The 40,655-nt window shown below is 45.4% G+C and carries 40 protein-coding genes and 1 pseudogene; 37 read left to right on the top strand and 4 right to left on the bottom strand.

The annotated features are described in order from the left end of the window. Nucleotides 1–179 precede the first annotated feature (179 nt). Nucleotides 180–1,340: a low temperature requirement protein A gene (locus FW758_RS18875; protein WP_446446207.1), complete on the top strand. Its 1,161-nt coding sequence runs from the start codon at nt 180–182 to the stop codon at nt 1,338–1,340. A gap of 712 nt (nt 1,341–2,052) precedes the next feature. On the opposite strand, the gene FW758_RS18870 is transcribed toward FW758_RS18875, so the two are convergent. Then, nucleotides 2,053–2,868, bottom strand: coding sequence for an aminotransferase class IV family protein (locus FW758_RS18870; RefSeq protein ID WP_446446206.1), 816 nt, complete (start codon nt 2,866–2,868; stop codon nt 2,053–2,055). Between the two features lie 80 nt (nt 2,869–2,948). On the opposite strand from FW758_RS18870, the gene FW758_RS18865 reads away from it, so the two are divergent. Further along, nucleotides 2,949–3,302: a MerR family transcriptional regulator gene (locus FW758_RS18865; RefSeq protein ID WP_446446205.1), complete on the top strand. Its 354-nt coding sequence runs from the start codon at nt 2,949–2,951 to the stop codon at nt 3,300–3,302. 364 nt (nt 3,303–3,666) lie between these two features. On the opposite strand, the pseudogene FW758_RS18860 reads toward FW758_RS18865, so the two are convergent. Next, nucleotides 3,667–4,460, bottom strand: a pseudogene (locus tag FW758_RS18860) (SDR family NAD(P)-dependent oxidoreductase). 98 nt (nt 4,461–4,558) lie between these two features. On the opposite strand from FW758_RS18860, the gene FW758_RS18855 reads away from it, so the two are divergent. Both FW758_RS18855 and FW758_RS18850 read left to right on the top strand, forming a co-directional pair. After that, complete coding sequence (locus FW758_RS18855) at nt 4,559–4,927, top strand: MerR family transcriptional regulator (protein ID WP_006081427.1); 369 nt, start codon at nt 4,559–4,561, stop codon at nt 4,925–4,927. Nucleotides 4,928–5,780: 853 nt separating this feature from the next. Next, complete coding sequence (locus FW758_RS18850) at nt 5,781–6,425, top strand: two component system response regulator (protein WP_259506648.1); 645 nt, start codon at nt 5,781–5,783, stop codon at nt 6,423–6,425. Between the two features lie 54 nt (nt 6,426–6,479). On the opposite strand, the gene FW758_RS18845 is transcribed toward FW758_RS18850, so the two are convergent. Next, nucleotides 6,480–9,254: a two component system sensor kinase gene (locus tag FW758_RS18845; RefSeq protein ID WP_446446204.1), complete on the bottom strand. Its 2,775-nt coding sequence runs from the start codon at nt 9,252–9,254 to the stop codon at nt 6,480–6,482. A gap of 253 nt (nt 9,255–9,507) precedes the next feature. On the opposite strand from FW758_RS18845, the gene FW758_RS18840 reads away from it, so the two are divergent. The 33 genes from FW758_RS18840 to FW758_RS18680 all read left to right on the top strand — a co-directional run bounded on the left by FW758_RS18840 (nt 9,508) and on the right by FW758_RS18680 (nt 39,476). Then, a complete protein-coding gene (locus tag FW758_RS18840; protein WP_227257042.1) occupies nt 9,508–9,897 on the top strand; it encodes a hypothetical protein in 390 nt (129 codons plus the stop codon). Next, complete coding sequence (locus FW758_RS18835) at nt 9,894–11,369, top strand: EscC/YscC/HrcC family type III secretion system outer membrane ring protein (RefSeq protein WP_446446203.1); 1,476 nt, start codon at nt 9,894–9,896, stop codon at nt 11,367–11,369. The genes FW758_RS18840 and FW758_RS18835 overlap by 4 nt, the downstream gene beginning before the upstream one ends. A gap of 1 nt (nt 11,370) precedes the next feature. Further along, complete coding sequence (sctD, locus tag FW758_RS18830; RefSeq protein ID WP_446446202.1) at nt 11,371–12,576, top strand: type III secretion system inner membrane ring subunit SctD; 1,206 nt, start codon at nt 11,371–11,373, stop codon at nt 12,574–12,576. An 8-nt stretch (nt 12,577–12,584) separates the two neighbouring features. Then, a complete protein-coding gene (locus FW758_RS18825; protein WP_014357984.1) occupies nt 12,585–12,776 on the top strand; it encodes a hypothetical protein in 192 nt (63 codons plus the stop codon). Between the two features lie 104 nt (nt 12,777–12,880). After that, a complete protein-coding gene (locus tag FW758_RS18820) occupies nt 12,881–13,255 on the top strand; it encodes a hypothetical protein (protein WP_446446201.1) in 375 nt (124 codons plus the stop codon). A 50-nt stretch (nt 13,256–13,305) separates the two neighbouring features. Continuing rightward, complete coding sequence (locus FW758_RS18815; protein WP_006081435.1) at nt 13,306–13,881, top strand: secretion protein EspA; 576 nt, start codon at nt 13,306–13,308, stop codon at nt 13,879–13,881. 37 nt (nt 13,882–13,918) lie between these two features. Next, complete coding sequence (locus FW758_RS18810) at nt 13,919–14,719, top strand: secretion protein EspA (RefSeq protein WP_446446200.1); 801 nt, start codon at nt 13,919–13,921, stop codon at nt 14,717–14,719. Between the two features lie 10 nt (nt 14,720–14,729). Beyond that, nucleotides 14,730–15,200, top strand: coding sequence for a SycD/LcrH family type III secretion system chaperone (locus FW758_RS18805; RefSeq protein ID WP_446446199.1), 471 nt, complete (start codon nt 14,730–14,732; stop codon nt 15,198–15,200). Next, a complete protein-coding gene (locus FW758_RS18800) occupies nt 15,190–16,644 on the top strand; it encodes a type III secretion system translocon protein (RefSeq protein ID WP_446446198.1) in 1,455 nt (484 codons plus the stop codon). Before FW758_RS18805 ends, FW758_RS18800 begins: the two co-directional genes overlap by 11 nt. A 12-nt stretch (nt 16,645–16,656) precedes the next feature. Next, entirely contained in the window at nt 16,657–17,259 is a 603-nt protein-coding gene (locus tag FW758_RS18795; RefSeq protein ID WP_006081439.1) for a pathogenicity island effector protein, read from the top strand. A 62-nt stretch (nt 17,260–17,321) separates the two neighbouring features. Beyond that, entirely contained in the window at nt 17,322–17,705 is a 384-nt protein-coding gene (locus tag FW758_RS18790; RefSeq protein ID WP_347097771.1) for a secretion protein, read from the top strand. Nucleotides 17,706–17,752: 47 nt separating this feature from the next. After that, nucleotides 17,753–19,378: a hypothetical protein gene (locus FW758_RS18785; protein WP_446446197.1), complete on the top strand. Its 1,626-nt coding sequence runs from the start codon at nt 17,753–17,755 to the stop codon at nt 19,376–19,378. A 210-nt stretch (nt 19,379–19,588) separates the two neighbouring features. After that, a complete protein-coding gene (locus FW758_RS18780) occupies nt 19,589–20,068 on the top strand; it encodes a SycD/LcrH family type III secretion system chaperone (RefSeq protein WP_446446196.1) in 480 nt (159 codons plus the stop codon). 47 nt (nt 20,069–20,115) lie between these two features. Then, complete coding sequence (locus FW758_RS18775; RefSeq protein ID WP_446446195.1) at nt 20,116–21,222, top strand: hypothetical protein; 1,107 nt, start codon at nt 20,116–20,118, stop codon at nt 21,220–21,222. Nucleotides 21,223–21,481: 259 nt separating this feature from the next. Then, nucleotides 21,482–22,180: a helix-turn-helix transcriptional regulator gene (locus FW758_RS18770; protein WP_446446194.1), complete on the top strand. Its 699-nt coding sequence runs from the start codon at nt 21,482–21,484 to the stop codon at nt 22,178–22,180. A 9-nt stretch (nt 22,181–22,189) separates the two neighbouring features. Beyond that, a complete protein-coding gene (gene sctF, locus FW758_RS18765; protein WP_006081445.1) occupies nt 22,190–22,405 on the top strand; it encodes a type III secretion system needle filament subunit SctF in 216 nt (71 codons plus the stop codon). A 22-nt stretch (nt 22,406–22,427) separates the two neighbouring features. Further along, nucleotides 22,428–22,742, top strand: a complete 315-nt coding sequence (locus FW758_RS18760) for an EscG/YscG/SsaH family type III secretion system needle protein co-chaperone (protein ID WP_432359441.1) — start codon at nt 22,428–22,430, stop codon at nt 22,740–22,742. Then, nucleotides 22,729–23,070, top strand: a complete 342-nt coding sequence (sctI, locus tag FW758_RS18755; protein WP_446446193.1) for a type III secretion system inner rod subunit SctI — start codon at nt 22,729–22,731, stop codon at nt 23,068–23,070. The genes FW758_RS18760 and sctI overlap by 14 nt, the downstream gene beginning before the upstream one ends. Further along, entirely contained in the window at nt 23,067–23,786 is a 720-nt protein-coding gene (sctJ, locus tag FW758_RS18750; RefSeq protein WP_259506604.1) for a type III secretion system inner membrane ring lipoprotein SctJ, read from the top strand. The genes sctI and sctJ overlap by 4 nt, the downstream gene beginning before the upstream one ends. A 26-nt stretch (nt 23,787–23,812) precedes the next feature. Then, complete coding sequence (locus FW758_RS18745) at nt 23,813–24,493, top strand: type III secretion system domain-containing protein (RefSeq protein ID WP_446446192.1); 681 nt, start codon at nt 23,813–23,815, stop codon at nt 24,491–24,493. Further along, nucleotides 24,490–25,143: a V-type ATPase subunit subunit G family protein gene (locus FW758_RS18740; RefSeq protein ID WP_446446191.1), complete on the top strand. Its 654-nt coding sequence runs from the start codon at nt 24,490–24,492 to the stop codon at nt 25,141–25,143. The genes FW758_RS18745 and FW758_RS18740 overlap by 4 nt, the downstream gene beginning before the upstream one ends. A gap of 10 nt (nt 25,144–25,153) precedes the next feature. After that, nucleotides 25,154–26,182, top strand: coding sequence for a TyeA family type III secretion system gatekeeper subunit (locus tag FW758_RS18735; protein ID WP_446446190.1), 1,029 nt, complete (start codon nt 25,154–25,156; stop codon nt 26,180–26,182). A gap of 245 nt (nt 26,183–26,427) precedes the next feature. Continuing rightward, the gene (gene sicP / locus FW758_RS18730; RefSeq protein ID WP_446446189.1) at nt 26,428–26,859 is read left to right on the top strand and encodes a chaperone SicP; all 432 of its coding nucleotides are present in this window, start codon (nt 26,428–26,430) and stop codon (nt 26,857–26,859) included. 1 nt (nt 26,860) lies between these two features. Continuing rightward, nucleotides 26,861–30,907 carry a type III secretion system effector BopA family protein gene (locus tag FW758_RS18725; protein ID WP_446446188.1) on the top strand — a complete coding sequence of 1,349 codons (4,047 nt, stop codon included), beginning with the start codon at nt 26,861–26,863 and terminating at the stop codon, nt 30,905–30,907. A gap of 474 nt (nt 30,908–31,381) precedes the next feature. Continuing rightward, on the top strand, nt 31,382–33,442 hold the full coding sequence (locus tag FW758_RS18720; RefSeq protein WP_446446187.1) for an EscV/YscV/HrcV family type III secretion system export apparatus protein: 2,061 nt from the start codon (nt 31,382–31,384) through the stop codon (nt 33,440–33,442). A gap of 12 nt (nt 33,443–33,454) precedes the next feature. After that, on the top strand, nt 33,455–34,786 hold the full coding sequence (locus FW758_RS18715) for an EscN/YscN/HrcN family type III secretion system ATPase (protein ID WP_446446186.1): 1,332 nt from the start codon (nt 33,455–33,457) through the stop codon (nt 34,784–34,786). Nucleotides 34,787–34,802: 16 nt separating this feature from the next. Then, on the top strand, nt 34,803–35,204 hold the full coding sequence (locus tag FW758_RS18710; protein ID WP_446446185.1) for a hypothetical protein: 402 nt from the start codon (nt 34,803–34,805) through the stop codon (nt 35,202–35,204). Continuing rightward, nucleotides 35,197–35,643 (top strand): hypothetical protein, encoded by a 447-nt coding sequence (locus tag FW758_RS18705; RefSeq protein WP_446446184.1) that lies wholly within the window; start codon nt 35,197–35,199, stop codon nt 35,641–35,643. The genes FW758_RS18710 and FW758_RS18705 overlap by 8 nt, the downstream gene beginning before the upstream one ends. Before the next feature lie 4 nt (nt 35,644–35,647). Beyond that, a complete protein-coding gene (locus FW758_RS18700) occupies nt 35,648–36,568 on the top strand; it encodes a hypothetical protein (protein WP_446446183.1) in 921 nt (306 codons plus the stop codon). A 117-nt stretch (nt 36,569–36,685) separates the two neighbouring features. Then, nucleotides 36,686–37,336 (top strand): type III secretion system export apparatus subunit SctR, encoded by a 651-nt coding sequence (sctR, locus tag FW758_RS18695; protein ID WP_006081460.1) that lies wholly within the window; start codon nt 36,686–36,688, stop codon nt 37,334–37,336. Continuing rightward, complete coding sequence (gene sctS, locus FW758_RS18690) at nt 37,333–37,602, top strand: type III secretion system export apparatus subunit SctS (RefSeq protein ID WP_006081461.1); 270 nt, start codon at nt 37,333–37,335, stop codon at nt 37,600–37,602. Before sctR ends, sctS begins: the two co-directional genes overlap by 4 nt. Before the next feature lie 2 nt (nt 37,603–37,604). After that, nucleotides 37,605–38,405, top strand: a complete 801-nt coding sequence (gene sctT, locus FW758_RS18685) for a type III secretion system export apparatus subunit SctT (RefSeq protein ID WP_259579803.1) — start codon at nt 37,605–37,607, stop codon at nt 38,403–38,405. Nucleotides 38,406–38,426: 21 nt separating this feature from the next. After that, entirely contained in the window at nt 38,427–39,476 is a 1,050-nt protein-coding gene (locus FW758_RS18680; RefSeq protein WP_006081463.1) for an EscU/YscU/HrcU family type III secretion system export apparatus switch protein, read from the top strand. A gap of 529 nt (nt 39,477–40,005) precedes the next feature. On the opposite strand, the gene FW758_RS18675 is transcribed toward FW758_RS18680, so the two are convergent. Continuing rightward, nucleotides 40,006–40,440 (bottom strand): cupin domain-containing protein, encoded by a 435-nt coding sequence (locus FW758_RS18675; RefSeq protein ID WP_347097750.1) that lies wholly within the window; start codon nt 40,438–40,440, stop codon nt 40,006–40,008. Nucleotides 40,441–40,655 lie beyond the last annotated feature (215 nt).

Raw genomic sequence — 40,655 nt, 5'->3', positions numbered from 1 at the left:
GTAAGATTAGCCACGGTTTTAGAGTCATTCCAATATAAACGTTCTGACTCATTTGGCGTTAGCCCACCATTATATTGGTGGGGTCTGGTCTCACTGTAATTGCCATTATCGTTAAATGGAAAATTCTTTAAGCTTGTCGCGGATGACGGACAGAACAATCTAGATGAAGATAAAACTCTATGCTTAGTAAACTCTTTACCGGCCGACCAATGGTGCCGCGTGATACACATGAGCCGCATCGCGCTTCAACGCCTTTGGAGTTATTGTTCGATCTTGTATCGGTTATTGCCATCGCGGCGGCGGCCGCAGGTTTGCATCACGCTATTGCTGAAGCGCACGTAGTTGACGGTTTGTTGAAGTTTTCGGGGACATTTTTCGCCATTTGGTGGGCGTGGATGAATTACACCTGGTTTGCTTCTGCCTACGATAATGATGATGCGTTTTTTCGTTTGCTTACCATGGGCAATATGGCCGGTGCGTTGACGATGGCGGCGGGTATTCAGCCATTTTTTCATTCGCTGGATTTGACATTAATCGTGATTGGTTTTGTGATTATGCGGTTGTCGATGGTGATTCTTTGGCTACGCGCGGCGTTTCACGATCCTATTCATAGACAGACGGCGCTATGGTACGCCGCAGGTATTGCTGTGGCGCAGGTCTATTGGGTAGGCCTCATGCTGGGTCAGTCGGTACTGTCTGCGCCGGTATTGTTCGCGCGTTTCGGCCTCGGGATATTAATTGAAGTTTCTGTCCCTATGTTGGCTGAGCGCCACGGCATCACCAGCTGGCATCGACACCATATTATCGAAAGATACGGCTTGCTGAATATCATAGTTCTTGGCGAAACATTGCTTGCTGGGTCGATGGCGCTTGGTGATATCACAGCGGAGCATGTTGATATCGCTTTGGTCTATATTACTTTGTCGTCGTTGGTGATTTTGTTTTCGATGTGGTGGTTGTATTTTTCCAAAGAGGACCATTTGCAAGAACAACGATCTGACCTTGCCTTTACTTGGGGTTACGGCCACTTATTCATTTATGCTAGTGGCGCCGCAGTGGGGGCTGGGTTTGCTGTTATAGTCGATATCATCACCCATCACAGTAAGATGAGTATGCTAGTCGGCGACTATACTGTCGCGATATCGGTAGCTATATACATGTGTGGTTTATGGTTTGTGCGCGACCGGTTTGTACTGCAAGGCAAGTTAAAGCATATATTACTGTTGTTCAGCGCGATGATAGTCATAGTGCCACCATTTCTTGGAATAGAAGGTATCGCATTGTTGACCTTGCTGAGTGTGATTGTCCGCAGCCATGTGGCTTGTCGGTTGCAAAACTAAGACCGAGTTTGCCTAACATTTCAATTAAACTCAAAGTGTGTATTCTAACTTTTTAGAATGCACTCAACTATTGAGTGCATTCCTTGATGGCATCATTTTTATGCATTTCCGCATTGTGGTATCACGAGTTAGAACATCTATTTACATCTGTCTTAAAGAAACTAACTTAGCGACTTAATTCTTAAAATTACTTCAGGTCAAGAAAGCACTCATATCGTGTTAAATTAGATGTGGGTTAATATCGCTCATCCTTCGGTTCATGTTTATTAAATATTGTTTTCTTCATTTCTCAGTGGATGCGACCCATTATCATCACGGGTCCTTATGGCTCGGTTGACTGCGGGGGCAGTGACGCGCAGTGCTTCATTACATATGAGAGTTTTAGAGGGGGTGGTTGTTGTTTTATTAGCGGGCTTTTAGAAGGTGTTCATAATTTTAAATACTGAGTATGGTATTAATTTTATATTATTATTTAATTTATCCACTCAGAAATTGAAAATAGTCGGTATGCAGGCTAACAACAATTTAGACAGATCGTTTTTGTGATCCTTTAAACTTTGCCGCATGATCTGGCATTTCGTTTCATTTTCGCTGCGTTGGGCAATTATTGGTAATTCCGCTGAGGAATACTAAGTTGAGCGGTCTGCCTTTGAACAGATTATGCTTAAACTTACCTCTTCACATCTGTTGCGAAGAGGTAAGTGAAGTATCTTTAAATTGTGCTAGCGGGTTCAGCCTCGAAGGCTTGATGAAGTAAGCGGATAAACGGCTTTGCTTCTGCAATCGTAACTGTGCCAATAGTGGTGATTGATATCCCTGGGGACCATGAATTCATTACGGCTGCTCCTGATAGCTCGCTAAGACGTTTGAGTGTGATTGTCTCGTGGCGTTGTGGAATGTTTAGATGTTCTAATTGTCGTTGAACTATGCTCATCATGGTGCCATTCAATATTTTAGCCTTTGGCCAGATAACCGTTTCGCCATCCCAAAAGACAAGGTTCCATATCGTGGCTTCGCTTAAATGTCCAAGATTATCAACGAAGGCTGCATCGTCGAAGCCCTTGCGAATAGCTTGGTGTAGAAAGTAAGTTTTACCGACTTCACCAACATGTTTTATTGTCGGTAGTGGTCTCTCATGGTCTATAGCTGCGAGCCTTAACGGGCCATTGGGTCCATTAAAAGGGGCTCCCGTGCGGACGAGAACGGCTGGCTCTGCATTCATGCTATCTGCTGTAAATTCACCATGACGTGAGAAGATGGTAACCGTTAATGATAAGTCTTCATGCCCCTCGCCAATTGTTTTTTTGATATAGGACTGCACTAGTTCATCCGGCAAAGCCATCCCAAAAAATTCCACAGATGCCCTACGTAATCGTCTTAGGTGAAGATCTAACCCTTTTATTTTGCCGTTTCGTACTTGCATTGCACTGAAGTGGGCAAATCCCGCGAATGCTAGTGGGGTAAGCTCAGAAAGGTTTACCGGATGCCCATTTAATTGGGCCTGATATGTGCTGATTTCAGTAGACATGTTATTGACTCCTAGTTGAGTTCACATTAAAGAGTCACTATCCTAATCCCTGACAGTAGTGTAAGAGTCAAGAGGGGAAAATGAGAATAGGTGAACTGTCTAAGCAAACTGGCGTGAGTATTCGAATGCTGCGTTATTATGAAACGGAAGGGCTACTGAAGCCTATGCGCATCACAAGTGGGTATCGTGATTATTCTGAGAAAGAGTTACAGACTGTCGAGCGGATAAAGTTGCTTGGCTTGGCAGGTATGACTCTTGCTACCATTAAACTATTTTTACCTTGTGTGAGAGGTGATGGCCCAGTTTTTGAACCGTGTGATGAGTTACGTAATGTCTTACACGAGCAGATTGACCTTTTAGACGCAAAAACAGTGAGACTAGCTCAAAGTCGGAAGATTTTAGCGAGTTTTCTGAGCGAGATAGAGCAGAACTGAGTGTGTTTTGAATATTGGTCTGGTGTATAACAACAGTAATAAAGGGTAATTATTCTCATTTGTAGTCTGTTTCTGTCGTTAGGCTTGTTTAGTGCAATGAAGGCATGACTTTGTTGAAGCACGTGACTGAATTTTCTTATGTTATTTTTGCTGCTCGTGAAACAGATGAGGATGTTTCAACGACAAGCAAGAAACATATCTTGAAAGCACTTCCCTATAACGCAGTCGTTGCAGTGTCGTGGCCAACATGCGTTAGCCACGGTTTTCGGCTCCTGAAATGAGTTTAAAGATAAGGTCTGTTTTCCAGAGTTAAGGTGTTGTTAAAGAGTGATATTGCAGATGTTTATAATTTCAAGCCCTTGTTTTAATGAGTATTTGGTCTCGGCATTTTCTCTGCGATAATTAATAAACGCCTGCGTGTTACAAATCTTTGTAGCTGCCCAAGTAGCCAGTTATTGCAGCCGGAGATGATGTAATTGCGATTTTTATCTAGGGCATTGAGGGCAATAATGACCACGGCATCAGCCGACATTCTTTTACCAACTGATGCCTCTTTAGCATTAACCACGTCGAAAAATGCCGTTTCCGTTGATCCGGGACACAGTGCCAATACACGTACTCCGCGCTGTCTGTTTTCTGCCCATAGTGCTTCGGAAAAGGCGAGGAGAAAGGCTTTAGTCGCACCATATATGCCATATATGGATCTGGTTGCATCCCAGCGGTTGACGCTACATTTATCACTGCGCCGTTACCGCGCTTCAGCATCGCAGGGAGTAGCGCATGCGTCAGCTCTATCGGCATTAGACAGTTTATGTAAACCTCTTCTTTTTGTCGTATGAGTGGAATCTCATCGAAGACACCATAGGTGGCAAACCCAGCATTGTTAATTAATAAATCAGGTGAAAGTGTCGCTTCATTAAGCTTTGCAACAATCTTTTTGCAAGCGTCAGGTTCTCCTAAATCCTGAATAATGATCATTGTAGTAATACGGTGTTTTTTTGTTAGCCTGTCAGCTAATGCTTCAAGTTTGGCCTGCGAGCGTGCGACTAAAATAAGTGATACGCCGCGAGCAGCAAGGTGCTCGGCAAAGGTTAGTCCTATTCCTGATGAAGCTCCCGTGATCAGCGCTATTTTTCCCGTATAGTCAAAAGGTTTCATGCATGTTTATCCTCTTTGGTATTATGCTTACAACAGGATAAACTGAGGACTTAGGTCCACGGTCAAGAGGTTTTTGACGCTACTTTTGAGAGGTTGAGATGCAAATTGGTGAATTATGTGTAAAAGCCGGATTACCTAAGGACACTGTGCGTTACTACGAACGTCAAGGTTTGCTTGATAAGATCCCGCAGCCTAATGTTAGCAATAACTATAAAGTTTATTCTGCTGTAGATTTGCAGCGATTGAAGATGATCAAGCATGCCAAAATGCTTGGGTTTACGCTGAGTGAAATCGCAGATGTATTAACTGTGTGGATCGAGGATGAATTCAGTGTTGCTCAAAAGCGCGCATGTCTTGAGCGAAAATTAATACAAATTGAAGAAAAAGAGTTGGCGTTGAAGGAGCTGCGGGCTGGCATTAACAATGCACTCTTTAAAGTTGGTCTCCCGTGTGACGATGCTTTCTAAGTGTTTGGAATATTACTCGTTGTTCTGCTACACGTGTGGATTAATGAATATCTTTGGCGATGCAGTATGCGTAGCAAAATCGCACCAGACAAAACCTAAATCAGCAATAACTACGAAAAATGTGGCTTCACAGTCTTCGAATCTAGGGGCAATGGCCATAAGTCCCTACACAAAATCAATCAACACCGCAGGGTCAAGGATAAATATATTATCTATCATTTAACCCTCTTTGTTTTAATGATTGATTCTATTTGAAATATAATTTTAATGAAAACTAACTGGTTAATATAAGTGTGTAAAAAGATAAATAATGGGATTATGTCTGTATTTTGATGATTTACTACTAAATGGCTCATAAACGAGTAGTTGTTCTTTATAATACTTACTAAATAGTAGTGATTTCTGATTTCTGATTTCTGATTTCTGATTTCTGATTTCTGATTTTGGTTAAATATTGAGTGGTCCGATACATTTTTGCAAAGGTTTATCTACTAACTACACTAAAGTCCCACCAGTAAAAATTATTGACTACAGCCATTAAGAGTTTTATTGCTGTTAAGAACGATACGGCCTGACATAAAGTATGTTCTCATTTCTTCAGTGGCATCAGCCCTAAGATTTGTGAAATGAAACAGACTTGCCAGTGAGCTAAAAACTAATCTTATCGCTATTTAAACTTTCTTTTTTAGACATTAAATCTTGCACCAAGATTACTATTTTTGTATAACTACCAGAACTGATTAACTCCTTATTTCTTAAAGGTTAAACGGGTTTTAATACTGTTAAGGGATTTGTTCGTCGATGGTTTTAAAGACTTTTTTATGATCTTGAGTATTAGAGTCTAAGGAAATATATGGAATTTAGTCATGGTAAAGTGATCAATATTTTAGTGGTCGATGATCATTCGTTGATTTTCGACGGATTACTGGGTTGTTTAGCGCCTTATCCAGAGCTTAATCTCATTGGATCGGTTGAAGATGGACTCGCGGTATACGAGAAATGCCTCAAACTCAGACCAGATCTGGTTTTTATGGATCTGAAATTACCGGGAATGGGTGGATTTGACGTGATTCGTCAGCTCAGACAACGTTGGCCAGAGATGATGATTATCATGTTAACGGCGACGGTTGAGGAAAAAAGTGCGCGGGAAGCGCTCGATGTCGGCGCCAATGGTTATGTGTTAAAAAATAGCCCTAAGAGCACGCTGTTAGCGGCAATCAAATGTGTATGTAAGGGTAAAAACTTTATCGATCCTAGCTTAGATGAGAGACAAATTGCCGCTTTGAGTGGGGTAGTCGATGGGGATATGCCTTTGCTGACCCCCCGCGAGCAACAAGTGCTAAAACTCATCTGTGAGGGGCGCCGCAACCGTGATATTGCCGAAGATTTAGTGATTGGTTTAAAAACGGTTGAGACTCACAGGATGAATTTAATGCGCAAACTTAATGCGCATAACGTCGCCGAGTTAATGCATTGGGTACAAAGGCTTGGATTATGAAGACGGACGTGGCGCAAGCACAGTTTGGACTGTGCTTGCGCTTTCTGTCTAAGATCAACTTTCAGCATCTAATCTGTGAATTAACTTATCGAGTGCGCTAAATTCCGCTAGGCTCAAACATTCTTCAGCTTCGAGTGCAACCTCTAAGTCAGCCGCTTCATTTGCGATATCTTTTTTACCTGCTAAGCCAGCGCTGCCTTTGATGGTATGCAATACATCACTCAATGCCTTCCAAGCCTGTTTCCCTATATGTAACTTGGCCTGATGTGCCATATCGGCCAGATGCACGGAGAGTCTATGATTCAGATCCGTTTGTGAAAAATCAATCATAGGTGCATCGATTTCATTGTTTATCACGAGTGGCATATCACGATCCAACTGCATATCGGCCGCGGCTTCGAGTGCATGGTTAAGCTGCTTCAATGACACTGGTTTGGTTATATAACTATTCATTCCCGCGGCTTCTATTGTGTCATGCTCTTTAGGATTAGCATTGGCAGTGAGTGCAAAAATAGGGCAATCACCATCGAGGATATCTTCACTATGGCGCCATTGTTGCGTTGTTTGGTAGCCGTCGAGTCCTGGCATGCGAATATCCATCAGCACGAGATCAAAGATATGTCGAGTCCCTTTTTCTAACGCCGCTTCGCCACTGCTAACCGCAATAACCTGTTGCCCTAATTCAAGTAACATTTTACTTATGATATCGCGGTTAGTTTCGACATCGTCGACTAAGAGGATCTTTAACTGCCAAGGAAGAAGTGTTGGGGTATGTTGACGTTGCTGATGCGGCAGGTTGTGCCGAATTTCAAAAAGCCTCTGCCATAAACGAGCCGGCAAGTGAGCCAGTTCAGGAGACGCTAAGTCCGGATTCTCACCTTCAATGGGCAAAGCTCCCCAAAGTGTGAGTTGTGGATGTAAGGCCAAAGGGGCGACAATCTGTGTATTGGGCAAACACAGTGGCGCAGTTGGATCAATTAAGGGTAAATCGAGAATAAAGGTACTGCCTTCGCCCAAAGTGCTAAACATTGTGAGTTGGCCTTGCATCTTGTTGGCGAGCTTCGCTGAGATTGGCAAGCCAAGCCCGGTGCCCGATTTATGATGGCAAGTTTGTGCAAAAGGTTCAAAGATACGCTGCTGATCTTGAATGGCAACACCCACCCCCGTGTCCTCCACACTAAAATACAGATGCTGCTTAACCACTTCAATACGTAATAAAATCTGGCCAGCCTCGGTAAACTTAGCCGAATTACCAAGCAAGTTAACCAGAATTTGCCTGACACGCAGAGGATCCAGTAACGCTTTCTCGGCTACATTAGCATTGACTAAGCATTTTAGGGTGATGGGTTTATTCACGACCCGAGATTGGATGGTGATCATAGCATCATCAGCCAACTTCAAAATGGGGTAAGACTGTAAGTTTAATTCAATCTGATCGGCCTCTATACGGGAAAAATCTAATAAGTTATTGATAATGGCCAGTAAAGAATTGGCACAATTATATGCAGTATCACGCAAATCCATTTGCTTAGGTGTTAGTTGGGTATTTCGCAGCAATTCGAGCGCTCCAGTAATACCATTTAGTGGAGTGCGAATTTCGTGGCTGATATTTGTGAGGTGTTCGGTTTTACGTTCATTAGCCTTTTCGGCTTCTTGCTTTGCCAAGGCTAATTCATGGGTACGCAGGGTGACCTTTTGTTCTAACTCATCATAGTTCTCTTTTACTGTATCGAGTAGATGATTATAGGCTTTCGCAATTTGCCCTAGCTCATCATTACGATTCTGCGGCAGTCGGCGCTCGAAGGTCGGCTGGCTGGCACTGTTGATGATATTAACGAAGTGGCCTATAGGCCTGGCAAGGTTAATACGTAATACATTCAGTAGGATAATTGCCATAAAAACTAAAGATAACAGAGACCATGGCAGCTCTTTAAAGAAAGGCATCAACGCCATATCTTTAAGGTAGACACCAGAAATTAACGTGATCTGTTGCCAGCCTGGACCTTGAATATGCTCTTTTATGACATAGTAATCGCCCTGTGCGTGTGCGGTACTCTTAGCGTTTGGCTCAGCACGACTAAATTCGTCTTTCAGTTTAACAAGTATTGACGGAGTTAAGGTTAAGGTCGACTTAGAGAATAGCTCTCCTTGAGGTGTCATGAAAAAGCTAATGTCCCCAGGTCCTAAGGCATTATTCAGTGACATGGCCGACGCTAAATTGATACTAAAACCGACTTGGGGTGATAGGGGATCCTGCGGGTCACTCGAGTAACTGAAACTTAAGTGGTAGTCCTCAGAATTCGTGTCCTTGATCGGTGTTCCCCAACGATAACCCGTTGTCGACGTTTGTACTGAGAGCTGTTTTATCTCGCGCAAACGAATTTTAAAATATTCATCATTAGCATCAGACGCCGCATAAATAGTAATACCTTCATTAGGCTTCAAGATGAAAGTATCTAAGTATCTGTGCTGTCCCGCATTACCAAACGTCTGCGCCACCCACATGGCCAAAGTATCGTCATGGCTTTTCGCTTGAAATGGAAAATAATGAGAAACAATTTCTTGGGCATTCACTTTGTCCATCGAAGCGAACTGCTTGAGCTGCTTATTGAGCTGACGCGCATCATAACTGGCATCGGCGAACAGTGTATTGCTGACCTCGGCCCGTAGTCCGCTGAGTTCACTAAAGGCGACGAGGGAGCGTTCGAGTGTATGCTTGAAAGTGTTGTTATAGGATTGATATTCAATCATCAGCCACAGGGCAACGAGCACAGACATAAAGGAGACTGTGAGTTTAGTGACCAAGGAAAACTTCCATCGGATCTTCATCTATGTTCTCTGTTCATCTTATTTCGGCCTTAGTCAGTTAAAAATACGCTACTTATCTTGTTCTTGCATGAACTTCGAAATCCACTCGAACCATTTTCTCATCTTAACCACATTTACAGCCAGTGCTATCAGGTGAATGCCTGAGGCTTGGCTGTTTTATCGACACACCTTAGGTAGTTAAGGTGTTCACCTGATGGGCGCTAGGCTTGGATGCTTACATACTGATCCCATGCAAGTAAAACCGGGTGTACAAATGCTAACGAGATTGATTGAAAGTGGCTTCTTGGCCAGCCAAAGCGTCGAAGGAAACACGACTTGGACCTTAGCCGAAAGACGAGCTCTCGTTATCGACACGGACACCTCAGTATCCATTGCCATAGTGCTAGCGATTTCGACCGAAATCAGTGCGGATTGGCTAACACAAGCAACGCTCGCACTAGCCGCCAGCGATCACGCCTTAGATTGTGGCCTTCAGTTAAGAGGAGACCTCTGGTTGTTATGGCGTTATTACGATGAAATTCAAGATGATGAAGCTTTGTCTCAAGGGATTGTCATGCAACTTGCAATAGCGAGGTTTCTCGAAAAGAGCCTGCTTAAACCTGTTGATAGCAATCGAGCCTCGCTCATCGGGAGGACAGTATGAAAAAACTACTCAGTTTACTGTTACTGTGTCAGATGGGCCTAGCTCAGGCTGCACCACTGACAAACATTAAATGGCAAGGTGAGCCCTTTGTCATGATCAGTCGAGGTACAGCGCTAACCTCAGTCATCCAAGACTTTGCCAGTAATTATGGCGTACCTGTCATTGTCAGTAATAAGGTCAACGACAACTATATTGGCCAAATACAACAGCAAGATCCTCAATCCATTATCCAAGATCTCACCCGTCGTTATGGTTTAGTCTGGTACTACAACAACGACGTCTTATATGTTTACAAAGCCAGTGAGATTAATAGTGAAGTGCTACCGCTAACCAGCTTATCCGCGGCTAAGGTCGATCACTACCTGCGCAGTGCAGGAGTACTCGATAAGGGGGTCTGTAGCATTAAATCTATGGCAGGGATCAGTGGCTTACAAGTCACAGGTGTACCCGAATGCATTAACAGCGTCACCAAACTCACGGCACAACTCGATGCCAATGCTAAACAAACCACAGAAAACCAAGAAACGGTTAAAGTCTATCCACTGAAATACGCATCTGCAACCGACTCGGTCTATCAATATCGTAGCCAACCTGTGAGTATTCCAGGATTAGTTACAGTGCTAAAAGAAATGGATCAAGGTACACAAGTCGCCAATGCCGTGGCGGGTTCAGTGAGTAATATAAGCGGTCCAGTCTTTGCCGCCGATCCTCGCCAAAACGCCATCATAGTCCGTGGCAGTGCCCGTGATATGGCCACTTATGGCTCTTTAATAAGACAACTCGACACTAAGCCCACCATGATTGAAGTGTCTGTATCGATATTCGATGTGGACGCCTCTGACTTTAAACAGCTAGGCATAGATTGGTCGGCGTCAGCCAAATTAGGCGGTGGTTCAGTCAGCTTCAACAGTGGTGATAGCAGTGACAATTTTTCCACCGTCATAGGTAACACTGGCAACTTCATGCTGCGCCTCAATGCACTAGAGAAGAACTCTAAGGCCAAAGTACTCTCACGTCCCTCAGTAGTGACGTTAAACAATGTGCAAGCAGTACTCGATAAAAATGTGACATTTTACACTAAGTTAGAAGGAGATAAAGTCGCTAAATTAGAATCAGTGACCACAGGTTCTCTATTACGGGTCACTCCAAGATTAATTGATGAAGTGGGCCATCAGGCTGTGATGCTGGATCTCAATATTCAGGATGGTCAACAGAGCCAAGCAGTGAGCCGCAGTGAACCATTACCACAAGTACAAAACTCCGAGATCTCGACCCAGGCGACCCTGAAATCGGGGGAGAGTCTGTTACTTGGCGGCTTCGTACAAGATAGAGATGAAACGACCCAGAACAAGATCCCACTACTGGGCGATCTACCACTGCTGGGCGGTTTGTTTAGAAGCACAGATCACCACACTCAAAGCGTGATGCGTCTGTTCCTGATCAAAGCGGAACCCGTTAACCAAGGAGATTAATATGTCTTCAGGATACAAGCTCTTATGGTTAAACGGTCCATTGCAAGGACGAGAGTTATCTTTGCCTCTTGGCAGCTTAAGCATAGGACCCGATGGTGATGTGTTAGCCACACTCGAACACGCTGAACAAGTGGATTTATTGATCGATGTAACGGGGGTTCGGCTGCAGTCTTGGGTACCGACTTGGATAGCTGGACAGCCTGTCACCGAAGCCAACATGTTGCCATTGGGGCAAGCAATTGAACTCGCAGGTGTGGGTATCCTCTTAGGTCACAGCAGCGATGAATTAAAGCAACAGGCAATGCCATCACATTGTCAAACAAAGGCAAAGAAGTCGTGGTGGTTACTGGCGACAGTTTCAATGCTCTCAATGGTGCTATTAACGACAGTGTTATTAGCGCCTGCGAAGATGCCTATCGCCGAGTTGACACAAGCACAATGGTTATCGCAGCAGTTGCAGACCGATGGCTTAAACGGAGTCCAAGCTCATTGGTCAAAGGATGGCGTGGTGACGCTGAGCGGCTTTTGCCAAGATTCACAACGTATGGCGCGGTTTCTTGGTGACATCAAAGGACAAGGTATTTTATTTATAGAGCAGACCACTTGCGGCGATCAGTTGATACGTAATGTCAAAGATGTCTTAGTCCAAAATGGGTTTGCCAATGCCCTTGTAACCTTAGGGACTGAGCCTGGTAATGTCATCATCTCGGGCGCGATTCAATCAGGGGAGCCCTGGGATAAAGCAGTGTCTAGCTTGAATAACTTGCCCGGACTCGTTAATTGGCAAGTTAGCAATCAGGTTGACAGTCAACTCAAACCGCTCATCTGCGCGTTGCGAAACAAAAATTTACTCGTCGGTCTCATGATAGAAAGGATCAATGATGCCATCGTCATGACGGGTAAAGTCAGTGAACAACAACAGCAACAGATCATGGCTGTCGCGCAAGGATTAGAACCAACACATGCCAGTGGATTGAAATTAGTATTTCAAAATATTCCAGTACGAGACGAACTTAATCATTTATTAAATGCTTCTGTGGTGACCTATGGTGGTAATGCACAGTCTCCATTCATAGAGTTATCGAGTGGTGTTCGGTTATCAACGGGTAGCAAATTAGATAATGGTTATGTCGTGGAGTATATGAACATTCATGGATTAGATCTCAGTAGAGCCGGTGAGTTAATTCATGTACCACTTATTTTTTAGGAGGCATTATGTCAAGAATTACACAGCTTGAGGATGATATCAAATTACATAATTATAAACGGGAGGCTTACCATAATAGACTAGCTAAAATGCGCAGTAATATCTTATCTGGTAATAGTGGAATATTTCCATTATTAGATGAAGCTATCGATGCCGCTGAAATAGTGATAGACACACTTTTTTCACGCTATAAAAAATAGGTTTAAACTTCAATTAAGTGGTTTGACCAGTTTTATTTTATTCTCATTGTTTTTAGGTATCTTCAATTCAAAATAGTATTAATATATGAGTCAAGGAGTTAGTTATGGATATGTTCAATGATATAAAGTCAGTTATGCAAGATCTTCAGCAACGTAAAGCAGCACTTGGAGAACATCTTAAAGAATTTCAATCGCTACAAGAAGAAATAAACCTACTCGTAGAACGTTCCGATAGAGATCCTGAAGCATTAGCTAAGTTGATTAAGTTAAAGAATGCGTTTCCAGGAGGGTTTGAATTACAGCAAGACACTGTAATGAACAAAGTCAGTGAATTGGAAAGTAATTTTAAAAGTCTCGAAACACAATTTAATTTATTAGGGCAAATTGAGTCGGGTGACGTTGATAATGACATTAGTTCGACGTCTAAAGATGGAGTGAGTAATAAAGTTAAAATTAAAAAAGTCAGGAGTTATATGTAATCACAATATGGAAGGTCATATTTAATTTAAATAATCAATGAGGTGTTATTATGGATATTTCAAATGTAGGCAATCAAGGCACTAGCATTATTAACTCTCAACAACCTGAAAGCGTTAAAAATCAAATCGCTTCACGCGGTGATTCTGTGCTCTCAGGGGGAATTGCAGTTTTATATATGTTTATGAATTTGCTCTCTGAATTAGCCGATGCAAAATACAGTCAAATGCAGCAAAAAGCCGATGTTTCTCGTCAAGCGCAGGATATGGCAAACCAGGTGGATGAGGTCATTGCAAACGTCTCTAAAGATGGTGATAAAGCCGTAGGTAAACTTCCAGATGATGTTGTGAAATACATGCACGACAATGGTTTCACTATAGATGGTATGACCATTGATAAGTACCTTGCCAAGAATGACCCCGACGGCAAAGGGTTAGATAAAGGTAAGTTACAAGCGGTGAAAGCAGCGTTGGAATCTGTATCGAATCGTGCCTCTGACTTTGTTTCACAATCCCAGCTACAGCTGCAGAAAATTATGCAGACTTACAACGTTACCGTCAGCTTGTTAAACAGTATGCAAACCATGCTGGCGGAAATGAACAAGTCGATTGCGCAAAACATTCGTTAATTTAACGCGTTATCGTTTCTTGTTGGAGGTCATCATTGTGGAAATTACAAATGTAGCAACTCAAGGTACCAGCATTACCAACAGTCAAGCGTCGGATGAGGTGAAAGCTTTGATAGCGTCTCGCGGAGATTCAGTGCTCTCTGGTGGCATAGCCGTACTGTATATGTTTATGAATTTGCTGTCAGAACTAGCCGATGCCAAATATGGCCAAATGCAGCAAAAGGCTGATGTGTCGCGCCAAGCCCAAGACATGGCGAATCGGGTCGATGAGGCGATAGCCCAAGTCGCGAAGCAAGGTGATAAAGCCACGGCAAATCTGCCAGCCGATGTCGTTAAGTATATGAGTGACAATGGCTTTGAAATTGATGGAATGAGCATCTGCGCTTATCTCGCCCACAATGATCCCTCCGCTGTTTATATGAAAGAGTTACTCGACAAAATTGCCGCTGCTGGACCAGAAGGAATGCAATCGGCGAGTTGGCAAGATGTGGTTAGTTATATGGATGAACACGGGATCAAGGTCGATGGTCAGCGTTGTTGTGATTTTATCTGGGGTCTTCCCGAAGTTGGACGGCAATCGTGGCAAAACATCAGTAAGGCGCATATGCAACAGATTGCCGATGCCCTTGGCGCTGCAGGAGGACTAGATAAAGGCAAGTTGCAAGCAGTGAAATCGGCTTTGGAATCGGTCTCAAATCGCGCCTCTGACTTTGTTTCCCAGTCACAACTGCAACTGCAAAAAATGATGCAGACCTATAACGTGACCGTCAGTTTACTCAATAGCATGCAGACCATGTTGGCCGAGATGAATAAATCTATCGCCCAAAATGTCCGCTAGGGAGTCAGTAATGAAACAGCAAGAATTTGAAGTACTTGAACATTTTCTGCAACGGGGCGGCTCACTGCGTATGTTGGCTGACGTCGAGCAAAGTGACTTGAATGTGTTGTACCAATACGCGTTGCAGTTAATGGCCTGCCGAGATCAACAAGGGGCGAAGCGGATCTTTTACCTCTTGATACGCATAGATCAATGGAATTACGACTATTGCTTTTCTCTAGGAATATGCTGCCAGCAGTTACACGAACATGAAGAGGCCATTTTCTGTTTGGGCCGGGCAGGGATGATCAAAGTCGATAATCCTTTACCCGCTTACCATGCTGGTTTGAGCTACTTGGCGTTAGGTAACCATGATTATGCTAAGCGAAGCTTTAACGCCAGTCTACGTTGGTGTGAAGGCCACCCAGAGAGCACTGGGATTGCCGCCAGTGCACTGCGCGGACTGGCCACACTCGCGAAGGAGAATTCCCATGTCAATTAACAGTGTATCGGAAAGAAGTCCTGAGAATGTGTCGGCCAATTACGCTAGCGCCCAGGCGCATGCTGTTAGCAAAGCAAGTTTGCCCGACTGGTCCATGCCTGTGACGCTCACTCAAACTGAGCATAAAGATCAGCATCAAGGTCCAGTCACAATGAAAGATGCACAAAGGGCATTGCAGCGTATTTTAACGCCCTTTTTTACCCCAGATCCTAAGACGGGCACTGTTGGTGGATTGGGGTCATTGAATTCATTAGAAAAAGCGTCTATGGATTCCATGGTCATGATGGCTGCGAATCTCAGTATTTCGACCTTCGCAGACACAGCAAGCTCGGCCATGAAAGCTAGCAAGATAATGACCGATACTCAAGAGTTCCTGCGCGATAAAAAGGTGAAGGAATATCAAGAGCAACTGGCAAAAGCTATCGAGCAAGCTGATAAGGCCCATAAGGGTGGAATTTTCGGAGCCATTTTCGACTGGATTGTCGGAGCGGTTGAGGCCATTTACGGTGTAATTAAGTTGGTTGAAGGCGCCTTACGCTGTGCGGTTGGTGATGTAGCAGGGGGCGCATTAGAAATTGCCGGAGGTGCTGCCTATCTCGCAGCAGGGGTTGCTGGCATGGTTAAAGCCGCAGCAGAAACCGCCATCTTATGCGGGGCAGATAAAGATAAATGCCAGAGCGTAATTGATGTGGCAGGCAAAGTGCAATTAGGTTGCGAAATAGTGGGCATGGCACTGGATATCTTCCAAGCAGGGCGGGCAATTTCAGCGACACGTTCAATTGCCAAAGGTACAGAAACGGCGATGAAGGAAGCGGCTCCTAAACTCGTTGATGGTATTACTAAAGGTTCTACCGAAGCGGTCACTAATGTCGCAAAAGAAGTTGGTAAGCAAGTTGCCGAACAAGTTACTGACCAAGTTATGGCTAACTTAGGTAAGGGTTTAAAAGAAGCGGCTGAACAGGGGGGACGTAAACTTGCCAGCGGTCTGATGGATGCCTTCAGTAAAGAGGCGATTGAGCAACTCGTGACTCGATCTGTCGAAGAAGTCGGCAAACAGGCTATTAAGAAAGGCGTCCAGGTCACTGCCGAGGAAATCACTAAGCAAGTGGTGAAAGAGGTTAGCCATGAAGTGATTAAAACAGCAATCAAGGCATGTACTTTTACGACCTTAGATGTGATCCGTGCGACCGCTGGTGCAGGAAAAGCGATTACCGATGGCAGCATAGCCGTTGAGAAAGCCAAACTGCAAAAGCAAATTGAAGAACTGATTTTAAAACAGAATTTCTTAGAGTTTTGCTACGAGTGGTACGACAAAGCTAAAGAACAGCAAATGAAAACTGTAAAAGATCTGATTGAAAAACAAGGCGACAGCTTAGACGGTGCCAGTAAGGCCATCAGTCAGAGTGGCGCACTACAAGCCCGTATCGCAGGTTCAACAGTATAAGTGAGGTTTACCATGACAGATATCAACATTATTTCGGGCCAAGGCCACACTCCAGCGCCCGTTAACACAGACAAGACTGATCAATTGAATGACAACTGTGCCAGTGACGGTATGGATGCTATCTCGCAGATTAATGATCTTATGCTGAAATTGGCCGAGATGTTTAAAAAATTACGCAACGTATTACAGGACTACAACGTTAAGCAGCAACAACTCGGTTGGGACGTACAAATTGCCGCAATGGATGACAAACGTTCCGCTATTGATAAGGCCTGCGAAGCGAGCATCTGGACGGGGGTACTAGAGATCGCCGGAGGCGTCATAGGCATGGCTGGGGTTGGGTTGTCGGGTAAATTTGGCGATGCAGCGACTCACATGAGTGGGGCGTTTAGTAAAGGGATTGAAGGCACAGGTAAAGTAGTCGGTGCCAATATGAGCAAAGAGGCTGAGCTAGAACGCACTATAGGTGATTTTAAGGCGAGTAACGCTCAAAGCTATATCAAGGGTGTTAATGATCTGAATGATAAAGCAAAACAAATTTCAGAGCAGATGCGCTCCTTGATCAAAGATCTCGTCGAATTGCACGGTCGCATTAGCGCGGCAGTACATAACTAGAGTGCTTCTATTCAACATCATTAAGTGTTAGGCCGTACTGGCCTAACACTAAGGAGATCAATATGGATAGTGTAAGTCAATATCTTGCCCGTCAAGGGGTGGCTGTCAGTCCTGCCTATTTTGAAAACAGTCAGTTTGAGTGGGGTAAATGTTGGGATACGCCGCATTGGTCAATGGTGTTTCGCGTTGATGACAACACTCTCACCATTTGTGACTTTTGCAGTAAAGGCAATACCTCGGGGGTCGGCAGTGCGGTTTTGCAGCTAGTGGAACAATTACGTCATTTAAGGCGAAGTCTGCCGGATATTCAACAGATCCGCGGCATGGTAATCCATGATGCTGGCAGACCTGCACAACGTCTCGCCCGTCAGGCGCTGAGAGAAGTATTGCTCAAACAAGGCGCCAAGGAAGTTAATCAGAATGGCGAGACTTGGTTGGTTTACTAGGTCAAACAAACGCTGTTCATGGGCATGGTCACTTAAGAGGCAAAAATATGACTGTCGAAGTTGCATTGGGTAGGCAACATACCTATCACTTTAACGAGAGCCGCTTAGAGCGGGTTCTCACCGCCAACACTTTAGATGAAGCTGGGAAAATGGGCTTACTGGACAAAATACTCGATTGGTTTCGTGGTGGCGTGAAACTCGAAGCGATAAAAGCTTTATATCAGCAAGTAACCGAGCCTGGCGATCTCACTCCTTCCCAAGTGGCAAAAAGATTTTGTGCATTACGTAATCTAGCAGTCGATCAGCATCAAGCCAAATTTACATTGGCTCTAGGCGACAATGGTGAGCAATGGCGTATGTTGCTAAGTATTGGTGGCCGAACAATTTATCAAACGGATAACCGCGATATAGACACGCATTTCTATCAAGTTGCCGCAGTAAAAACCACAATAACGGCCAGTGATGACCTACGAAAAATGGCCTCTGCACTCACGCTGGAAAAATACATTGAAGGTAATATTCAATGTATGTCTGACAATCAAGCTGTACAGCAAGCCTTGCGAAATAGTTTGGCAGATCCTCGCTTTAGCAGTGAACTGTTTACTGGAGTCCTCACCAATGACTGCGAAGCCGCGACCTTTGTCGCTCAATTTGGCGATCTTCAGTGGACGTTTTCCAATCGCGCCGAAACAAATGGTGAGTTTCGAGGTGAATTGCTTAAAAAGGCTTTATATTCAGGTGATTATAAAAATATCAGTGACTTAGCGGCCAAAGGTTTTATGAGCAGTGAGGACAATTCATTGCGTTATGCCGTCACACCGTCTCGCTACGAATTACTCAATTGCGTAGCGGCTCATGGCATGGAGGACGAAGGGCTCGCACGAGTGTTATATCAGGCCAAAGTAGGCAATACCAATTTAGGGGCTCTTTATGGTTTACCCGCCCCCAAAGATGCACAACAGCTAGACAATGTTGATGATTTTATCTTATGCGACGAGGATATTAATCTTGGCGAATCCCAAGCGGATGTTTATGCCGATGAAGCGACATTCTACCAAGGCATAGGGCAGCACCAAACCACCACTACAGGTGATAACTGCTATAAATTACTTCAGCTGAATATCAATGAAGGCTTGCATTATCTCGCGACTAAAGCTAACCCGCATAAGCTGCAAGGAGGCATGCAGAACGTCTTCGATTACCTTGTTGGACGCAACTCAGGTGCGATTGCACTACGTAATTGTATAACCTGCGCTAAGGCTGTCGATATCAATATGGGACTCATGTTGGATCGACAAAATGATAGCGTCGTTCCGCTCAAGTTTTGGGAAGCGATAGATACGAGAGCTGGTGTTATTAGTCAAGTTACGGCTCAGAGTCAAACGATAGGGCTATTGCCTGAACAATCAGTCTCTTCGTTACTATTGAGCGCCTTGCCCCAAGGACAGCGGGCAATAATTACAGTACCTGTCAGTGGGGGAAAAGACTCCCATGCCATGAACTTGTTTCACTTCGATTCGGGCCAATGTTTTTTGGTCGATGGACAAAATGGCAAAAGCTATGATCTTCAACACCCTGCTGATCGCACTGCGTTAGATAGCCAATATAATGCTCAGGGTCGAGACCTCGCGCCGATCACACTCCATACCACAGGAGACTTGCCGAAATTTTAAGCCAATGAATAAGGTATTCAATCGGATCGCTTACGATTTTCTCGTTATTCAGATAAAGGATTGCAATCCGATTTGATACGCCTATTGGCTAATATTGACCTGGCTAAAAACGAATTAGCATCATCTTTTTTCATATTAATTAATGGATTTTCACCTTGTCGAGTGGAACGCCATCAATGCATTCAAATTGAACCACTAAAGGTACCCAAAATGATAAATAATGAAATTGAATTAGATTTTGAAAAGCTTGAAGCCGCCTGCCAGTTAGCTTTGGTGAATCAACAGACCTTAGCTGAACAAGTGGGTTTAACGAGCCAAGATCTCGAGCTAATTTACCAATCTGGCACGAGTAAATATCAGATGGGCTTGCCTGCAGCAGCGATTGTCGATTTTACCTATTTGGTCATGCACCAACCTTGGGATAGACGCTTTCATCTTGGACTGGGGTCTTGCCTACATTGGCTAGGTGAATACCAGCATGCCTTGACCTTCTATGGTTATGCACTCGTGATGGATGCCTGCTCTCCCGAAGCGAGTTTCCGTATTGCGCAGTGCTTTGTGAGCTTAAATGATGACGCCGCGGCAATCGAAGCGTTACAGATGGCCATCTCACAGAGCTACAGTAAGCCAGAGCACCATTTTGTGGGGGATCAAGCACAGCAATTGCTTAGTGCTCTTAATAATCAATAGATAATAGGATTTGCAATCATCATTTATATTATTGAAAGAGGTTTATTATGAATGAGTTAACACATGTTTCTTTATCATCCCCGACTTTAAGCGGTTTAGATTTAGTCAGTTCGGCCCGCGCCTTGCTTAAAACGCAGTTAGGCAGCTTTGATCCCAAACAAGTGCCCCTGAGCTCTGAAGTCGACGCTAAGGTCACTGATATTCAATCCAAGGCACAACTGACACGGAATGAAGCTAAAGAGGCTGCCGATGAGGCTAAAAAAGTGGGTGTAGATCTGGCCAAGTCCGGTTTTTTTAGTAAGCTCGCTTCGGTGGCTTTTGCCGGTATTGCGCTTGGCGTGTCTATCGCTGCCACAATACTCACGGGGGGGGCAGGGGTTCCCTTATTGATAGCCTCTGGCGTTGCTTTTACCTTAGCGGTCGCCGATGCGGGTTGTGCGTTTGCTGACTGGCGCAGTAAAGCTGCCCATGGCGAAGGACTCGCCATGGGCAGCGATTCCATTGCTAATGCCTTAAATGCTTTATTAGGCAAGATGGGGGTAAATGATGATAGAGCACAGTGGTGGGGCAAAGCTGTTTCTATTACATCAAGAGTTGCACTAGCAGTAGGCACTTTATGGAGTGCGGTAGTATCTCCTCCTTCACTTCCTGCGCACATTGCTGGCACAGTCAATATTGTGAACATGGCCCGTAGAAGCGCCGAACCTGTCGTAGAAGGGGTTATCGGTTTAGTGGACCATACCTCGACCAAGGTACTGGATAAGCTAAAAGGCACTTCCCAAAATAAATCACTCGAAGCAGAAGTGTCTAGCGTAAAAGCATACCAACTGCGTCAGTTACAAGCCTCAGCCCTTTCACAGCAAGGTAATATGAAACTCAGTGAGGCACAGTTAGCAGTGAAAGACAGCCAAGCAAAAGAAAAAACGGCGCAATTTGATGCCGAAATCCGTATGAAACAAAGTCAGCAACTCAGAGGAACTAATCAAGCATTACAGCAACAACTTGCAGAGAAAGATGGATTGCTACTGCAGAGTCAAAATCAATTTGAGCAACTACAGTCACGCTTCGATAAATCCAACGTTCAACTATCAGGTGTGATGCAGCAACTACACATGCTACAGCAGCAATTAGCCGAATTACAACCTGTGCGCTAGGAGTCATAGCTTTAGCTAAATCAATATATACAGTGACTTAGCCTGAGTCATTACGGACCACCAGCAGGGATGCTGGTTAGCGTATCAACCGTTTTCCTTTCAGCCGGTTCTTCAATTCTTATCCCACCAGTGAGTTTCTAATAAGTCGTTGTTGACGCTGCTGCATTTAAGCGAATTCAGATCTCAGGTTAACACCTGATGTCAACCCATCCGCTCGCGTTTCACAATGAATCATAGTTTGCAGTAAGGGCTAATCCATATGAGTGCAATACAAATAATTTTGTTTCGACAGCCAGGGAAAATCCACTGTCGGGGTGAAAACTTAGCGATAGACAGCAATCAGTTAGTCGTTACCACTGAGGAGGCTACAGCCTCTGCCATGAGTCGTGACAGTTGGTTGAGCATCTTTTGTTATCCAGGGGAGTTACACGCCTTATATCACGAAATTGCCGATCTGATTGGCCCGAGCACTGAGATGAATCGATTTCAACTTGAATCAGTAAAAATACTCCCCGTATTTGATGAGCTAAGCAATGTCATTGAACAGTTGAAAGGTAATCATAATTTATTGATTAAGTTTATTTTTATGTACTGTCTGGGTATGGATAACGGTTACTTTTCCGGCTTAATGCGTTACTTCTTAGCCCATAACGACAAGATGCTGAGCTATCTCGAGGGCAATTTTATGCAACCTTGGCCAGTCACACGCTTTGCCGAAGATTTAGGCATTGAAGTACGCCGACTCAATTTCTTGTTTTATAAAAACTATGGTGTATCGGCAAAGCAATGGTTGCTAGAACGGCGCTTAAGTTATGCCCGTCAACAACTGATGGTGACCGAGAAGAAAGTGGCCGACATTGCCTTAGATAGTGGTTTTAGCAATCACGCACATTTTACCGAATCGTTTAAGAAACGTTATTTATGCAGCCCAACCGTACTGCGTGCAAACTTCGCATAAGGAGGTCCCATGGACTTAAGTGCCATAGTCAATCAATTGTCTCAGCTATCGACGCGCTCGGCTCAAGAGGTGCAGGCCAAGATGTCTGCAGGTGATTTGAACGATCCTGACAAGATGATCAAAGCCCAATTTGCCATGCAGCAATACTCTAATTTTGTCGGCTATGAGAGCGCCATGATAAAGGCGATTAAAGACATGATCCAGGGGATCATTTCTAAGATTTAACCCCCAATTGCAAGGACTAATTATGTTAACCAGTGCCGATAAACAACTGTTAGTTGAGGCTGCCATTGCCGCCTCAAACCATGGTTTAACATCGCAAGCTTATGCTTTGCTAGCCATTTTCCCTCAACTTATTAGCGATGATGAAGATAGACATATTTGTGCCAGCCTTATCTACTTTGGTTTAAATGAGAACGCTAAAGCACTAAGAGAATTAGCCTCTTGCCAGACAGAAGCCGCCCAAGGATTGAGGTTTTTATTTTCAGGTTTAGGCCCAACAGCTGGGCGTAGTGAAATTATTTCACAGATGTTGCGTGGAGGTTCCAATGGAAATTCATAGCCTAAGTCAGCTTGCTAAAGCCGCCCAGCAAGCCAGTAAAACCACAGAAACAGACCCTAACTTAACGAGCCAGTTTTCACAATTAATGCAATTAGGAGGATCGGATATCAGTCAGGCGGTGAACATAGCGACCCAGCCACAGATTACGGATCCATTACAAGGTGTGATACAGAGTACAGAAAGCCAAGGAGTCGGCCACTCACCCTCTCCGGAGGCCATGTTAGGCGGACAGCTCTTGATGGGTAAAGCCATTGTTGAGGTCGATCTGGCGGCAAAGACTGCTGGCGCCTTATCCCAATCCATAAACAAATTGGTGAATATGCAATGAAATATTTTAAATGGTCAATATTGTTGCTCGTCTTCGCGTTGACTGGGTGCAAAGTCGATCTCTATCGAGATCTTCCCCAAGATGAAGCGAATCAAATGGTTGCCCTGTTGATGCTCAATCACATAGATGCCAGTGCGGAAGCGGATCAAAAATCAGGCAATGTGTCTCTAAAAATAGAGAAAGACCAATTTATCAATGCCGTTGAATTACTGAGGCAAAATGGCTTTCCTAAACCTCATTATGCCAATATCGAGGATTTGTTTCCTTCGGGTCAGTTAGTGACTTCACCTGCCCAAGAGGAAGCGAAAATGGGTTATCTAAAAGAGCAGCAACTCGAGCGTACTTTGTCGAGTATGGATGGGGTGATCAGCGCTAGGGTGTCGATTGCCGAACCTGCACCCGACACCGGGCGTCAGCTTGCACAAACTAAGTCGGCCTCTGTATACATTAAATATTCACCTCAGGCTAACTTAACAAATACGGAAAATCAGATTAAGAGCTTAGTGCAGAATGCCGTTCCTGGGCTGAGCTACGACAATATCAGTGTCTTTTTGCAAGCCGCAAGTTATCGCTATCAAGCCATTACTCAGCCCACTAGCAGTAGTTCATCCCAATTATTAGCCCAGGTCGAAGCGTACAAGTTGCCGTTAGTGATCAGCTTATCGGGAATAATGCTACTCAGCATTGGCGGTATGTGGTGGATGAGACGCAAATAAACATAGCAATTTTTTCTGGAGGAACTATGGACGACTTGACCTCTAATCTACCACGAACATGGGGCGAAGCGACTGGCCAAAACACGTTAAGTCGAGTGTTATCGCCAGCATTATTGACCTTTAATCGTCTCGTTTGGCAACCTGTTGCGACTATGCATCCGAGCTGGTGGCAAGAATTACAATTAACCTTTTGGCAGGCACAGTATCAAGCTGGTACCCGCTTAGCGCAGCGAATTGAAGCGGTTGTGGTTTCCCGTTATGGTTTGGCAGACCAAGTTTTGCCATGGGAACTTAATGATCTCGAGGCTAACCTATTAGTCTGCCGACATAAACTCAGTGCCATAGTGACGGCGTTGGGGCTTTTTCTCCTCAACCGGCCTGATTATGTGTCATTACGTGAATATCGTGATGCCTTGCGTCAAGAGTTAAGCAAGGCACAAATTCAGCAAATTTGGAATTTGTGGCCCCAGAGACCCCAACTTGCGACATATGACTATCGAGACGAAGTGACGGCGACAGAGTTAGTTAGTGTCGCCCAGGCCTGCGCCATTACCCTGATAGCACAATTATGGGGAAACAAACCGTTTTGGCGGGCATTAGCCTTGACCTTACCTGTGCCAGCAACTTTGCCATGTAAAGCGGACTCCTTAGTCCCTATGTCCTTGGATATTCCTCGCTGGTTAATGAGATTGGAGCGACTACTATGAACCCATTTTCAATTGAGGTGCGCGCCTGCGAGATCCGTCGTGAAGGCAACCATTTGATCAGTGCAACAGCGTTACATCGGGCGAGTGAGCTAGCGGATATGGAACACTTAGTTCGCACGCGAATTGCCAAAGCACTCAAAAAAGCCCGCCGTCAATGTGATGCCGCTCAAACCCGTAGCGAGCAGATATTGCAGCAAGCACAGCAAGATGCCCAAGCGCTTAGCGCCCAATGGCAACAGCAAGCTAAAACTATGGCCATCGACGAGGCCATTAGCTGGCATTATAACGAAGCACAGTTAATCCAAGCGCTTACCGATAAGTTGCATGCCAATATTGCCGAGCAAATTAAAAAAGTACTGACTACTTGGATGCAAGAACAAGAGTTGTCTGCATTTTTAATCAAACGGTTAACCGACCAAGTCTGCGAACGAGTAGGGCAAGGTGCTTTAACACTGCAGGTTTCAAATGATGATTTTGCTTCAGTAGCCAAGGCATTCGATAGCCTTATGACAGTGCAAGTCTCGGCGGAGTTAGTCCCTGGACAGGCCGAATTAAGTTCTTCGACTATGACAGCTAAAATTGATCTTAATGAACACTTACAGCAATTACTTGCGGCGTTTGTCCCCGAACCATTAAAGGGCGTAGGCTAAGGAGCTTATTATGGTGCGTATCGATGGTGCCAACGCTGTGGATTTTCATAACACAACGAGTGTAAACGAAACCCATGGACAAGTGTTTCCGGCAAACAATGCAACAGCCATGGCAGCCGCAGAATTAGCCGAAGTGCGTTCTGAAGCATTGGAAGAGACGATGGAAGGATTAAGTCTTGGATTAAGCAGCCATTTGAAAAAGCTAACTTCAGGTAAAGAGCCAACAGATCCCAGATTTAGAGCACTCGAGCAGTTGTTACAACAACTGGGAGACACGCAAGCAACCACAGTCAATAAACTGGTCGAACAGTTTGCGAGCTTAGGCGAGGGGAATGAGCTCCTCTCGCAACTTAAACAATTGGGCTTAGACAGCGGCAACATGATGCTATTAATGATGGCGCTAGTCGTGTCAGGCAAGCTAGGTCAGTCCGCCTATAATAAGCTACGCAAATTATTAACAGAATTACTCGCGCAAGAAGGCGCTGAAATTGCGTTATTTGCCGCCCTTGAAGGCGTTGCACTCGATCATGCTGGCCTGCAAGCCTTGCAACAACTTTATCAACAAGCGGTGCGAGGCGATGCAGGCCTAGCCAAATGGTTTGAATTACTCCAGCATCTTCCTGACCGCCGTAAGCGGATCCGTGTGTTACTCAGAGCCCTGTCTGAACCCCTGAGCGATCAGCACAGCGGGAGAAACATGGTCAAGATAGCTGCGGCGGTAGATGACTTACGCCGATTGCTTATTTTTCTCACCATAGAGGAACATTGCCATATGCTCGCCCGTGCGACTCAGCTTGATGGTGAACAAGTGTTAAAAGTCACGTTACAACTAATAGAACAAGCTTGGGTGTATCCCCAGTGGATTGATGAACAAATACGGTTATTACCCTTAATGCCCGCAAGACGATTGGGATTTCTACGCCGCTGGCGGGAACTGCTGAGTATTATTCCTCTGGCATGTTTTCGCGATCCAGAACAGAAAGAACATGTCGAAGAGGCCATGTTGAGCCTACTTGATGACTGGTGTGATCAGGAATAACGAGCATCTGCTAATGCTCGCTTCACGCTGACCAAGTGCAATACCTATACAGGAGTTGACGCACGGTTGCTTGATTGTTCAGCGAGCCTTTGCTTGTCGCATAAGACTCGATATTGGCCCTGTAACACAAGAGGTATTTAAGCAGGAACGCCATTAGTCTCAGGTGTACACCTGATATTCATTTCCCCTGACTCAGGTCAAACTTTCATCAAGGTCACACTTTCACCAATTGAGGGGGGCGCTAGATGAATGCACATGACCAATTATTGGCCCAGTTCGGCCAAGCACTCGGCTTACCATTAGTGTTTGATGCTAATGGACAGTGTCTGTTAATGCTAGATGAAAAATTAATGATCTCCATACGTTACGGCGATGTGCAATGGACGTTTTATTGCATGCTTGCTCAGCCGCTGGCTGAAAAGCACTATTGGCAAGCATGTTTGCAATTGAATCTCCAACTTGCTGAACAAGGTAAGGGCTGTATCTGCTATGAGCCTCAGGCCGATGCATTGTTATATTTAACCTTTATTTCTATGCCAGCCAGTGCACTCCAGCTCCGCGAATTTCTCGGTGACTTAGCCGACACTTATCAAGCACTGCTGAGCCATGTCGAAACCGAAATGACAGGGCAAACCTCATCAATAAATACCATAAACCTCAGTGCGGGAGGACAATAATATGGCCTTAGATATTAATGCATTTAGTCATGCGGCTAAGCTTGACGACCGTCTTACCTTAGTCGATACCCCCGAGGGCATACCGACGATTATAGCGGCCAAAGAAGGCTTTAAAGAAAAATTACTGAGCATGCTTAGCCACATTCCTTTACTCAAAAATACCCAAGCGGTCCAAGATTATGTCAATGGCTTATCACTCGATAATAAGCAAGTGTTGGGCGTGTTCTTGCAGGCATTGGCGGCAAGATTTGGTCATGATGCTGCACTGGATATAGTCGATGCCGTCGATTTGTCCGGCCTTACTCCATTAACCCTGCGCACGATCGAACAACTCACCGAGCGGAGTGAGGCATTTGCGCCTCTCCACCTTCCTTTAGACATATGTGAGACTGATGAAGATGCGCCCAAATTGCTTGTCTTACCTTCCCCTATCGCGATTGAGTCCGAGTCGTCGGAGAAGCAAACGCCCAGCCCCTCAGAGCTTACACCTTTAACCGATCCCATAGCCGTTGCTAAAGGCATCAGGGGGACGGCTTCCCATACTTTAAACCAGCAGCCTATAGCGTCACAGGATTTTTTACATGCACAAGATCAATGTCTTAAACAGTTGTTAACCACACCAATACCACAAAAAATAACTATGCCGACCACTCAAACTTGGTTGGCTTCTTGGGTGTATTCAGAACCTGAACCCATTAAAACCTTACAACAAGCCATTAAAAATTATAATCAAGTACTCAGTGACACTCAGCTCGCAACATGTATACAAAACTTAAATCAGAGTCGAGATCCCTTGATTACCAGCGATGAACTGACTGCGCAGCGAGAGCTTGTCACAACTGCGCTAGCAAAAGTTAAGCAGGCTTTAACTCTAGTCGCTGAGTTGAACGCGAATTTGTCGGTGGAACAGAGCGGTGTCCTGTCGCCACTACTGGCCGAAGTCAATCTGGGATTATCGCAATATGAGGTCTTAACGGCGGCAATGCTGACATATGAGCAAGCCTTATTAGCATCGAACCCGGTGCGCCAAGCCTTATCTGAGTTTCATGCCGCGCTTCCCTATGCACTACAAAACAAGCTGACAGCGGATACCTTAGTGAGCAGTTATCAACTGTTTTCCCCTTTGATGCAAACTGAATTAGGTCAGACAGAGAGAGTAGAATACTTAGCGGCAAGCTTAGTCTCTATGCTCAATGAAGAGAACATCAGCGCGGTCTCTGAGCAAAAAAAAATGATGCCTGAGGTCAAAAGCTTAGTATTACTCATTAAGCAGTTTGTGCTAGAACCCATGCAAGAACCCCTGGCCGTAAGTTCTTCATTTCAAACTCCATTTGAAGCGCAGCAGGCCGAAGCCGAACAGTATTTAACTCAGATAGAACAAGCACAAACCTTACTAGCCGCTTGTCTTGCACGGGCCAGTAAGCTCAGTGGAGAAGCGCTCATCACTGTCGGTAAGCAAGTGCAACTCGAAGATCATTTAGCGGCAGTGAAACAGGCAGGAGCTCAACTCGGTACAGTATTATATAAGGCTATCAACCCAGCTGAAGAAGAGGTCCAAGTCGATGATCTCACCGCAACATTACTGTATCTTGGCGGACAAGAGTATGTCGAGAAAGGCAGTCGTTTGCAGTTCGATGAGCCAGTTCACTTTGATGATCTCGCCCTTGAGCTAACGCTAAGAAATGAGCTAGATGGCAGTACTTTTGCCCCCCAAGTGGCAAGCTTAGCGCAGCAAGTTCTACAAACTCAGCATCAACTTAATTGGTTTGAGGGCGTAAGCTCCATCAGCTTTAGCCCAAATAATTCACAAGATATTTCACTGTTTGATGATGTTAACAACCTGCGACTAGTTTCGCAGATTGAGCAAGATCAAACTCGTTATCACAGTTTTCTTACCGAACGTCTTTCCCTGTGTAATGATTATCATCGAGCCGTGACTGAGCTGCTGTTAGCTGTTCCCTCTGAGACGGTGCGTAATCAGCTATCCCAAGAACTCGTGCACATTAATGCGGACCAAGATGCGACCCGAACTTTAGTCGAGCGACTCAATCGACTGCAGAGTGCACAAGACGTGTTAGTGATTGCGGGTAATAACGTCGCTAAATTGTCAGCGTTAACACAGCAACTTGAGCATGTAAGGAGGGAAACAAATGCTGAACGTGCTGCGGTTAATCTGAGTTATTTCCTTAGCTATCTTCCTGAATTAAAAAATAATAATGAACAAGTGCGCGCCTTAACTCAAGAGCAGCATCTCTTATCGGCCAAACTGGACAAATTGACTGAACATTTACAGCAATTATATGGCGATGGCCTAGTACAAACCTTAGCCGAGCCAGAGGCCAGTTCCCCTGAACTGCGCGCTTTTCGCACTGTGACTAGCCAGTTAGCGGAAGTCAATCGCTCCCTTGAAGAACTCGATGATGCCTACCAACATGGTTTGTTACAGCTGAAAAAGGCCACTATCACAGCAAAAAATAATGGCGGCTTTCCAGAACAAGGGGGTATGGCGAGTAGCCATGCATGGCAAAGTTGGTTAGTGCAAAAGTTTGTCGGCAATTGGTCTTCCCAATATCGCCCAAGTTTAGAAGAACTTATTTTATCTAGGCAACTGGCTAAAAATAACATGAGCAGTGTCGCCGAGGCTTATCTCGCTTTAGCCTCAAGTGTTAAAGATTCGAAAACGAGCTTAGTAAATGTGTCTGTTTTAACCTCGCCCAAGGTCATGGTGGCAGCACTGGGCGACCTGCATAATTGGTCTATGGCACACCCGATAGAGGCACGTGAGCTCGCAGGCAATTTAACTCAAGCCTACAATATTATTTTGGCTAACCCCGGTACCTTTGGGCAGGAACTGGTTAACACTGTCACCACAGTGTGGCAAACCGGGACAGTACAAAACCAAGTGCACGATATTCTGCAAGGTAAGAGAGAAGAGCTACCCGATAAAACGAATTTCGCTATGACACCGCAAATGATTGCGTTATTACACATGGCACAGTTAGCACCGTATATTGCGGGTGGGGCGAAAGGGGCTGCGAATACAGGCATAGGTGGGCCTTTAGTCAGTGGTGTATTTGGGATGATGTTTCCCAGCGCAGGGATAGCAACACCTGTCGTCGGCTTAGTTGGCGGCATCCTGCAAACCTGGTCCGAACGTCAGCTTGCCAATAACATGCGTGAGTATCGCAGCAGTGAAGTCATGGTGAATGCTTTAATTAAAGGTATGCAGGCAGAAGGCGGGCTGAGTGCTCGTGGCGAGGCCATTGCTGGCTATATGCTACAGCGACAGGCTCTGCAAGATGTTGGTACTGTCGCCCGTGATTGTTTTGAAGTCGGTAAAGTAGGCGCAGTCAAGCGTGCATTCACAGATATCGCCAATTGGTGGAAACATGCTTCAACGGGAGCCAAAGCCTTCGCTGTGGTGATGACAATTGTGGCGGCCTCTGTGGTATCGGTTGGAGCGATCGCGGCGGCAGTGTTTACCTTAGGGACTGGCGGCGTCGGTATAGTGGCAGCCGTGGTGCTTGGCTTGGGAGGATTAATGGCTGGCGCCTATTCTTCCAAGGCTGTGGTGTCGACATTGCAAGGGGCTAATTTTTTAGGCATGGCCGATACTGCCCGCGCGGCCGAGGCTGAAATGACAGAAAAAAGGATCGAGCAAGCATTTGCGCAATTGGCTCACACTCCTGTATCTCAAACCTCAGTCATTAAGACGACGGCCCTCAGTGCATCAGGCACCCAAGAAATCCCTAAATCGATGGCGGATGTACTGGGGCTTGAACAGCATCAAGCTGTGCTAAAAGCACATTTTCTGCCGCAATTAGTCGGCCTCGATAGTGATGCGCAGCAGGCCATATTTGTTCAGGGCATGCGGCAATACGCCAATGATAAAAGCCACGAAATAGAAATAAATCAAGCAATAGACAGAGATAAAACCGTCGAGCGAGCCATGAAATGGGTAGCTGAACTGGACATAATGCCAGCGCAATTACAGCAATGCATGGCAGAAATCGATGCGGCCTTATTGACGGAGATCTCGTCTCGATAATCCATAGAGTTTGAATCGCTGTTGATTTAGTACTTGCGGGTATTCAGGTGTTCACCTGATACCCGCTTTTTATTGTCTGGGAGAAGATAAGACCGAGAGTTAATGCAGGAGAAGCGATATGGATTTACAACTAACGCGCAATCTCGAACAATTTTTCCGGTTAGTGAATCACTGGCCTGTGAAGCTTGAGGCACGCATTGAATGCCATTGGCCTCCACACGGAGTGTTACTAGAGTGCCATCAAGGACGATTGTTGATGACGACTTGGTTGCTTAATACACCCGTCCGTGATCTCAAACCTCATTTATCACGTTGGCATCCAGAAGCTTTTGCAGGCAGAGTTCAGCGACTTTTCATCGTCAAAAACCGTCTAATGATCAGTTGCCTCTGTCCATCGACACACCAGGGTCATGATTGGTATCACTTGTATCAGCTGCAACAAAAATTCCTAAATCGTATGCTCATAGGAGGTCAATGATGAACCTCATCAGTCGTTGGTTAAGTAAAGCCGCAGGGCGTCACGATATCATCTTAAGTGCCATGTTAATGGTAGCCGTATTTATGATGATCTTGCCTCTACCGACACCTTTAGTCGATGTTTTAATTGCCTTAAACCTCGGCTTGTCCATAGTGTTATTGATGATCGCCATTTACATCCGTGACCCTTTAGAGTTCTCAGTCTTTCCATCCCTACTACTGATCACAACCTTGTACCGTCTGGCACTCACTATCAGCACCAGTCGTTTGATTTTACTGCAGCATGATGCAGGGGATATCGTATATACCTTCGGTAACTTCGTCGTCGGCGGCAATTTAGCGGTCGGAATTATTATCTTTGCTATCATCACCATAGTGCAGTTTATCGTGATTACTAAGGGTTCCGAGCGGGTGGCGGAGGTGAGTGCACGTTTTTCCCTCGATGGAATGCCAGGTAAGCAAATGAGTATCGATGGCGACATGCGTGCTGGCATCATTGACGCTAAAGAGGCAAAACGCCAACGTGCGCAAGTTCAGAAAGAAAGTCAGCTCTATGGCGCGATGGACGGCGCGATGAAGTTTGTCAAAGGCGATGCCATCGCCAGTATTATCGTCATTTTAACCAATATCATAGGAGGTATCGCTGTCGGTGTCATGCAGCACAATATGTCGGCTGCCGAAGCATTAAATACCTATGCAGTCTTGTCTGTCGGGGATGGTTTGATAGCCCAAATACCTTCGCTACTGATTTCAGTCACCGCAGGCTTAATCGTGACCCGAGTGCCAGGAGAGCAGAGACAGAACTTAGCCAACGAATTAGTGATGCAAGTAGGACGTCAACCTGCATCATTGCAAATGGCGGGGATCGTGATGTTCATCTTTGCCTTAATCCCAGGTTTCCCAATTTTAGTCTTCGGCACACTCGGTTCGGTCGTCTTAGGGGCTTCATGGTGGTTGACGCGTCAGCAAAAACGAGCGAGTGCTCAAGGGGATGAGAGCCATTTCACCGAAACAGGTAAAAGTGAGATGGCCAATATCGACAATATGGCGCCGGGAGCTGTACCGCTGATTTTATATCTTGGTGCCGATGTGCCTATCCATGGGGTTAAAGAAGCACTGCAAAAACTGCGTTGGCAATGGTTTGAGCAATTGGGCGTGCCATTACCGGAAATACAATTACAGATAGCTAAGAAAGGCACCCTAGGCCGCTGTGATGTACTTTTGTACCAAGAGCCCGTATTGCAACTGCAATTAGCACCACAGGAAGTCCTGTTGATTGACCCCATCGCAACGATTCCATGCCGTGTCGAGTCCATCCCTTTTAGTAATCAAAGATTGCATTGGATCAAAGGTAATGCGCTTGAGCAGGCGGAGGCCCAAGGTTTAGCGCTTTGCCGTGATGAGCAAATTCCTGCTTATGTGATGGGTAAAGTGATCGACCGCTATGCGGGGGAGTTTATCGGCGTACAAGAAACCCGTTATTTAATGGATGCCATGGAGGCTCGCTACGGTGAGCTAGTCAAAGAACTTCAACGACTGTTGTCTGTGGGGAAGGTCGCCGAGATCCTACAACGCTTAGTCGAAGAGGGGATTTCAGTGCGCGATCTACGGACTATTTTTGAAACCTTAGTCGAATGGGTACCAAAGGAGAAAGACATCATCATGTTAACTGAGTATGTGCGGATTGCGCTTCGCCGCCATATTCGCCGCAAGTTTGCGACCCCACAAGGTTGGATTGCTGTGCTTATGGTCGGAGAAGGAATTGAAAATGTGATCCGTGAATCGATACGACAATCGACAGCCGGCTCTTATTCAGCCTTAGATATGGCGCAAACTCAGCAAATATTAACTTGCATTCAAGAACAGCAGCCACCGGAGCAAACCTGTGTACTGCTGACTTCGCTCGATGTGCGCCGTTACCTGCGAAAAATCGTAGAACGCGAGTTATTTAGCACACCCGTTTTGTCGTTTCAGGAATTAGGCGACGATGCAGAAATAAAAGTCATAGGCCAAGTGGACTTAGTGGGTGACATGCTCGATGCCGCACTGGCGAGCTAATGGAGGCGATAGATGAAATTACCCAGTAAAGAAACACTTTATGCACAACTCGAACCTCGCTTATTCGCCGCTCAGAGTCTGTTGCCAGTGCCATCGGTTCGCTATTTCGGCAAAGTTCAAGAGGTGGGGGCCACGCTCGTGCGGGCAACTTTGCCCGGTGCGCATCAAGGAGAGCTCTGTCTCATTGGCAATCGCCTACGTGCCGAAGTGGTTGCGGTCAAAGGCAATGAAGCCCTGTTATCGCCCTTTGACATTACGGCGGGACTATGCAGTGGGGAGTTAGTGGAAACATTAGGCCACGGGCATCAAGTCCCCTTAGGACAAGGTCTGCTCGGTCGGGTTGTTGACGGCCTTGGTGCCCCTATGGATGGCTATGGACTTACGGCAACGGCATTAAGACCTAACCAAGGTTCAGCCCCTAATCCATTATCACGACAACTGATTGATACTGTCATGCCCATGGGGATCCGCGCTATTGACAGCGCTCTAGCCTGTGGCGTCGGCCAGAGGATTGGTATTTTTGCTGCAGCAGGAGGGGGGAAAAGTACCTTGCTTGGCATGATCGCTGCGCACTGCCAAGCAGATGTGATCGTACTGGCCTTAGTCGGCGAGCGTGGCCGTGAAGTCCGTGAGTTTATTGAATATAACCTCACTCCAGAGGCAAGAGCGCGCACTGTGATGGTAGTTGCCACATCGGATCGTCCTCCGCTTGAGCGAATGAAAGCCACACTAACAGCAACGACGATTGCCGAGTACTTTCGTGATCAAGGTAAGAATGTGCTGTTGATGGTGGATTCACTAACCAGATTTGCCCGCAGTGCCAGAGAAATTGCGTTGGCGGCTGGCGAGAGCCCAGTGTCGAGCGGTTATCCACCAAGTGTCTTTGTCAATTTATCGGCCCTAGTCGAGCGAGCAGGCCCTGCAGCCCAAGGCAGTATCACTGGCATTTATACCGTACTGGTTGAAGGGGATGATATGAATGAACCTATCGCCGATGAAGTTCGTTCCTTACTCGATGGCCACATAGTACTATCACGTCGACTCGCGGGAGCGGGGCATTACCCTGCAATTGATATCAATGCCAGTGTCAGCAGGGTAATGGATCAGATTGTTAGCCCTGAACAGCGTTGTCATGCCGCCAAGATGCGCCAGTTACTGGCATTGTATCAAGAGGTTCAATTACTGATCCGAGTGGGTGAATACGTTAAAGGTGCAGATAAAGAGACCGATGAAGCCGTCGCTCGCCATCAGGATATTCAGCAGTTTTTATGTCAATCAGTCAATGAATTCAGTCCCTATGAAGAGACACTACAAAAATTACAGTTATTGCTTTCAAGCCATTAATGGGAGCGACTGAAAAATGAACCCATCCCAACTTACAATAAAAGACCGGCAATTATTACAGCGGTTACTCGTAATTCGTAGCGACAAAGAAGCTAAATTACGCCGAGAACTGGTCTTACATAGGCAAAAATTCAGAGAACTACTTGACCGGCAAATCCTCATCAACCTTGATCGGCAAGCGCAAACTAATCGGCTGCGTCAGTGGCAGATACCGGCACAAATATTAACCCCAACTGAGCTAATCACCTTTAAGTTGACCTTGATGAATGAATACCAAAAAGAAAGGGCATTAGCCGAAACGGCTGAAATGCTGGTAATTGAAAGAGAGCAGCTTGAATCCACTATGGTGCATATGCAAAAGGCGATTCTTTGGTTAGTTAAATCCCAACAAAAACTGCAGGAGGTTGTCGATGAATAATCCAATGGCGATAGCGCGAACATCGAAAATATCTTTCCCCAGTGTTGAAGCCAGACAAGAGTCAGATCCAGAAATGCGTCGCTTGTTTAACCGTTATTTTTGCGGTCAACAGGAAGATGACAACCCCATATCGAACAAAGATCGACTTACCGCTAAGGCGCTACTCAGCCGTGATGGTGGTGTGTATCGGCAAGGGGCGGCCGAAGTGATCCGGCAAGGTGAGCAACTATGCTATCGCTTGCTCAATGGCCCTATGATGGGATTAGTGATCCAAGCCTGTTACCAACCACGAGGAATTCAATTGCAGTTGTTTCCTAAGACAGCGCGTCAATCGGAACTGCTTGCGAGACTCTTACCTAAACTCAACGAGCAACTACAAGGGCGACGCTTCGCCATTCATTTAGATCTTATGCCAACCAACACAGCAGAGACGAGGTAGACGAATGAACATCAATACATTGATCAATGCTAGTCAAGTCATAGGCCGTGGCCTAGCCCAACAAGCTTGCCGGATCGAACTGATGCGTATCGGGGGGGATGGAGTATTCTGGCAGAGACGCAATGCACCATTAGGAGTAGGTCTGTGGTGTTCTAAACAGGATTGGCAACAGTGGGTGACCACACTTACTGGCGTAACTTCTCCGTCTGAGGTTGCCAGTGATTTATTACCTTGTATCAGTGCGGTAGCATTTGAAGCCGCGGGTGAATGGTTAGTCGATGTCCTCGAAGAAATCCCTAAGCCATTTGGATTGGTGCCAGATATTTATCCCGTGTTAACGCTTCAAACGGCGCAATTGGGGCAAGGGAACGCAGAGTATGCCAGCCAATTAGCGTGTGTCTTAGTTGATTGGTCGCAAGATGACTGGCAGAGCCAAGTCGAGTCATGGTCAGCATTTTCAGGTAAAACGGCAGATGTTAGTTTGAGTTTAGTGGCCGGTTTTGTGCCCCAATTAACGCCCATACCAGATTTACCTGAGATAGGAGGTGGGGTATGGCTCGATGGTGATGTGCAAATCGAGCAGGGTGAAGCCCTATTATGGGCAGATGGGCCTTTGGCTAAGATCAAGTTTATTACCCCCATTGATGGTCCCCAAGTCCAACTCGAAATCGTGTCTTTATTGCCTAAGATGGACGCTATTCAGTCCCCTTTGATCGCCGAGATCGGTCGAGTGAGTCTGTCTCTGGCTAAGCTCGGGGCTATGATGGCTGGTGACAAGCTAACGCTGGCAGTCACCCTGAATAGTCAAATGATTTTAGGGCGGCTTAGTTCTCAGTACGGTCAAGAGCAGCACCAAACCCTCGCGAGTATCCATCTCCTGCGCGGAGAGTCGGGATTGCTCGCGCAAATCGAGGCTCTAGTTTAAAGGTAACGGTATTGCATTCACTGATGTTAGCGGTTTTAAGTCAGCTAAGGTCTTCACCTGATACAGGTTAATCGCAAAGCGCGCCATGATGGAACCCTAGCCACAAAGGAGGTTTCCATGACCTTACTCGACCACCCAGTCCAATTGATCATTATGTTGTTTTGCCTGTCACTGCTGCCGCTGTTTGCTGTGATGGGCACCTCATTCTTGAAATTGGCAATCGTATTCTCTATGTTGCGTAACGCTCTAGGGATCCAGCAGATCCCACCCAATATGGCAATTTACGGCCTCGCATTAATCCTCACCCTATTCACCATGGCACCCGTGGGGATGGCAATCAATGACAATCTCAAAGCCACCCCCATAGTGTTCGATGCGCCCAATGTCTTTGAGCAAATCAACACTGAAGCTATCGCTCCTTACCGCGCGTTTCTCGACAAAAACACCAGCAACACTCAGATTGAATTCTTCGCCAATATAGGTCACAAGGTCTGGCCCGAAAAATACCAGCAAGTGCTGACCAAAGACTCACTGTTAGTCATGGTGCCAGCCTTCACTATGAGTCAGCTCATAGAGGCATTTAAGATAGGCTTACTCATCTATCTTCCCTTTGTCGCAATTGACCTTATCGTCTCCAATATTTTACTGGCAATGGGCATGATGATGGTCTCGCCCATGACCATAGCGCTACCTTTCAAGTTGTTGATTTTTATCTTGATGGGTGGATGGGAAAAACTGATCAGCCAACTAATGATGTCATTCTCATGAGCGAAACTATCATAGTACATTTCACCTCAGAACTACTGTGGATGGTGTTACTGCTGTCGCTACCTGTCGTTATTGTGGCCTCAGTTGTCGGAGTTTTGGTTAGTCTTATTCAAGCCCTGACCCAAATCCAAGACCAAACACTGCAGTTTCTAATCAAACTCATCGCCGTGTGCGTGACACTCGTGGTCTGTTATCACTGGATGGGCAGCTCACTGTTGAATTACGCCAGCATGGCTTTCGATCAAATTAGCCAAATGGGGGATTAGTGATGACAACTCTGCTGCCCAATCTGTTAACGGCACAACTTCCTGTATTGGCACTCTGTATGATGCGACCATTAGGCATGATGCTGTTATTACCCCTATTTAAAGGTGGGGCTATGGGTAGCACATTAATCCGTAATAGCCTGATTTTAATGTTTGCTTTACCTACTGTGCTGGCAATGGATGAAATGCAGCCGATACTACAACAGGCCGACACTTGGATGCTCATCAGCCTATTTGGCAAAGAAATGATTGTAGGCGTCTTACTTGGTTTTTGTGCCGCTATTCCCTTTTGGGCAATAGATATGGCGGGATTTGTGATTGACACCATGCGGGGAGCATCCATGTCGACTGTGCTTAATCCCTTGATGGGACTGCAATCATCGATTTATGGCATGCTGTTTACTCAAGTTCTGACAGTGCTGTTTTTAGTCTCGGGTGGTTTTAATTTTCTGTTAACCGCACTCTATCAATCCTATCAACAACTTCCCCCAGGATTTAATTTAACGCTAGCCCAACCCTTGATGGTGTTTATAGCCCATGAGTGGCAATTGATGTGCCAACTTTGCCTCAGTTTTGCTATGCCCGCCATGGTGATTATGATCTTAGTCGATGTCGCCTTAGGGCTAGTAAACCGCTCGGCGCAGCAGTTAAATGTGTTCTTTTTGTCTATGCCCATTAAAAGCGCTTTGGTCTTACTGTTATTAATCTACAGCCTACAGTTTGCCTTGTCCCATTACCTACAGACCATTTCTGGGGTAGAGCAGCACGTAGATATTTTGTTTGGACTCTTAGCAGGGCACTAGTGCCCCTGACGGATGTGACCTATGGCCGAGAAAACAGAAAAACCCACAGAAAAACGCTTACGAGAAGCGAGAAATCGCGGCCAGGTCATTAAAAGTGCAGAAATCGTCACCGGACTACAGATGGCGATCATTCTCGGGTACTTTCTCTACGAAGGGCCCGCACTCGTTCAAGCCATTATGGCGTTAATCGACTTAACCATTAATGCTATCAATCTTCCCCTCGAAACGGCGGCCGAGCAAATCGTGGGTACCTTCGCCATGCTGGCATTACGTTTTCTCGGTGGGCTGACATTAGTACTCGTGTTTACCATAGTGGTGGGGAACTTAGTCCAAACAGGCCCCGTTTGGGCGACTGAGTCTATAATGCCGAGCATGAATAAACTCAATGTTATGAATAATGCTAAGCAACTTATTTCACTGAAAAGTCTATTCGAGCTCGCTAAAAACCTCGTCAAAGTGACAGTGTTGAGTTTAGTGTTTTACTATCTGCTCCATCGTTACGTTAACGCCTTTCAATACTTGCCTTTATGCGGAGAAGCCTGCGGCATCAGTGTGATTTCGACCATGATCACATGGCTCTGGGGAAGCTTTTTAGGATGCTACTTAATATTTGGGATCGCCGATTATGCATTTCAACGCTATAGCCTAATGAAAGAGCTCAAAATGTCCAAAGATGACACCAAACAAGAGTACAAAGATTCTGAAGGGAACCCCGAAATGAAACAGAAACGCCGCGAAACACAGCGTGAAGTGGCGTCTGGCAGCCTTGCCAATAACGTTCGCAAAGCCACTGTGGTTGTACGAAATCCAACCCATATTGCCGTGTGTTTGTATTATTGCGAAGGCGAGACACCGTTGCCTAAAGTGCTCGAAAAAGCCGAAGATCACATGGCCTTACACATAGTGGCTTTAGCCGAGAAAGCAGGGGTGCCAATAGTCGAGAACATTCCATTGGCACGCGCTTTATTTAAACATGTTGAGACTGGAGACGTGATTCCAGAGAGCCTATTTGAGCCCGTAGCAGAGCTATTGCGTTTAGTGATGGCTATATCCTATGACAATATGGAGTAACAGGTTTTACTGTAAGCAAATAGGATAGTTGATGATAATCGTCTCTTAGGAATCCCCTAATGAATGCTATGAAATTCAAATAAGTGGCCACAGCTTATATTGTTTGAAGTAATCAATTTCGGCAAAAAACTATTAATCCAACCCCATAAACTGGCGTTAATTCGATACATTTACTAATCAGAAATGAGCCTGATAACTTTCCTATACCAACTCATTTTTCCCCAGACGAGTTATTTACTCTTCAGTTGTGCTAAAGCGCTTTCTCTGCAGATACGACTAGTGAGCGTGTAATTTTTATAGATGGATAACTATTTATGCAATTTGTGTTGTTTAACTCAGGTTCACACTCGTTCGTCGTGATAATGCGCAAAACACATTGGTTAAGCTCTATAACTTGCGAAAACTGCACTTTAATAACGATTAAGGTGCAGAACTTTTTTCAAATTAACAATGTGCAATGTAATTGGTATCGCTTCTATCAAACTGACCTATTTTTTTAGAGCACTACAATTAGACTCTAAGACCATTGTTATTCAACGGATTTAGAAAGCGGGAGCTCTTTTTGCCCTGCATAGAAAACCACAAGTGTAACGCCTTCTTTACCTGTATAACCGCGATGAGCGCTGCCAACCATCTCTGGCAATACCTCACCCGCTGTCAAAACACGTTTTTCGCCAGTAGATCTTTTTTCCACTGTTAATATCCCACTCAACACATAAGCAGCATTGGGTATCGGGTGTTCATGCCAAGCAAGACTCGTATTTGGTGCAACAGTAATTCTAAGCACTGACAGCTGCGGAGTCCCCTTGGGGTATTCCTTATAAACCACTCCATCCCAAGATTGTTCTGTTTCAAGTAGTTTTTCAACATTAATACCCGCAGTATCTGTATTTTGTGCACTAGTTGTAAATGGAGTGATAAGAAACACTAAACAAAATGTACTGATTAATAGAATTTGACGCATGCTGTGTCGTTGTCCCTAGTTAGCGTTAATCGCTTATAAAAAAACTAATAATAACATTGGGAAATAAGGTCATAAACTATTATTACTGGCTAATGTCTCTTTATATTAGAATGTGCGCGTAAATTTACACTTACTATTTTCTATTCATCATTGTTGAACAAATCATTGAGGCGTTTAGGAAATATTTAGAACATCTATTTATAGTACCACTCGGG

The sequence above is a fragment of the Shewanella sp. 1180_01 genome (assembly GCF_052850535.1).
The sequence above is the reverse complement of the archived record's forward strand: the minus strand, read 5'-3'. Positions and strand labels throughout refer to the sequence as shown.

What these genes read in the sequence shown, in the direction of transcription:
- sctF (WP_006081445.1), top strand. Translation starts at nt 22,190, where the DNA reads ATGGACTTAAGTGCCATAGTCAATCAATTGTCTCAGCTATCGACGCGC.
- FW758_RS18725 (WP_446446188.1), top strand. Translation starts at nt 26,861, where the DNA reads ATGGCCTTAGATATTAATGCATTTAGTCATGCGGCTAAGCTTGACGAC.
- FW758_RS18865 (WP_446446205.1), top strand. Translation starts at nt 2,949, where the DNA reads ATGAGAATAGGTGAACTGTCTAAGCAAACTGGCGTGAGTATTCGAATG.
- FW758_RS18720 (WP_446446187.1), top strand. Translation starts at nt 31,382, where the DNA reads ATGATGAACCTCATCAGTCGTTGGTTAAGTAAAGCCGCAGGGCGTCAC.
- FW758_RS18845 (WP_446446204.1), bottom strand. Translation starts at nt 9,254, where the DNA reads ATGAAGATCCGATGGAAGTTTTCCTTGGTCACTAAACTCACAGTCTCC.
- FW758_RS18710 (WP_446446185.1), top strand. Translation starts at nt 34,803, where the DNA reads ATGAACCCATCCCAACTTACAATAAAAGACCGGCAATTATTACAGCGG.
- FW758_RS18775 (WP_446446195.1), top strand. Translation starts at nt 20,116, where the DNA reads ATGAATGAGTTAACACATGTTTCTTTATCATCCCCGACTTTAAGCGGT.
- FW758_RS18675 (WP_347097750.1), bottom strand. Translation starts at nt 40,440, where the DNA reads ATGCGTCAAATTCTATTAATCAGTACATTTTGTTTAGTGTTTCTTATC.
- FW758_RS18680 (WP_006081463.1), top strand. Translation starts at nt 38,427, where the DNA reads ATGGCCGAGAAAACAGAAAAACCCACAGAAAAACGCTTACGAGAAGCG.
- FW758_RS18795 (WP_006081439.1), top strand. Translation starts at nt 16,657, where the DNA reads ATGACAGATATCAACATTATTTCGGGCCAAGGCCACACTCCAGCGCCC.
- FW758_RS18760 (WP_432359441.1), top strand. Translation starts at nt 22,428, where the DNA reads ATGTTAACCAGTGCCGATAAACAACTGTTAGTTGAGGCTGCCATTGCC.
- FW758_RS18855 (WP_006081427.1), top strand. Translation starts at nt 4,559, where the DNA reads ATGCAAATTGGTGAATTATGTGTAAAAGCCGGATTACCTAAGGACACT.
- FW758_RS18825 (WP_014357984.1), top strand. Translation starts at nt 12,585, where the DNA reads ATGTCAAGAATTACACAGCTTGAGGATGATATCAAATTACATAATTAT.
- sctD (WP_446446202.1), top strand. Translation starts at nt 11,371, where the DNA reads ATGTCTTCAGGATACAAGCTCTTATGGTTAAACGGTCCATTGCAAGGA.
- FW758_RS18790 (WP_347097771.1), top strand. Translation starts at nt 17,322, where the DNA reads ATGGATAGTGTAAGTCAATATCTTGCCCGTCAAGGGGTGGCTGTCAGT.
- FW758_RS18840 (WP_227257042.1), top strand. Translation starts at nt 9,508, where the DNA reads ATGCTAACGAGATTGATTGAAAGTGGCTTCTTGGCCAGCCAAAGCGTC.
- FW758_RS18745 (WP_446446192.1), top strand. Translation starts at nt 23,813, where the DNA reads ATGGACGACTTGACCTCTAATCTACCACGAACATGGGGCGAAGCGACT.
- FW758_RS18740 (WP_446446191.1), top strand. Translation starts at nt 24,490, where the DNA reads ATGAACCCATTTTCAATTGAGGTGCGCGCCTGCGAGATCCGTCGTGAA.
- FW758_RS18770 (WP_446446194.1), top strand. Translation starts at nt 21,482, where the DNA reads ATGAGTGCAATACAAATAATTTTGTTTCGACAGCCAGGGAAAATCCAC.
- FW758_RS18735 (WP_446446190.1), top strand. Translation starts at nt 25,154, where the DNA reads ATGGTGCGTATCGATGGTGCCAACGCTGTGGATTTTCATAACACAACG.
- FW758_RS18785 (WP_446446197.1), top strand. Translation starts at nt 17,753, where the DNA reads ATGACTGTCGAAGTTGCATTGGGTAGGCAACATACCTATCACTTTAAC.
- FW758_RS18875 (WP_446446207.1), top strand. Translation starts at nt 180, where the DNA reads ATGCTTAGTAAACTCTTTACCGGCCGACCAATGGTGCCGCGTGATACA.
- FW758_RS18700 (WP_446446183.1), top strand. Translation starts at nt 35,648, where the DNA reads ATGAACATCAATACATTGATCAATGCTAGTCAAGTCATAGGCCGTGGC.
- sctJ (WP_259506604.1), top strand. Translation starts at nt 23,067, where the DNA reads ATGAAATATTTTAAATGGTCAATATTGTTGCTCGTCTTCGCGTTGACT.
- sctT (WP_259579803.1), top strand. Translation starts at nt 37,605, where the DNA reads ATGACAACTCTGCTGCCCAATCTGTTAACGGCACAACTTCCTGTATTG.
- sctS (WP_006081461.1), top strand. Translation starts at nt 37,333, where the DNA reads ATGAGCGAAACTATCATAGTACATTTCACCTCAGAACTACTGTGGATG.
- FW758_RS18815 (WP_006081435.1), top strand. Translation starts at nt 13,306, where the DNA reads ATGGATATTTCAAATGTAGGCAATCAAGGCACTAGCATTATTAACTCT.
- FW758_RS18820 (WP_446446201.1), top strand. Translation starts at nt 12,881, where the DNA reads ATGGATATGTTCAATGATATAAAGTCAGTTATGCAAGATCTTCAGCAA.
- FW758_RS18780 (WP_446446196.1), top strand. Translation starts at nt 19,589, where the DNA reads ATGATAAATAATGAAATTGAATTAGATTTTGAAAAGCTTGAAGCCGCC.
- FW758_RS18850 (WP_259506648.1), top strand. Translation starts at nt 5,781, where the DNA reads ATGGAATTTAGTCATGGTAAAGTGATCAATATTTTAGTGGTCGATGAT.
- FW758_RS18705 (WP_446446184.1), top strand. Translation starts at nt 35,197, where the DNA reads ATGAATAATCCAATGGCGATAGCGCGAACATCGAAAATATCTTTCCCC.
- sctI (WP_446446193.1), top strand. Translation starts at nt 22,729, where the DNA reads ATGGAAATTCATAGCCTAAGTCAGCTTGCTAAAGCCGCCCAGCAAGCC.
- FW758_RS18715 (WP_446446186.1), top strand. Translation starts at nt 33,455, where the DNA reads ATGAAATTACCCAGTAAAGAAACACTTTATGCACAACTCGAACCTCGC.
- FW758_RS18805 (WP_446446199.1), top strand. Translation starts at nt 14,730, where the DNA reads ATGAAACAGCAAGAATTTGAAGTACTTGAACATTTTCTGCAACGGGGC.
- sctR (WP_006081460.1), top strand. Translation starts at nt 36,686, where the DNA reads ATGACCTTACTCGACCACCCAGTCCAATTGATCATTATGTTGTTTTGC.
- FW758_RS18870 (WP_446446206.1), bottom strand. Translation starts at nt 2,868, where the DNA reads ATGTCTACTGAAATCAGCACATATCAGGCCCAATTAAATGGGCATCCG.
- FW758_RS18835 (WP_446446203.1), top strand. Translation starts at nt 9,894, where the DNA reads ATGAAAAAACTACTCAGTTTACTGTTACTGTGTCAGATGGGCCTAGCT.
- FW758_RS18800 (WP_446446198.1), top strand. Translation starts at nt 15,190, where the DNA reads ATGTCAATTAACAGTGTATCGGAAAGAAGTCCTGAGAATGTGTCGGCC.
- sicP (WP_446446189.1), top strand. Translation starts at nt 26,428, where the DNA reads ATGAATGCACATGACCAATTATTGGCCCAGTTCGGCCAAGCACTCGGC.